This window comes from Flavobacterium sp. CAU 1735 (genome assembly GCF_039888695.1).
GTDB lineage: Bacteria > Bacteroidota > Bacteroidia > Flavobacteriales > Flavobacteriaceae > Flavobacterium.
In genome coordinates, this window is sequence record NZ_JBDQQQ010000001.1 from 1,443,115 (window position 1) to 1,496,789 (window position 53,675).

Consider the following 53,675-nt stretch of genomic DNA (forward strand, 5'->3'; position numbering starts at 1 on the left):
CAGGGAAAAAGCGTATCGGATGTTGTGTTGCATAAGAATGAAATTTAAAATACTATGAAAATGGATAGAAAAGAAGAATTTACAATCACAATTTATACCGAAAATGATATCGGGTTGATCAATCGTATTGCGTTGTTATTTTTTAAAATGAAAATCAATATTAGTAGTATCAATGCCGGTCCGACAGAAATTTTCGATGTCCAGCGATTTACGATTGTTGCTACAGATACGGAAGACAATATCCGGAAACTGACGTATTTATTGGAAAAACAGGTCGATGTTTTAAAGGTCTATTATCATACGAATGAGGAGTTGGTCTGGCAGGAAATAGCCTTGTATAAAGTACCTACAAAAATAATGGCATCACAGAAAAAGGGCATACAAATTTTACGAGAATATAAGATCACAATAATAGCGATACGTAAGGATTATACGATATTCGAAGTCACAGGACATCGGGATGAAATTAATGAACTGATGGAAATCTTAAAACCATTGGGACTGGAAGAATTTTCCAGAAGCTCCCGGATTGCACTATCTAAAAACGGACATGGATTAAATCGGATAATAGGGGAATAGACAAAGAAAAATAATAATCTAAAAATAAACGAATATGGCAACATTGTATTTTGGGGGAGTAGCAGAACAGGTCGTTACACGGGAAGAATTTTCATTGGAATATGCCCGTGAAGTATTAAAAAATGAGGTTGTTGCAATTATCGGATATGGTGTACAAGGACCTGGACAGGCATTAAATCTGCGGGATAACGGTATTACGGTTATTGTAGGACAACGGAAGAATTCGAAATCATGGGATAAAGCGGTAAACGACGGGTTTGTTCCCGGAAAAAGCCTGTTTGAAATCGAAGCCGCACTGATTCGGGGAACGATTATCTGTTATCTGTTAAGTGATGCCGCTCAAATAGAATACTGGCCCAAAGTAAAAGAACACCTCACACCGGGAAAAGCCCTGTATTTTTCACACGGTTTTGGGATCACTTTTAATCCCCGTACCGGAATTGTACCGCCACCGGATGTAGATGTTTTTCTGGTTGCACCAAAAGGCTCGGGAACGTCATTGCGTCGAATGTTTCTGCAAAACAGAGGACTAAATAGCAGTTATGCGGTATATCAGGATGCAACCGGAAAAGGATGGGAGCGAGTTGTCGCTTTAGGAATTGCTATTGGAAGCGGTTATCTGTTTGAAACCGATTTTAAAAAAGAAGTCTATAGCGATCTGGTAGGAGAACGCGGAACCTTGATGGGGGCGATTCAAGGACTTTTTGCGGCGCAATATGAAGTATTGCGTAAAAACGGGCATAGTCCATCCGAAGCGTTTAACGAAACCGTCGAAGAACTCACGCAGTCTTTAATGCCGTTGGTTTCCGAAAACGGAATGGATTGGATGTATGCCAATTGCAGTACGACGGCTCAAAGAGGAGCATTGGATTGGTGGAAACGTTTCCGCGATGCGAACCTATCACTTTTTGAGGCCTTATACGAAAGTGTGGCTACCGGACAAGAGGCTAAGCATGTTATTGACAGTAATTGTAAATCCGATTATAGAGCCCGACTCGAAATGGAATTATCAGAGTTACGCGAAAGTGAAATGTGGCAGGCAGGAAAAACGGTTCGTAGTCTGAGACCGGAAAACAATTAGTAATGAAAAACAGTATCTATTTTCCAAAACTTGAGACTGTTCGTATAGCGGCGAACAATTTAAAAAAAGAAATTCTCAAAACACCCTTACAATATCATGTGAATTTATCGGCCGCTTTAAATGCTAGGGTCAGCTTAAAACGTGAAGACTTGCAACCGGTGCGATCCTATAAAATACGAGGGGCTTATAATAAGATGATTTCGCTTTCTCCGGAAGAATTGTCAAGAGGAGTCGTTTGTGCCAGTGCCGGGAATCATGCCCAAGGGGTAGCCTTGGCTTGTAAGAAGATGAAAACCAGAGGTACCATTTTTATGCCTTTAACCATTCCGGAACAAAAATTGGAACAGGTTAAGATGTTCGGGGAAGATTATATAGACGTGATTTTATTCGGAGATACTTTTGATGAAGCCAAAGAAGCAGCTCTTGTTTTTAGCAAAAAACAGGATGCCGTTTTTATTCATCCGTTCGACGATCCGGCTGTTATCGAAGGACAGGCTACCATTGCCTTGGAAATACTGGAACAGGCTCAGGAACCGATTGACTATATTTTTGTACCCATTGGAGGTGGTGGACTGGCAGCGGGTATAAGCGCCGTATTTAAAATGCTTTCGCCGGAAACCAGAATTATCGGAGTGGAACCGGATGGAGCCGCCAGTATGTTAAAAGCCATTGAAAGCGGAAGACCGGTTCGTTTGGATGTGATTAGCCGTTTTGTAGACGGAGCTGCAGTACAACAGGTTGGAAATTATACTTTTGAAATTTGCCGAAATACCTTGCACGACATCGTAACCGTGGTTGAAGGTAAAGTTTGTGAAGAGATTCTGTCACTATATAACAAAGATGCCATTGTAGTAGAACCAGCGGGCGCTTTGTCGGTTGCAGCACTTAAAAGTTATAATAAAGAGGAGCTAACAGCTAAGAATATCGTATGTATCGTTAGCGGAAGTAATAACGATATCACCCGGATGGAAGAAATAAAAGAAAAAGCATTGTTGTACAAGCAATTAAAACATTATTTTCTGTTGAAATTTCCACAACGACCGGGTGCTTTACGCCATTTTGTGATGGAAGTACTCGGACCGGACGATGACATCACTTATTTTGAATACACGAAGAAAAATTCAAAAGAAAAAGGAATGGCGGTTGTTGGCATTGTCGTCAAACAATATAAAGATTTTGAACCGTTATTGTCTAAAATGAAGCAACACGATTTTTATGTCAATTACTTAAACGATAAACCGCTATTAATGAATTTACTGGTTTAAAATACTCCAAATAAAAATCCTGATTTTTTACGATCAGGATTTTCGGTTTAAAATAGTATATGGAAACAAATTATGGGGCCATTTTAGTAACATCCGGGTAAGAGTAACGATTTGTGTTTTTCCGAATCAAATAATCGAAGGTAAAAATATCCGGTTCCGGCGATTCCCATCATCAATCCCGGAGTATATTGACCACTATTGACACCCGTTGGCCACGGAAGTCGGTTTGTTTTGTATTTGTAAATGCCGGCTGTTCCTACGGTTTCTGCCAGTTGATTGAGTTCCGAACTGCAATCCAGCAGTATTTCAGCATTTCCGGCAATACCATGACACAACGAATAATTGGTACCGCTAAGGTTATCCATAAGATTGTGATAAATGTTGTCTCTTGTAGTGGTTAGTGCCGTAAACATCTCCTGTTCAAAAGTACTATCCGGTTTTATCCGATTGGCTTTTAATCGGGATAAAGCTATACCGGGCGCACCATGACACCAGGCCAAACCGCAAACCGTATTGTAGGTTGTTGATACGCCATCCCTAAAATCCGGCCAGTTGTGTTGTGAGGCATCAAACGATTGTCTTTCGTAATTGAAACCGCCTGTTGCGGCTTCCAGAAATTGCGGGTTTTCTGTCGCTTTATATAATTGAAGCAGTGCCAGTGCAATACCGGACGATCCGTGTGAAAAACCGGTAAGGTTCTTTTGCGACGGAACGGTACGCCATGACCATACGTCCTTATTTTTTTCTGCGGAATGATAGAGCAAATCACCAAGCGCGATGGCCTTATCCAGAAGTACAGGATTACTATACGTTTTGGACACATCCAACAGTACCGGAATAGTACCGGCAGCACCGCTAATCACATCTATTTCATAAGTTTCTAACGAAGCTACCGGAATACTTTCCAGTAACCGGATTCCGGCGGCAACAAATTCGTTTCGCTCCAGTTGACTCCCAATTTTGATCAAAGCGGCTGCAATACCGGGTTTCCCGGAATAAAAACCGTGATCGGGTGCCGTATGCATCAAAGCGGTCATCTGCGACAAACAACCTTCAATTGTTTTTAGTAACACAGCATCTTTCTTTTCCGAATACAAAGCGGCTAAAAATAATGCGATACCGGAAGTTCCGGAATAGATATCGGCACCGAATGTCCGTAGAATGCCTTCGTATTTTCCGTTTACGGCTTCCATGGAATACCCCTGCCAGGTACAGGAATCGCCTTGCCAGATACTACTTTTTATAAGTTCAGAGGCAATGTCCCAGGCGGTTTCCAGAAAAATGGTTTTATCGGTTGTGTTCATGCTATTTGTTTTTAATTGAACAGGATTTTCGATCCTTTATTAAGGTAGGTTGCCAAGGGATTAATTCCCTTTTTCTGAAAAGCACTTGCTATCTCGTGAAGGAGGGCCTCAGACGGTAATTTTTTTGATGCAGTTTGAAGTAATGTTTCCGCCACGATAGTCATGCGATTCATACCAAAGCTTTCCTGTGCGCTTGGATTTTCGGCTATACCTACGCCTTTACTGTGGCGATAGGAGAAAAGCGGAACATCTTCTTCAAGATAAGGTTCCATAGCGGCAACCAGTTCGGGCAGTATCCGTTCCAGAAGCGGCATAAGACTGTCGTCGATATATAAAACGGCGGCATCACGACGAAAATAATGTTCCGGATGACTCAGACACTTAAAAAGAAACGGAATGTTATACTGATTCAACCGGGTTGTTAGGACGTCAAGTAATACGGGAGCACCTTCACGTGTGCAATTCCAGTAAATACGAACCAGTTTTGTGATCGTATCCATAGGCGCATTGCTAAAGGCATAATAAAAAGTAGGTTGTCGATAGCGGTCTTCTTTTGGAAAAAGCACCGAAACGGTTTGTTCTCCGGGAGCAAGCTTTTTTAGAGCGGATGCATTTACGATTTGTTTTTCATTGTTTCGGACGATCTCGACATAGCCGTTTGTATGGGTATGTTTCACTACCCAACCCTGTTCCAGTTTTTCTTTGGTATGGTTGTTTTGGGAAAGAAGATTTATAAAACCACTGGCATCGTTTTGTAGAAGATCAAAATTTTGTAACGGTTGTAACTGATAGCGTTCTTTTAGCATATAGCATTCCGAATATAGCATTCCGGTGAGTACGGTAACGGCGTTTTCAGACGTAATCGGAAAAGATTTTCCATTGTAATGGATATGCGTAGCTTCGATTTTGATTTGATCAATAATCCGGGTTAGCTCTTTAAGTATCGTTTTATCCTTAAACATGATGGAATGATTTTATATTAAAAAGTTCGTCCAGTGCAATCATTGGATCTTTCATGATGTTATAAGCCAACTGAATACAACGCATATAATTGGCTTCAATCTTACTGTTAAACGTAGTTGCTTCCACGCTGGTTTGAATAATCCTTGCGGCAGTGAGTCGCATAACTTTGTCGTAAAAATAAGGGTGGTATTCGGTTGGATAGGCTTGTAAGGTCATATATTCCTTTAGGAAAGCCTGTGCCGAAGGTTGTAATGCCCGCATATCAAACGGTTTCATATAATCGGGAAGTGTATTCGAGTAAGGATTGGCATTGTCAAAACCCAACACCCATATGGAAATATAGGACTGCAGAAGACCGGCAACATCCCAAAGTGGATCGCCAATATCGGCCAGTTCCCAGTCGATAAGTTTTTGAGCCAGTTGATTAGTATCATTTGTTGTCGCCAGAAAATTAATCCATTTGATATCACCGTGAATCAGATGGGTATACTGCCAGGAATCGGCCAGATCGATAAGGGCATTTTGTAAAACACTATTGTCTTTGATCAATTGTATTATTTCGGTACTGGCCTGATTTCCGACAAAAAAATCGGCGGCTCTAAATTGATGCAGACGCAGTACCCAGGGTACCATTTTCGGAAACCCGGAAGTGTCGGTTTTGGCATCGGGTACGACATGACATGCCGATAGTATATGGGCTTGCTCGCGGGCAAGAGTAAGGTCGAAATTTTTAGTGAGCATATAATACTCGGATAGGTTTTTGGCATCGGGTAGTAGCCTTGTAATCAGAATATTGTTTTCATCATCATAGTCGAGCATATCCGGAACAAGATGCGCCAGTGTCGAAAATTCGGCATTGTTTTTAAATAGGGCATAGGCGTTTATTTCCCGTTGAAACTGGCTTACAGAAACCGGGTCTTTTCCCATTTGTTTGGCAAACAAAGAGTTGTCTTTTCCAACCATTATTTTTAAAATCGTATTTCGGGTATTGGCGGGAATTACCATAAAGTTTCCTTTTACAACGGCATCATTATCAATAAGCTGTCGTTTGTGTAAAAAGCGGTATATATTTTCGGGTGTTAGTTGCATAAGTGGGGACATTTAAGTAAAAGGGTATAATACCGCGGAGCAAAGCCCCGCGGTAAGAAACAAAAGAGTATTAACAAACAAACGGAATTCCGGTACAGCTCATTGTTGGAACACAAGGCAATGACGGAACACAACCTGCTGTATTTACACAGGAACTAACCGGTAAAGTTGGTAAAGCACTTGCATTTACGTCGCCTGACTGACAACCCGGGATTAGTGTTGTAGGATGCAAACAGCCCGGTATCAAGGTTGTTACATGCTGGCAACCCGGTAGTAAAGTAGTTGGGAAACCACCTTGCTGCAGACCGTTACAAATAAATGGGATACCGGTTACACACGAAGTGATGGTAGGTACACACTGTCTGGTTGGGATACAAGACGCTACGGGAATCGTAGGGACGTTGGCGGTACCCTGAACACCACCTGACTGACAGCCTGGAAGTAAGGTTGTAACGTGTTGACAATTTGGAAGCAATGTTGTTGGAAAGCTTCCCTGTATAGCACTGTTACAAATAAACGGTATACCGGTTACACACGAAGTGATCGTAGGAACACATTGTCTTGTAGGAATACAGGATGCAACCGGAAGGGTTGGCGTTGCGGCATCCGCTACGTTTGATTTGGACAACATTACCTGCGAATCGTCCGACTGACAACCTGGTAATAATGTTGTAGGATGCTGACATCCCGGTAATAGCGTAGTAATGTGTTGGCATCCCGGAAGTAATGTCGTAGGATAACCTTGTGCTGCACTATTGCAAATAAACGGGATACCGGTTACACAGGAAGTGATGGTTGGCACACACTGTCTTGTCGGAATAGGAATACAGGAAACTACCGGAAGGGTTGGGATCGATGCTTCTGCACCACCACCACATACCAATGGCGGTATTGTTGGCATACAAGGTCTGGTTGGTCCGCATATAGGAGGAATTGTAAAGATATTCCCCTGATTCAGGTAGTTATTGTAAATATCCCCTTTTAATAAAGAAGAACCACTTGCTTCATCGAAACCATTTCCGGAATGGAAGGCCAGAATACTTGCAAATTGACTGTCATCGATATCATTTTGGATACCTGTAAGTACTAGTGGCACTTCAAAATGATGGCTAAACATAAAACATTTCCATCCCATAATCGGAACTTCTACACACGGGTTTGCGCCCAGATCAAAACTAAAAACACCACCGGCTTCGTTAAAATTGGTGATGCTTATTGTTAGTTTAAAGCGGCTTAATGGCTGCCAGGTGTAGCTAACATTCGAATTAAAATTAAACGTTTTGCTAACATTTCCAAAAGGGGTATTAAATCCAACGGAAATGGTAACCATTCCTTTAACGGCGCTTGCGCTCACACAGACGCTACAGCCTAAAAAGGAAGGAGAACACCACTGAATGGCGTTTATGCTGTCGTATCCTTCATATACGGCACCATTTTCTACGATTGCTATTTTTGACATGATTTGTTGGTTATATAGTTGCCTACTCTTTTTTAGGGTTTTTCGGCATACATCCCTGTACTTTATTTCGGTTGACTTAGTAGAAGATGTTTCCTGTGATCTGGCATAAACGGGTTAATTATATGCAGCGTAAACAGGAAGGGCATCGTTTCTCCCTAAGTCGGAACACAAAATCTGCTAGCTTTCTTTTGTTTTCGATACTAAAATTACAGTTGCGGGATAGCGTTTTTGAAAGAAATGATATGGGGACGGGAATTATTGACATGAAGGCCGGAAATCGGTGTATGGAAAATCGAGCCATAAAAAAACGCCTCCGGTTTGGGAAGCGTTATCGATATAGCGTCGTAATGTTTATTTCAGGATATTGAATTTTCTAAGGAAATCCTTGTGCTTATCACTAAGGGTTACTTTGTGGTTGCCTTGCAGGATCAGCAGGTTTTCGGGAAGTACGATTTCTTCGATCTTACTCGTATTTACGATATAATTCCGATGCGTACGTACAAATTTGCTGCTTTCCAGCAGTTCGCTTAGCTTGGTGAGCGAAATCATAATCACAAACTTTTCGTGTTCGGTAATGATATTGCAGTAGCGTTCTTCGACTTCAATATAGATAATAGTGTCAATGCGCACTTTTTTGAGCGTGTTTTTCTTTTTTATAAAAAGCGAATCATTACTAACCACCGTATCCTGATCATCACTAAGAAAAACATTGGTTTGCCCGTAAAATTTTTCGATGGCAATTTCCAGCGCATATAAGATTTCCAGTTCGTTAAAAGGCTTTAGCAAAAAACTAAAAGGCTTGGTCAGTTTGGCGCGATCAAAGATTTGACGGTCGTTCGAACTCGTTAGAAACACAAAAGGTCGGGCGGCATCAGGCGTAATATTTATCGTTTCGGCAAAAGCGATACCGTCGGGATTTCCGTTTAGGAAAACATCAATGATCACAATATCGACCGTTTGCTGATAAAACAAGGCCAAAGCCTCACTAAAAGTTCGGGCCACACCGGCAATGGTATAGTTGTTTTCGGTAAGCACTTGTACCAACGCATCACTTTCAGCCGGAGTATCTTCTATAATAAGTACGCTTACATTATTCATTTGGATTCACTTTTTGTAATTGTATACGGATTGTAGTTCCTTTGTTTTCGGTGCTTTCAATTAACATTTTGCCATCGTTTTTACGGATCATATCGCTACAAAGTTGCATTCCCAATCCGGTACCGGTTTTTTCATGAGTTCCTTTTTTAGAAGCACTAAAGGTTTCATTATTCAAATGATTCAATAGTTCCGAAGGTATTCCCGCGCCAGAATCTTCCATACAAAGAATACAATGATCATCTGTAATTTCAGCCGTAATAAAGATACGACCCTTTTCCGGAGTAAACTTTATCGCATTATCCAAAAGATTTCGCAATACGATTTTTAACGAACTCTGATCGGCCAATACAAAAGCACTTTTTGGAACCTGATTTTCAAAATGAATGTCTTTATCGGTCAGCAGTGGTTTATAATTAAAAGCAACCTGTTGTACGATCGAAAGTAGGTGTACCGATTCCTTGTGGAAATAAAACTGTTTGGTTTGCAACATTGCCCAGTGAAGCAGATTGTCCAATAAATTATAGGAACCGTTGGCGATAGCACTGTTGTGGTGTAAGAGTTTATCCAGTTCGTGATACTCTTTATTTTCAAGGCTTTTTAACAATTTGTCATTGCTGTTTTTTAAGGCATTTACAGACGAACGCAAATCATGACTAACAATCGAAAATAGTTGGTCTTTGGACGCATTTAGTGCATCCAGCTCATTCTTTTGCGACAAGATGATTTTATTGGTTTTACTCTTCTGACGGTAAAAATAAATGCCCGTTCCAAACAGGATCAGTAAGAGCACCGACGAATAAAAAAAGCCATTCCTTTCGGCAATTTTAAGCTTGTTTTCGGCTTCAAGTACGTCGATTTCTTTTTCTTTCTGACGGACGGTAAACCGCTTTTCCAGATCGGCTATCGCCCATATTTTATTTTGATCATTAAGCGAATCCCGCCAGTTTTCATATTCTTTCCGATAGGTTAGTGCCGTATTAAAATGCTTATCGTTTTCGGCCACCACGGCCATATTGAGCGCCGCATTCATTTTGAGCTGCGGATCTTTTATCTTTTTGGATAGCGCGTAGGCTTTTTCAAAATAGGGAATCGCCAGATTGTCCTTATATTGTTCGTAATAGAGGTTGGCAATGTTCATATACGCAACGATAAGCGATACGGTGTCTTTCTCTTTTTGCAATAAAGCAAACCCTTCGGAAAGGTAGGTGTCAGCATCTTTAAAATCGTTGAGGTGCAAATAGGAGAGTCCGATGTTATGGTATACGACACCTTTTTTAAAATCGTAACCGTCGGCCGGAGGCAGTTTGTCAATTTCGGTAAAATAAGCAATCGCTTTTTTATAATTGCCTTCTTCAAGGGCGATTTCACCCAGATAAAGACTGACTTTATAATAGAATTGGAACGCTTTGGAAATGGTTTCGAATTCCTTTCGTGCCTCATGATTCAGCACTTTATTTTTAAAACTGAATCCCCTGAAATAATGACAATAATCGGCAACTTCCGCATTGTTTGGCAAAGCCAGTTGTTTCATGGAATACACCAAAGTGGAATCCCAGTTTTTTTCAAGGAAAAACTGATGCGCTTTATAAAAATAACGCTGGTCCTGATACTGCTTTGCTTTCTCTAGTAGTACAGCATTCAGGGAAGGCTGTTTTTGCGAAAAAAGAAAGGAGGGCACTAAAAGGAACAGGAAAAAAAATACGGATTTGTTGTTGGAAATCATAGGGTGTCTTTACGAAACACGGATTGATTTTCGGTTTGCTATTTAACTTTGTAATACCTGTGTCATGGTTCCTCTGGAAGTTCTCGGATTGGCGTCATCCGGGATAAGATCTTCGATACGGGTTGTGATGATTTCTATTTTATCACTTTCGGAAAGCGGATGCAGGTAATTAACATACCAGGGGTAATATTCCGGAGCCACGAGTTCGTTACTATTTGATTTTACAACCAGTTTTAATTCGTTTTTCGGAGGATTATCCAGATCCTGATAAAGCGTAATCGGCTCTTGTCCTAACAAGGTTTGCGGAATTAAAACGACGATCTTGATATTGATCACTCTTCCGTTGACGTTATCCTGAATTTCAGCGGATACCATAGGTTCTAGATGATCGGCAGTCCTAACAATACCGGAAAGTCCCATACTCTTAGTATTGATCTGCGTGATTTGTATAGGCTTTAGCCGATTCAGGTTTTTGGATGCTTTTGGTGTTGACGTATTCATAATAGTAAGGTTTAGTTTGGTTTGGTCGAAAGTGGTCATTTATACGGCGTATAAAGATAATTGATTTATTTAACAAATTCGTTTTTGGTATTGGGTATTTAAGTAAAGAATTTTGCGGAAGTCACGGCATCCGGTACAAAATTTTTTTGCAGTCTTTTTTCTCGAATTATTTTTGTATTTATGCATTTTCCCATTTAATACTATGAATACGCAACCCTATCCCTTGCCCGAAAACGAACTGGAACGCTTAGCTGCTCTAAAACGCTATAATATTCTGGATACGCTTCCGGATAATGCCTTCGACGATGCTACCAAATTGGTTTCGTATATCTGTGGCGTACCCATCGCTCATATTTCCTTTATCGATGCAAGCCGACAATGGTTTAAATCGGAAATTGGAATTGGCGTATCGGAAGTACCAAGGGAAATTTCGTTTTGTCAGTATACCATTATGGAAACAAAAATGGTGGAAATCAACGACACTTTTTTAAACGACCGTTTTAAGGACGATCCGAATGTGACCGGTGGTTTTAAGGTTCGGTTTTATGCCGGAATTCCACTAACCACACCCGATGGTTATAATATCGGAACGATCTGTGCGATCGATCACGTGACCAAAGAGCTTAACGAAAACCAGCGAAATGCCTTGTCAATCGTAGCGAAACACGTGATCAACCTACTCGAATTGCGAACCAAAAACATCGAACTTGCGGCTCAGAAAAAAATTGCCGATAGAGCGGTTTTGGCAAAAGACAGTTTCCTGGCCAATATGAGTCATGAAATCCGAACTCCGCTAAATGCTATAATCGGTTTTACCGATCTTTTAGCGCAGACAAAATTGGATTCGGTGCAACACGATTATATCGATAGCGTACAAATAGCCGGTGAAAATTTATTATTGATCATTAATGATATTCTGGATCTTTCCAAAATCGAATCCGGTAATTTAACCATTGAATCCGAGCCGTTTAATTTAAAAAAGACACTAAAGCATGTCTATAATTTGTTAAAGGTTAAAGTTCCAAACGACATTGAGTTCAATCTGTTTTTAGATGCCGATATGCCGGAACACGTAATAGGTGATCAGGGCCGACTAAACCAGATTTTGGTGAATCTTGTCGGAAATGCACTTAAGTTTACCGAAGATGGCGACGTAACCGTTTCGGTAAAGATGCTGGAAGAAACGGAAGACAATTATGCACTTAAATTTTCGGTAAAAGATACCGGAATTGGTATTCCGGAAGAAAAACTAAAAACGATTTTTGAACGTTTTACACAGGCGGAAGAAAGTACCACACGACGATTTGGCGGTACGGGATTGGGCCTTAGCATTGTAAAACAATTGATCGAACTGCAACATGGCGAATTACAGGTAAAGAGTAAAGTTGGACGAGGTTCCGAGTTTTTCTTTGTACTGAACTATAAAAAATCAGATTATATCGAAACCAAAACGGAAACAGCTGCCGGAGAAAGTCTAGGGAAACTTAAGATATTGCTTTGCGAAGACAATATTTTAAACCAAAAACTGGCAAAAAGCGTGATTCATAATTTTGGTTTTGAATTGGATATAGCCGAAAATGGCGAAATAGGAATCGAACTACTGTCGAAAAAGGAGTACGATTTAGTACTGATGGATCTTCAAATGCCGGTTAAAGACGGCTATCAGACCACCGAGTATATCCGAAATGAAATGCAGGCCACGATTCCGATTATAGCCATGACGGCACATTCGCTTATTGGCGAACAGGAACGTTGTTATGAGGCGGGTATGAATGGCTATGTGCCCAAACCGTTTAAACAGGCGATGCTTTTGGATGCGATTAAAGCGGCTTTAAATCCGGATAATAAACTGGCGCGTAGACGAAAAGTCGATTTGTCGTTTATTGACGAAACGGCCTGTGGCGATCAGAATTTCAAAAAGGAAATCATCAATCTTTTTATTGAAAAAATCCCGGCCGACGTAGCGCAACTTCAGGAAGCTTTTTCCAGAGACGACTATGACGCGGTAAAACGACTAACACACAATATGAAATCCAGCCTGGATATGTTTATGCTGACCGATCTTAGCAATTGTTTGTCCGTTATCGAAGCAGAAGCCTTACTGGAACGTTTTACAGCAATGGGAGTAGATGAAATCAACACCCTGCAAAGCGGAATTGTTGACGTAGTTAAATATTTAAAAGAAGTACAATAAAAGGACAATAAGAGATAGTTTTATCTCATTTATATAAAAGTTCGCTCCAAAATAAATATGAAATCGATGAGAATAGTTTTAGCGGAAGACAATGATATCCTACGCAAATCATTATCTTTTTTCTTAGAATCGAAAGGGTATAAGGTCGATCAGTTTTCAGATGGTAAAGACGCACTGGAAGCTATTGAAGCCAATAATTACGATTTGGTATTGACCGATATCAATATGCCGGGTATTAGCGGAATGGAAATTACACAATATATCCGCCAACGGATTCAATCGGATATTCCGGTAATTATTCTTACTTCTTCCGGCGTAGAACAAACGGAATTGGATTCTTTTGACATAGGAGCCAACGAATTTATCGCCAAGCCGGTTAGCCCGGCGGTGCTTTTAGTGCGTATAAATAAGTTATTGGGTATTCGTATTTAATACAATTTATAATATACGCTGCTAGAATGAAACACCTTTGGGAACTTTATACACATGGTACATGGAACGAACCTTTTTTAATCGTGTCCATTTGCCTGTTTGTGGCGGCTTCCGTTTTCTTATATCTGTTGATCATTGGCAGTCGGAACAACCATATAAAAAATGAAAGACTTCGCGCGGAGTACGGTATACTAATCGATAAGCTACTGTTTGCGGTGGTTTTTGAAGACCTCCCGTTTTCGGATATCATTCAGAAGGAAAGCTATAAGATGCTAAAAGATAACCGCTTTTTCAGAGAATTTACTACAGAATCGGTTATCAATCTTCATAAAAATTACGATGGTGTTTATGCGCGAAAGCTGGAACAGTTTTATAAGGATTCCGGATTAAAAAATGACTCCCTAAAAAAGCTTAAAAGTCTGAAATGGGATGTCCGTTGTAAAGGGATTACCGAACTGGCCGAAATGAACGTTCACGAAGTTTTCGATACCATACTGATCAGTTCCAAAGCGCGGAACAAAACGCTGCAAATTACAGCCATCAACGCCTGTATCAAACTGGAAGGCACCAAAGGAATCATACACCTTACCGAACATCCGTATCCGATCGACGACTGGACACAGGTCAATATTATAGCAGCGTTTAAAAAACACGATATAGGGGATACGCAGGGCATTGAAGAGCTGTTGGAATCCAAAAATACCACTGTAGTGGCGTTGGGATTAAAATTGATCAAAGAGCTAAAACTGACGCAAAAAGTGCCGTTTGTCGAACAATTGGCAGTACAGGCACCAAACACTTTTCTAAAATATGAAGCGCAAAGCGTATTGCAGCAATTAACCGATTAACCCTAGGCAGATGACTTTTTTAAGTGATGAACTACTATTCTTTATCGATCTTTATTTAAACCTTATTCTGGGTTATGCAATATTGATCATGTCTTCATACCTGATATTGGCGTATTTGTCCGCAAAAGAATTGCGAAGCTACCTTAAAAAGAACAGTTTTGTCGACTACGATGTATTGCTCACCAGTGAATTTGCACCCAAACTTTCGCTGATTGCACCGGCTTATAACGAGGGATTTACGATTGAAGAAAATGTAAAATCTTTATTATCGTTAAATTACAACAACTATCAGGTAATTGTCGTAAACGACGGGAGTAAAGACAACTCGATGGAAATTCTGATCAAAACCTATGATCTGGAATTGACGGAATTGGAAGTCCATTCCAAAATCGAAACGCAAAAAATCCGAGGTTTATACCGCTCCCGAAATGCAGCCTTTAAAAAACTGATTGTAGTCGATAAAGAAAACGGCGGTAAGGCCGACGCGTTGAATGCCGGGCTCAACATCGCCGAATATCCTTATGTGGTTTGTATCGACGTTGATTGTATTCTGGATAAAGACGCCTTGCTTAAGCTGGCAAAACCCTTTTTGGAATCCTACGGCAAGCGAATTATTGCGACCGGAGGTGTGGTTCGGATTGCGAACCAATGTGTGATTAAAAATGGCCGTATGGTCGAAGTCAACGTTCCGGATCGTATGTTATCCCGGATTCAGGTTTTGGAATATTTGCGCGCCTTTCTTTTGGGACGAATGGCATGGGGAAGACTCGATGGATTATTATTGATCAGTGGTGCTTTTGGAGCGTTCGATAAAGAAATCGCCTTACTGGCGGGAGGATATAGTACAAAAACCGTAGGCGAGGACATGGAGCTGGTTGTACGCATGCGTCGTTATATGCTCGAAAACAAATTGCCATATTCGGTGAGTTATATTCCCGATCCGCTATGTTGGACGGAAGCTCCGGAGGATTTTAAGATCTTTAAAAAACAGCGTAGCCGTTGGATGCGTGGAACCATCGAAACGCTTAGTTTCCATAAAAAAATGTGCCTGAACCCGAAATACAAACTATTGGGAATGATCAGTATTCCGTATTGGACGTTATTTGAATTTCTGGCTCCCGCTATCGAGTTTATCGGTGTGGTCACGACACTAGTATTTTTAGTATTGGGCTTACTCAACTGGCATTTTTTCTTTTTACTGGTGTTGTTTGTCTATACTTTTGCGATTTTCTTTTCGGTTATCGCCTTATACTGCGAAGAGCGTACCTACCATAAATACCCCAAACAAGCCGACTTTTTAAAACTCTTATTAGCGGCTTTTATCGAACCGTTCTATTTCCATCCACTAACGGTATATGCCGCTTTAGTGGGCTATAAAGACAAAATAAAAGGCACCAGTGGTTGGGGCGAAATGACCCGAAAGGGGTTTACGAAGAAGTAGAAATTATTCGGATTTTGTTTGAAATCGTAAATTTGATTAAAAATATCAAGGTAAAGAAAACAAATATCTTTTAATGTTTTATATGGAATATCTATGGATCAAATAGAATATATTACCCGTACTTTAGCGCGAGCTCAAAAGAAACGATTTGAAAATTATGTTGTTACTCGTATCTATCATTTATTAAATGATTTATCGATAAAAATAATAACACAGCAATATGTAAGTCGTCCTGAAAATAAACGGGCTTTAACCGATATGTATTTTCCTCAATTTGGTCTTCATATTGAAGTGGATGAACCTTATCATTTAAGTCAAAAAGAGCAAGATCAAATTCGAGAATTAGATGTTGTTAATGCTACAAAAGGACATCAGTTTAGAAGAGTTGATATTTCTAAAGGTTTGGAAAATGTACATGAACAAATTGATGCTATTGTTCAAGAAGTTAAAAGGTTAAAGAATTCTGATCCTGATTTTAAACCTTGGATACCCGAAAAAGAATACGATCCAGAAACTTATATAATAAAAGGAACAATTTCAATTGATGATAATTGTGCTTTTCTACGTATGACGGATGCTGCCAGTTGTTTTGGTAAAAAATTTAAAGATAAAAGCATTTGGACTGGTGGGATAAATCATCCAATAGAAGAGAATGTTGTGATTTGGTTTCCTAAATTGTATGAAAATGGTGACTGGAATAATTCTATTTCCGATGATGAGAATATTATAACCGAAAAATCTAAAAATAACGAATTAACAGAAAGACATACAGAGAAAATAATTAATTTGCCATATCACAGACGTATTGTGTTTGCCCGGGTAAAATCACCATTAGGAGACGTTATGTATCGTTTTAGAGGTGTATATGAATTAGACAGGGAAAAAACTTCTATAAATAGTGGGTTAATCTGGAATCGTATTAGTAAAATCGTTGAAACATATAGCGTATCTTAAAAATATTCGAAATAAAACGGATTGTAAATCCTGATGGCGCGGATTTATTTCATCAGTTCGACTAAAGCCTCGGGTGTAATCCGTGCCTATAAAAAGTAAATCCTAGTCAAGTGACTAGGATTTTGTATTTTTAATGATGACTATAATCACATTAAGATGGAAGAAATTAAAACATATATTGAATATGTCTTCTGATAGCGCGGATTGATAATCCCGTAATTGGGTATTAGTCGTAAACAACTCAAAAAGAACATTATTGCTTTAAAAAGACTGGAATTGTCATAATTACTACTGAAAATACCCTGTTTTTATTTCGTATCTTTGAGAAAGGTTGATTTTTTAGCATATATAATTTTCAAAGCGAAGTATGTATTTAACTTTTGATGAAATTGCAGATGGTGATCATTTTGAGGATTTGGTAGCAGATTTTTTTAGAACGTTAACAAGTGACAACGAAAATAATATTACTAATGTTGAAATCTTTCCAACAGGAACAGGTACAGATGGCGGTAAGGATATTTTAATTGAATTTGATTTATCAGACGATATAAAAATTTTTAAGCGGAAATGGGTTGTACAATGTAAATTCCATGATGCGACGATTTCGCCGGCAGCAATTCAAACCGTCAATATTCCAACACTAATCCATTCGTATGGTGCTTCAGGATATTTGCTTATCTGTAAGAAGCGACCTACTTCAGGATTGACTAGTTTGTTTGACAGATTAAATACTGAATGTAAAAACAGTTATAAATACGAATGTTGGAATGGCAATCTGTTTTTGAGCAAATTAATCATGAAAAAGAATTTGCATCCCTTGTATTTTCCAAGATATAATGACTATATCAATTCATTTAAAACAAACTTATAATGAAAGTTTTTTTATCCTATTCCTTAAACAATAATGATCAGTTTATATTGACATTATTAGCCGAAGAATTGACTTCCCGAGGGTTTTCGATTACTCAGAGTAGTGATTTTAATACGGAAATGAGCCCGATAACGAAGAACAATATTGCTAAATCTAATTTTTTTATTGGTCTGATATCAGGAAAAGGACATAAAATAAAAAGAGTAGAAAATGAATGGCAATTAGCATATAGTGCTACTATTCCGGGCATTTTGATTGTAGAGGATACAGTTCCCGCTACTATAAATCTTAAATCGCATTGTATTTTCTTTAATAGAAATCATCCAAATCAGGCAATTCAGGAATTGAATGAGAAGATAGAAAATATGAAAAGTAAGATTAATAACGATTCAAATGCTTGGCCATGGATATTAGGAGGTGCGGCATTAATAAGTCTTATAAGTTTATTAAATAAAGATGAAAAGAAAATATCATGACATCAAGTTACGATAAGACCTATAAATTCATTGTAATCCCGATAACACGAATTTGAAATCCGCATGTATAAAAGTAAATTCTAACCATTTGGTTGGGATTTTGTATTTTTAAATATCCCGATAGCGCGGATTTGTAATCCGTGCCTATAAAAAGTAAATCCTAGTCAAGTGACTGGGATTTTGTATTTTTAAGGATGACTATAATCACATTAAGATGGAAGAAATAAAAATATACATTGAATATGTCGCCAAAGGAATTGAAATAGCCGGTATTATTACGATAATTATCGGTGTCGTAATCGCGATGGGAAAATTTATTTTTACGTTACAGGGAACCGTACCGCGTTCGTATAAAATACTCCGACAGGAACTTGGTAAAGGAATCTTACTCGGTTTGGAAATCTTAGTAGCGGGTGATATTATCGGAACGGTGGTCACTGAACCAACGATGGATCGCGTGTTATCATTAGCTATAATCGTATTAATCCGAACTTTTTTAAGTTTATCGCTCGAAGTCGAAATCGAAGGTAAATTTCCTTGGCAAAAAAAGGACATAGAGGAGTAAGAAAAAACGGTATCGTTGTACGGCGCAGAATAAACATATCAGCGTTTTTCAGCGTAGGAAAAATACATCGAATGTCAATCTAATTTTTATATTTGCACCAATAGGATTTTCAATTTCAAGACATTTGAAAATGCCGACAAAAAGGAAAAAAATAAAACCAGGATAAACAAAGAAACCTAAGCAATGGAGGATATGAATTTATTAAGTATTGTGACCATTATTTCGTTGTTTATTTCGTTGTTTCTTGCTTTTTTCCTGATTACCGCTAAAACAGAGCACAAAATTAGTAACACACTGTTTGCTCTTTTTTTAGTGATCAATGCAATTGATCTTAGCGAGCCTTTGTTTAATATAATGGTCGACGGTCCATCAAATCTTGGCATGTTTCGAAGTACATTTGCCTTCCTGCAAATTCCTGTTTTTTATCTGTATGTAGTATTCGTTTGTTATTCCGATTTTAAATTGAAACGGCAACATTTACTTCATCTGCTTCCGTTTTTTATAATAAATCTAATCTTGCTACCCCGTTTTTATAGCGTAGATATCGCATCTAAAATTAGTTTTATCCAGAATCGTCAGAGTAGGGTTGAATTTCAGCTTATTCATATTTTGATACACGTTCAAATAGCGAGCTATATTAGTGCTGTTTTTATGGTATTGCGAAAATCAAAGAAGCTCTATCTCGAAAATTATGCCGGTAAACAGATCAATTCCTATAATTGGTTATTCCAGTTTACGCTGGTATTGACCATTATATATCTGGTAGCGCTTTTAAAAAACATTCTTAAATTTTCGGATTACCCGCACCTATCGGATGCAATAAAAATAGGGCTTCAATTATCGCAGCTTTTTATTATTTGCTGGTATTTGTTTAAAGCCTTAAATAATCCGGGGCTTTTTAGAAATATTGACACCAAATTAAAACTTGTTGAGGAGATTGTTTCAGAAGAAAAAAACAAGGAACAAGAAGTACAAGATGAGGGCGCATATAAGGAAGAATTGTTGAAATTAAAACAATTTATGGCCGATGAAAAGCCGTTTCTGAATCCATCTTTAACCATACAGGATATTTCAAAACAAATCGGAATTCCTGTCCGTGATTTATCTCTTTTGATCAACCATCAATTGGGACAGCATTTTTATGATTTTGTAAATACCTATCGTATCGAAAGTGCTATGGAAATTTTAAGAGACAGGAGTAAAAGTGAGCTAACCATTCTTGAAATCCTCTATGAAGTTGGTTTTAACTCAAAATCATCGTTTAATACTGCTTTTAAAAAGCATACTAATTGTACCCCAACTTTTTATCGTAAAAATCTGTAATACAGTTTTTTGTAATTACTCGTACGCTTTTTTGTAACGATTCCTACGCATTTTTTAGATAAAATAGGATCGACTACTTTTATTCGGTCGCATAGCTCTAGCGACAATCACATCTTTGTATCGAAATAAATGTATAACCAAAAACGATACAATAAAATGAAAAGCTGCCTTTATTTAGTAATTCTTGTTGCACTGATTTCAAGTTGTCAAACCAGTAAAAACGTTGTAGCAGAAAAAAAAGACTATGGTTTTCTGACCGATAGTTTAAAGATCGAACAACAATTAGAAAAATACAAACTTCCGGGATTTAGCGTTGTTGTTTTTGAGAATTATAAGATCGTATATGCCAACCAGTTTGGAGTAAAATCGATGAATGCCCAGGAAAAGATAGATGAAAATACGGCTTTTTCTACGGCCTCTATTTCAAAACCCATTACCGCACTTCTTTGTCATATCCTTGAAGAAAAAGGTTTGATCAATTTAGATGATCCGATAGACAAGTACTTAAAACGTTGGCATTTACCTAAAAGTAAGTTTACCGAAAATCATAGTCCGACCTGGAGACAGTTTCTGAATCATACCGCTGGAACCACTCAGAGTGGGTTTGAAGACCATTATGAAGGAGAAGTTATTCCAACCCTAACACAAAGTCTTTTAGGACAAATTCCGAGATATGATCGGGAAATTGAATTTATGTTCGAGCCCGGAACCGATTGGAGTTATAGCGGCGGCGGTTATACCATTGTTCAAATGGCATTGGAAGACTATTTGAATAAACCGATTGCAACACTGGCACAGGACTATATTTTTTCGCCGCTTGGTATGAAAAATACAACCATGATACAACCTAATGAAGCTGGATTTCTAAAGAATGTGGCACTTGTTCACGATAAAGATGGAAAAGTGATCAAAACAGGTTTGCCAATTACCCCACAAGTAGGAGCATCTGGATTATGGTCGACACCAACCGATTTGGCAACACTTGCTATTGAGATGCAAAACGCTCTACGGAATACGAATAACAAAGTCATTTCACAGCGTGTAGCCAAAAAAGTAACGGAGGTGACTGCCTTAAAAAATGCTGTTGGTGGCTGGTCGTATGGATGGCAAAAATCGTTTGGATATAACAACAACGAATGGTTTATGTGTAACGGTTCCAATACCGGAGTTGGCGGAAGTTTGTTTGCGACGATGACCGATGGAAATGGTTTTGTATTTCTGGCCAATGGTGAAAAACCAAACCGCTTTCCAGTGATGGGACAAACGCAAAAAAAGCTACTAACATTAATGGACTGGACTAAAAAAAGCAACGATGGCGCAACTCAGGAAATCCCTTTAGGTATAAAAGAAAAACTAATCGGAACCTACGATGATTTTCTTTATGCGCAAAAAGTGGAAACCAAAATCGTAGAAAGAAACAATCGTTTGTATGTTGAATCGCCATTATTAGATCATTTTAAAGGAAAAAATGACAATGAGCTAGTGTATCTGGAAAATGGATACTTTAAAATTATAGATTATCCGAACTTGTTACAATTTGATTTTAGTAATGGAAAAGTAAACTCAGTAACCTTACTAAGGGATACACTAAAAACTACGGTTTACGACATTAAAAAAGAGAAATAAAAGCTGGTTTCCTATGAAAAAATTATAGTTTGGGATTTCTTTTTCCATACGTGATTTAAATAAAATCCTGTTGTTTCATTTTCTGAAATAGAAGACGTATACAACTCTGACCGTTTGGTGAGGTATCCCAATAGCATTTGTGCATACGAATACTATTCATAGAGAAAAAATTAAAGATGTTCATTTTTTTATCCGATGTTATTTCATAATTGATATTTTCAGGTAGAAGCAGAACATCTTTAATTCCAAATTCAGCGGGACCTCGGTTCATATCCTTTCTAAAGTTTGTCGCAAGTGCATCGGCTACGGAATAAACATTAAACCAGGTTAAGGAAGCTTCCATTATAGGTGATCTGTTGTTGTAAAATCTAGGATAGTAGGCGTTTATAAATTCATGAGGTGTACCGATGGTTATTAAAAGTGCACTTCTGTTACGTACGTTTGTTGAAGGAATGTTTCCTATCGGAAATAATAAATCCATAGCGATGATAGTACCAAAACTGTAACAATGATAATGGATTTTAGAATCGGGTTCATTTTCTGCGATATATTCGATAAGCAAATCCAGATTCCCAAGTATAAGCTGACTCTGTTCACCATTTCCGATATATTTGTCAACACAGGCAAACTCTGTGGCTAATGAAGTGATCAGGGTTTTCGATTCTGGTATGACAAGTAATATAAAAGTTGTGACAGGGACTAACCATTCTTTGATCTTTGCGAAAATACATGAAATAGGTAAAAAATGATTTATATAACTTTTTACATTTTCAAGAATGGACCTAATATCTTCGGGAATGGTAACAGAAAAATTAAGCTGAGAAGCAGTTTCGATACTAACGGGAATCAGGAAGATAATAGCTAGTGAAATCAACAATAAAAGCGTAAAGGCGTAAAATGTGAGATAAGGTCTGTCAAAGCCGCCACTTGCGAAAATACGTAGAAAAATCTGAGGTAATTTTTTTATGATTAACCCGAAAAGAATCAGGTTTTTGACTAAAAGGTTTTTGGTCTTAAATTTTGTTGTTAAGATTTCATGGTATTGAAAATCATATAATTTATAAACCAATTCTTGTTCGGAATCATTTTTTGACTTAAAAATACTAACAACAGTACTTTCCCGATCCTGTGTATAGAAAATCTTTTCGCTTTTTATATCGTATTGAATTCCGGTATCGTTATAACTGAGTTCATTTTTAATACGCATAGCATATTTTTCAATCGATTCCTGATGAACGGATTGTCCCAAGCCTGAAATATAAATACCTATTTTTTTCATAGAACATCAATTTTAAAAATTGAGAAATGATTTACTCACCATCCATGAATCCGAGTTAGGTTTTCATAATGATATATTTTAAACTGCCAAATTCCTATAAAATTAGAAATTTTAAAAAGCGGTACAATACGTGAAAACACCTGTTTATTTATTTGATTTGTAGGTATTTGTAAATTTTAAGAGTAGCTTTTTAGTCTTTTTAAATCTCAAAGTAAACGGGTAAATAGGGGACAAGTTGTATTAAAGTATTGCTAATCATCGCAAACAAAATAATAGTAGCATAGCAAAAACAGCTAAACTCCGGAAACACATTAGACCTTATTTATTTCCTGTTTTAAGAACTCCATGTTCATAGCTCTTTCGTGATTAAGCAGAAAACCGGTAATGTTACCCAAGGCATCTTTTTTAAAAGAAATTTTACCATGGCTTGTAGAAAACACACCTTCGTTATTTGGAGGACTGGCTAAGTAAGGTTGGTTATTTTCAAGTTTGTAACGCAGTATTCCTTTTTCCGTAAAAAAGCGTATACTGGTTTTTAAAGCCTTGCAGTAAAAGCTACCAACATATTGATCATATAGTGTAAAATCAGGATCTTTATCCAAACGTTTGTAAATACTGTCTTCATCACTTGTTACGATGCGCAGCTGAGCAGTCTTACCCATTGAAAAATCATTAAAAATCAGTCGAACTCCGGCGATTTCAAAATGATTTGCTTCTTTTGATGGCGCTACAAATAGGCTGGTTTCATCCCATAACTGTGTCAGCCTTAATTTTCCGTCTTCGTGAGTAATTGTTATGATATATCCCGGTGTAAGTTCATAATTTCCGGTATAGCTTTCCAAAAGCGACAGATCTATTGAAATAGGCTTTGCCTCGTCTGGTTTGGCGACAATGTTATTTTCTGCTTTCGGATAGTCGTATTGATCACCCAATAACAGATCAACTGCAGCACCTAATATAGCATAGCGTTCAAAATCATCATCATTTCCTAAAATGACCACCGCTATCTTTTCTTTAGGAAAATAGGCGGTTATTGGATGGAATCCTACTACGTCGCCACCATGGTTGATCATATTGTGTCCGGCATATTTAAAATGAAACAGCCCTTTAGTATACGTGAAATTTTTACCTTTTGCCGGATTTTCAGATAGCATAGTATTCCAAAAAGTAGTACCAAATACACGGTGTGATTCCATTTCGGTAAGCCATTTTTGAAGATCTTTTGCTGTGCTGTATACGCCTGCGCCACCAACGGCAAATTCATCCACATCAGTAGGATGGTAGGTCGTTCCATCATTTTGGTAGCCGACCGCTTTGTTTTTTACCTTATTGTGTGGTTTAATGACATAACGAGTAGCTTTCATGCCAAGAGGGCGGAAGATGTTCTCCTCTGCAAATGCCGCGATAGTCTGGCCGGACACTTTTTCTACGATTTGTGCCAGGCACCAGTAACCCGAGTTACTGTAGTTCCACTTTTCTCCGGGTTCATAATTGAGTTCTTGTAGTATAAGCAGGTCTTTAATCGCCGTGGAAGTATAATGATCGGCGTTTTCTCCTCTTAGCATTGCCAAAGCACGGTAGTCTTTTAGTCCAGCGGTATGATTGAGTAGTTGGTTGATTGTTATCCTTTGGGCATATTCAGGGAATTCGGGTATGTATTTTTTAAGATTATCATCAAGACTTAACTTACCTTGTTGCTGTAACAGCACGATGCATGCGGCAGTAAATTGTTTGGAAGTGGAAGCGAGCGTAAAAACAGTCTTATCGGTTATCTTTTCTTTTTTCTCCAGATTGGCATATCCAGCATTTCTGCTGTAAAGCGTCTTTCCGTTTTTACTAACAAGGACAGCAAATCCGGGCATGTTTTTACCCTCATAAAGTTTTACGATGGAATCGATAGGCTTAAAATAGTCCTGCGCTTTTGAATATTGGGTAATGAGCGTAAACGTAAGGAGTAATAGGACATTCTTCATTTTGATAGGCTGTATGTGTTTTTTGGTTTCCATTTAGCCATTATTGGTTTTAATAGGGTGTGCCAAATATATTAAATGTTTAAAGCACAAAATAAGCGAAAATGTAATGATAAAAGCCGTAAAATGGGTGATTTTTAAATTTAAAATAAAGTAATTCTTACGAATTTAAACATAAAAAGGAAGTGAAGTGTTTTATTAAGGGTTAGTTCAAAAAATAAATAACCGTTTTAAATATTCCCGATATTTATAAATAGTATCAAAAAGAATTACTTGAAATTTTAGAAGAAAAAGTTACATCATACTTAAAATAATACGCTAAATCTCAATAATTAGTTCAGGATTAAATCCAGCGTCTTTTTCGTTTATGTAGCCATGCGGATTACAAATTACTTCGGTTTCACCAATATTGTATCGGCAAGGTGTATGAATATGACCATGAATCCAATACTTGGGTTGGTGTTCTAAAATAAAAGCTTCTAAGTTTGAGGCATAAGCACTGGTTACGGGATCTTTTTGATACATTTCCGGAACCGATTGTATACTTGGCGCATGATGGGTAATTACAATATTTTGTAATTCTTTAGAATCTTTTAAGCTTTTGTCCAACCATTCTTTTGAACGTTGGTGTATTCCATAGATATCAACGCTACGTATTTTAGAATACGAGGGATCCCGTTTGATCTGCTTATAATCGTTCATCTTCTCCTGACAAATCATGCCATACTGCATGGGATCACCAAAAATGGAAAAATCGGTCCATAAAGTACAGCCATGAAAACGAACATTTTGAATATCAATATAATTATTCTCTAAAACGTAGATATCGGATTCTTTTGCGGCCTCTATTATTTTAGTTAACGTTTTAGGGTAGGATCCTTTATAATACTCATGATTCCCTAAAAGATAAAGTACCTTTTTATTTGGGATGTACTTTTTAACCCATTCAATTCCTTTAGTTCCTAAATGGGTATCACCAGCCAGAATAACGATATCAGCTTTATCAAAAGACATAGGAGTACCACTCCCGAATTCTAAATGTAAATCACTTAGTATTTGTATTTTCATGATTTTAGTAGGTTTTCCTTTTTTCTGTTAAATACTATTTATTATTTCGGGTTTTGATAAGCATATTATACATTACGTTTCAATTATATAAAGCGCGTTTGATATTCTTTCGGCAAATTCGTTATCAATGGTTTCATAATAGAAAAAACCCTGCTCTAGTAGCTCTTTTTTGTTGATCAACCACATTTGCAGTATGTCAATAGAAGCCTGATCAAGTCCTTCTGACTTTCTACTTATTTTTATCAGGTCGTAATAATACGAATCAAGCAAGTCAATCAGGTTTTTAAAACTGTTGTTGTCAAAAGTGATGCGCCAGTTGTCGAGAAGAGGATTTATAACTTCAAACAATTTGTAAATTTCTATAAAAAGATCATTGTTAAAGTAGTTTTGGTGTTTTATACTATCGATCCACCAGGCCATTAAAAAATCGTTAATCGCTTTTTGTTCTTCTGCAGGCCAGGTTTTCCAATTAGCATAGTTAAGCTTACCTAAAACAACAAAGGTGTCAACAATGAAATCGGTTGTTGAAAGTAACTCAAAAATCCGGGGTAAATAGTGTTTAAAGTCATCGGTATTTCCCCAAGTTGTTATTGCCTTAAAAGCATACCTCGAAAGATCTTCACCATCTAATTGCCGAAGCGGCTTGGTATGTATCTTTTCCTTGTCGGTAGCGGACACACAACAGGGACAACCTTCCATTGTTCCATTAGCTGGATAGCATGAAAAGGTCGCGTAAAGTCTTTCGATTGCTGTTTTTAATTTGTCTGCCACTGTTTTAGACTGTTGCTATTTAAGGTTGGCTCAAAGTTTTATAGTACTGATAGCGCGGATTTGCAATCCGTGCTTATAAAGTTTATTTCAATTGGCTTTCTTGATTTTGAAGATATTATTTTCCAATACAAAAATTCGCGAAAATATTCCCCAATAATTCATCATTCGTCACCTGACCGGTAATTTCACCAAAATAGAATAACGCCTGACGGATATCAATCGCCATAAGGTCGCTGGAAAGATTGGATTGCAATCCCCATTGTACTTTTTGGATTTCTTCCAAAGCTTTTAATAACGAATCGTAGTGACGGGTATTGGTAACGATCGTCTCGTTATTTCGTAACGCTCCGGTGTTGACAAACGACAAGAGTTGTTCCTTTAACGACTCAACACCAAGGTTTTCTTTGGCGCTGATCAATAAGATTCCCGGAATTTCCGCTTCGATAACGGCTTTTTCCGATGCACTTACTTTATCCGCTTTATTCCCGATGACCAATAATGGTTTTAATGGGAACTGGTTTTTAATCTTTTCGATTTCTACTTGAACGGCTTTTAGATCACCGGTAATGGATGAGCCATCAACCAAGTAGACAACCACCTGAGCCTGTTCCATTTTTTCAAAAGTCTTTTTAATTCCGATACTTTCCACATAATCGGCCGTATCGCGAATCCCGGCGGTGTCGATAAAACGAAATCCAATTCCGTTGATCACTAATTCATCTTCGATGGTATCACGCGTAGTTCCAGCGATATCCGATACAATGGCGCGTTCTTCGTTTAACAACGCATTTAACAAGGTCGATTTTCCAACATTTGGTTCGCCTACAATGGCTACCGGAATTCCGTTTTTGATCACGTTTCCAACGGCAAACGAATCGATCAGTCGTTTTAAGACAAATTCAATACGGTTTAGAAGTTCATAGAATTGTGTTCGATCGGCAAATTCGACGTCTTCCTCTGCAAAATCCAGTTCAAGTTCGATTAATGAGGCGAAATTCAATAGTTCCTCGCGTAATTTCGCAATTTCGTTACTAAAACCACCACGCATCTGTTGCATTGCGATCTGATGCGAGGCTTCGTTATCCGAAGCGATCAAATCGGCTACGGCTTCGGCCTGCGATAAATCCATTTTGCCGTTTAAAAACGAACGTAAGGTAAATTCCCCGGCATTAGCCATTCGCGCGCCTTTACGAAGTAGTAATTGTATGATTTGCTGTTGGATAAAAGTCGACCCGTGACAGGAGATTTCAACAGTATTCTCTCCGGTATACGAATTCGTTCCTTTAAACAACGATACCAAAACCTGATCCAATACCTTGTCACCATCCACAATATGTCCTAAATGTAAGGTATGGGTACGCTGTTTGGTCAGATCTTTTCCGGAAACCGATTGGAAAACTGATGCCGCAAGTGTAATGGCCTCTTTTCCCGAAATACGGATTACAGCAATGGCACCGGCTCCCGAAGGTGTCGCCAGCGCAACTATAGTATCGTGTGAAATCATATGGATCAAGCTAAATGATTGCAAAGGTACAAAAGAAATGCGGTTTAAAACAAAGCGGTTTTAGGAGGGTTAAATAATTGTGAAACTGATTTTTGTAATATGTTTTTTATAATTCTTTTACTAACTTTATAGAAACTATAAATCAAAGCATAAATCATGAAAAAGATACTTTTCCCTACCGATTTTTCAGAAACAGCCAACAATGCATTTGTGTACGCCTTAAAATTTGCTAATAAATTACAGGCGGAAGTACTCGTTTTGCATGTTTATGATTTGCCACCGATTTCCTATGAAGGACACGCTACGGCCATAGTGGAGGTTTTTGAAACAATAGAATTGGACAAATTTGAGAATTTTAAAGATCAGATTCCATATTTGCGAAAAATTGCAGAGGATAACGATCTGGAATATATCAAAATGAACCATATCCTGATGCAGGGCGACCTGATTCATTCGATCAAAGAAGTCGTGAAAGACGAAACGATCGATTTGGTCGTGATGGGAACTACCGGTGCGTCCGGATGGCAGGAAACCTTTTTCGGTTCCAACACCGGAAGTGCGATTACCAATGTTCATAAAAATATACTGAGTGTACCAAACGAAGCCAAATTTGATGTGATCCGGAATATTGCCTTTACGACACGGTTCCGCGATCAGGACAAAAAAGCACTGTATGAAGTGATTCAGTTTGCCAAAATGTTTAATGCGAAAATTAAATGCCTGGCAGTAAAGACCAAAAACTTTGAAGGAGATGATGAAGAAATTATTGCCTGGAAAAAAGAATTCGAAAAGCAGCCGGTGGAATTTTTTATCGTTCCCGACGACGATGTAAAACAAACCATTTACGACTTCCTGGATAACCAGCACATCGATATCCTGGCGATGGTTACCTACAAACGTTCCTTCTTTGAAGAATTGTTCAAACAGAGTTTGACTCAGAAACTGTCGTATCATTCTAAAATTCCGATTCTGGTATTGCACGAATAATGAAGCTTACAATAGCCGGAATAATGCAGTTACCGGATAAATTGTACAATGATGAAGTAAAACGACTATGATTAATTGGATATGGATATGGGAAATTTAGAAATTAAAAATGAGCTTCACAGAATCATCGATACGAGTGATGCCAATTCGGCAAGTGATTTTTTTATGTTGGTAACCGACTATATGGCGCAAACTGAAAAATGCATCATTACCGTTGCAGAAGAAAATATCAGTGATGCCAAAATCAACTGCCATCAATATTTAAGAGACATTGTATCCGGCTGGGAAGGCTGGTCGAATCTGTTCTTTTAAAGAATAGCGAGTATAAACCCAATAATTTAAGGACTTTCTGAAATCAGAGAGTCCTTTTTTGTTGGCCTTTTACAGCAAACAGGTATTTTGTATTTTTGAAAACTTAAATCCGACTTTTTGAGAACAACGATATTAAAAAAAATACCCGATCCGATAGCTTTTAAAGAGAAGTTGTTGTTTTGGGCGCAACAATTCCGGGAAATCGCATGGCTCGACAGTAACGAATATCCGCAGCACTATGGCAGTTATGATGTTTTGTTGGCTGTAGATGCTTTTACCGCAATCCAAACCGACACTAAAAATGCTTTCGACGACTTGAATCAGTACCAATCGCAGGCAAAAGACTGGCTTTTTGGCTATTTGTCCTATGATCTGAAAAACGATACGGAATTCTTACAATCGGAGAATTATGACGGTTTAGGGTTTCCGGATTTGTTCTTTTTTCAGCCTAAAAAGGTAATCCTGTTAAAAGGTGATAAAGTGGAATTACACTATTTGGCGATGTGTGATGATGAAATGACAGACGATTGGAATGAAATATTGTCGCAACAAATACCGGTTGCCGAAACAGCGGATTCGATTCAAATTCAACAACGTATTAGTAAGTCGGAATACCTGTTTAAAGTCAACAAAATGTTGGAACATATTCATCGCGGCGATTGCTACGAAGCCAATTTTTGTATGGAATTTTTTGCAGAAAAGGCCACGATTAATCCGTATCAGACTTACAAACAACTTAACGCAATTTCAGAACCACCATTTGCGACTTTTTTTAAGCATAACAAACACTACCTATTATCGGCTTCTCCGGAACGTTATTTGCGAAAAGAAGGTACAAAAATCATATCACAACCGATAAAAGGAACGGCAAAACGTCATGAAGACCTAGCGGAAGATAACCGTATTAAAGCCGCATTAGCCGAAAACCCGAAAGAGCGTTCCGAAAATATCATGATCGTTGATCTGGTTCGCAACGATTTGTCGCACACTGCCCAAAAGGGGAGCGTACAGGTTGAAGAATTGTGTGGTGTTTATACTTTTAAACAGGTACATCAGATGATATCTACGGTAGTGTCAGAAGTAAAAGAAGGCATTTCACCGGTAGAAGTTATCAAAACAACCTTTCCGATGGGAAGTATGACCGGTGCGCCCAAAATAGCCGCCATGCAACGAATTGAAGAACTGGAAGAAACCAAAAGAGGCCTTTATAGCGGTGCGATGGGCTATTTTACCCCGGAAGGTGATTTCGATTTTAATGTGGTTATCCGTAGTATTTTATACAATGTGGCAACACAATATGTCTCTTTTTCCGTAGGGAGTGCGATTACGGCCGCGGCTTTACCGGAACAGGAATACGACGAATGCCTGTTAAAAGCCAAAGCCATGCGGGAAGTACTTGAAATAGCGATAGGTTAATCCGTACATTTTGTAAATTTGTAAAATCTCCGATAAGACAAAAAAAATAAAAATGCGAGAACAGTTACAGCAACACCTCAACGACAATTTTGCTTTCCTCGAAGGAAAAAAATTGCTGCTGGCCATTAGTGGCGGTATCGATAGTATGGTGCTGTTAGAACTGTTTCACACATTGCCTTATACCATTGCTGTGGCACATTGTAATTTTGGACTTCGTGGCGCTGAAAGTGACGGCGACGAAAACTTTTTAAAACAATGGTGTGCAAAACACAACATTCGATTTTTTACAACCCGTTTTGCGACTGAGGAATATGCCGCAACCGAAAAATGCTCCATACAACTGGCTGCACGCGAATTGCGATACAACTGGTTTTCCGAATTGTTGGAAAGCGAAGGTTTTGATTACCTGCTTACGGCGCATCATCTCGACGATACACTGGAAACCTTTTTGATCAACCTCACCAGAGGTACCGGATTGGAAGGATTAACCGGAATTCCGGCACAAAATGGTAAAATTATCCGACCTTTATTACCCTTTGGACGCAACAAAATCGAAGCCTATGCTACGGTCAATTCCATAGCATGGCGGGAAGATAGTAGTAATGCCTCCGATAAATACCTGCGAAATCGTTTACGCCATCAAGTCGTACCGATTTTAAAAGAACTGAATCCGAATTTTTTAAACGGTTTTGAGGACACGATCGGACATCTGCAACAAACGGAAACACTGATGCAGGATGCCGTTACGGAATTATATGCCAAAATAGTAACCGAAAAAGGAGAGCAGTTGCATATCGCGATTGAAAAACTAAAATTGATCCCCAATTATAAAGCGTATTTGTACCAATGGTTAAAACCCTACGGATTTACGGCCTGGGACGATATTTATAATCTGATCAATGCTCAGTCGGGGAAACAGGTGTTTTCCGAAAACTACCGAATCTTAAAAGACCGTGACTATTTAGTGTTGGAAAAGCAACACAAACCTCTGACAGAATCGGTTGAAATAACCGAAAATCAGGAAGTAACATTAGAGCAGGGACGGTTAACAGTATACTCCGTAACAAATGTTACAGAAGACCGGGGTGGTAAGGTTATCTTTGTTGATAAAGATAAGTTAAAATTACCACTGATCTTACGAAAATGGAAAGAAGGTGATTACTTTTACCCATCCGGAATGACAGGCCGAAAAAAAATCAGTAAATACTTTAAAGATGAGAAGTTTTCGCTGATCGATAAAGAAAATAGCTGGCTGTTGTGTTCCGGAAATGAAATCGTTTGGGTAGTAGGAAAACGTTCCGACCGCCGTTTTAGAATTGAACAAGCAACCAATAACATTATAAAAATAGAATTACATGAAAATAAATAGTTTTAAAACAGATGACAGATTATCTGTCACCTGTTTAAGTACAATTTTAACCCCATTTTTGTCGAACAAATCCTCCATGATTAGCACAGATTCCGACAATCTGAGATTGTGTTAGACCACTTGCAAAACAATATTCATATCCGTTTGCACATTCAACAATAGCAACTCTTCCACCATTAATTTTACCAAGTTCTGATTTGCTCAGAAGATTGCTACTTTTTTTTAATTTTTTTGATTTCATAATTGTTATATTTTATGATTAAATTTAAATTTATAACATTTTGTTATTTTTATCAAGTGAAAACAAAATAAAAGACCATAATTCTTAATTTATAGAGTGATGAAAAGAAATATTTTTTTAATCTTACTAATGATAGTTGTTCAATCTGGGTTTTCTCAGATGTTGGATCCTGTTAAATGGAAAACTTCCGTAGAAAAAAAATCCGATAACGAAGTCGTTTTAGTATTCGAAGCCACAATTGATAACGAATGGCATATGTATTCCCAGTTTACACCAGAAGGAGGTGTCATACCAACGGAATTTACTTATAAAGACCAGAAAGGAAATTTCGAACTGGTTGGAAAGACCAAAGAGAGTGAATACAAAAAGGTTTACAACGATGTTTTCGAAGTTGACGAATACTATTTTGCCAACAAAGCACGGTTTACGCAAACCGTTAAAGTAACCAATCCAAACCTGAAAACGCTTAAAGTAGCGATTTCGTACCAGGTTTGTAAAGAAGCGTGTATCCAACAGGATAAAGTATTCGATTTTACACTTCCGGCGTTAAAAATAGACGCTTCCGAAGTCGTTCCGGTAACAACGGGCGATTCGGCATCCGTAGCACCTGCGGCTGACAGTACTACTTTTGTGACAGCAGGAACAACAACAGAAACCGTTCAACCGGTGGGTAAAAAAGAAGAACAAAAAGGATTGTTTACCATCTTTATCATTGCGTTTCTTTCCGGGTTTGCCGCCTTGTTAACACCATGTGTTTTCCCGATGATCCCAATGACGGTAAGTTTCTTTACCAAGCAAAGTAAAAACAGAGCACAGGGAATCCGTAATGCGGTGTTCTATGGCGCTTCGATCATTATTATTTATGTATTGTTAGGATCATTCGTAACCGCTGTTTTTGGAGCCGATGCGCTAAATGCATTGTCCACAAACGTATGGTTTAATATTATTTTCTTTGTACTATTAGTGGTATTTGCATCGTCTTTCTTAGGAGCATTCGAAATTATGTTACCAAATTCATGGGCGAATAAAGTAGACCGTCAGGCCGATAGAGGCGGAATCATCGGAATATTGTTTATGGCTTTGGCACTGGCAATCGTTTCCTTCTCTTGTACCGGTCCGATTGTGGGTACGTTATTGGTTGAAGCGGCTTCCAAAGGAGGTATCGCACCAATCGTAGGGATGTTAGGATTTTCGACAGCATTGGCTTTACCATTTATGTTATTTGCAATGTTCCCGGGTTGGTTAAATTCATTACCAAAATCCGGTGGTTGGTTAAACACTGTAAAAGTGTTTTTAGGATTCCTGGAATTGGCTTTAGCTTTTAAATTCTTGTCAAATGCCGATTTGGTATTGCAAACACACCTGTTGGAAAGAGAAATATTCCTGGCGATCTGGATTGCGATTTTCGGAACCCTGGCTTTATACCTTTTTGGAAAAATCACCTTACCGCACGATAGTCCGCTATCACATATTTCCGTAGGACGATTGGGATTAGGACTTTTAGTATTGTCATTTACCATTTATATGATTCCGGGCTTATGGGGCGCACCGTTAAAATTAATTTCGGGATTCCCGCCACCAATGACGTATAGCGAAAGCCCATATGGCGTAGGATATACCAAAGGAGGAGGAGCGGCAACGACAGAAGCATTACCGGAAGGAGCCAAATTAGGACCTCATGATATTATGGCTTTTACCGATTATCAGAAAGGAATGGCGTATGCGAAATCGGTTAACAAACCAATATTACTGGATTTTACAGGATTTGCCTGTGTAAACTGTCGTAAAATGGAAGACTTCGTATGGTCGAAACCGGAAATTCTTTCGATCCTGAAAAAAGATGTGGTATTGATTTCGTTATATGTAGACGACAAACGCGAATTACCGAAGCAGGAGCAATATGTTTCCAAAGAAACCGGAAAAGAAATCGTAACGATAGGAAACAAATGGAGCGATTTCCAGATTACGCATTATAAAGCAAATGCACAACCGTATTATATCATATTGGACAATCAGGAAAACCGATTGTCAGAACCGGTAGGCTATACGCCGGATGTAGAAGAATATAAAATCTGGATGGAAACCGCCATCGCGAAATATAAAAAGTAACAAAAAAGCCTCCGCATTGCGGAGGCTTTTTTTATTTTAGAATATGCTGACTTAAAATTTTATAAACCGCATTGATGTTATCGTTTTTACCGAACTGCTTTTTAATTGGAGCGGCTTCACCGGTAATCCAGATTTTCAAATCGGCATCCAGATCCATAAGACCGGCACTTTCTTTCGAAAATTTCTTGATACTGGTATACGGTATCGATTGATAGTCTACTTTCGAACCGGTTAATCCTTGTTTGTCAACCAGAATTAAACGTTTGTTGGTAAAGACAAACATATCGCGAATCACTTTAAAAGCAATTTCAATATGTTCTCCGTCAATTAAAATAGGCTCAAATTCTTTGGCTATTTTTTCGGTGCTTACTTCAGAAGCATTGCCCATGATGGCGTTAAATAATCCCATAATTATGTTTGAATAAAAACAGGCCAAAAGTAAAAATTTGGTTTGATGTTTTACGCTTTTTGTAAAAAATGTTTGATGTTTTATTTAAAATGATATAAAAGTCCCAAACCACCCTGATCACCGTTATAAAACGGACTGATCATTACTTTACTTTCGGTATGGGATTTAAACAGTTTTTTATTGATATACGGATAAAGCCAATACGCTGCTTTGGTACTTAAAATACCGATTCCGGCGCCGGCAACCACATCGGTAAACCAATGTCGGTCGTTATACATCCGGAAAAAACCAGTTCCGGCGGCCACAGCATAACCCGTAATACCATACCAAATGGAGACATCGCGGTATTCCTGCCACAGGAATTCGGCACCGGCAAAAGCAGTGGCCGTATGTCCGGAAGGAAAAGAATTGTTGGTACTGCCGTCCGGTCGTTGTATATGCGTCATACTTTTAACGCTAAATACCGTTCCGGCCATGATCATATAGGATGTCGCCAGAATAATGCTTCGATCCTTTAGATTGTGTTTTCCCTGAATACCCGTCAGATTTAAGGCATACACAGCCGCAGCCGGAGCATATTGGGAAAAATCATCCACGGAGATCTTTTTATCGATGTTTTCGGTTACTTCTTCTTTTAGTTCCGAATTCCAGTATTTGATCGCATCGCTTTCAATCCCGATAATTCCATAGGTGATCAACGCTGCCGGGATAATAAGTTGCTTGTAATTGAACTTTAATCCCGGATTTTTCGGTTGTAATAACGAATCCGAAGCAATAGAATCCGTGCTGATTTGCCCGTTTGAAACGGAAAAACAGAAAAGAGATAGCCCTAAAAACAAATGGATCGATTTCATGTTGTCTTATAGATTAAGGTTTAAAACTTATACGTATACCCAAGTCGGATTACCTGAGTTTCATAGTAATCTTTGCTGGTATAGCGGAAACCGTCGCCCTGAATTTCTTTTTCGATAACTAGGGAATTTAATAGATCGGACGCATTCAGGAATAACTCTCCTTTCCCGTTTTGAATCGATTTTTTGATCCCAAGATCCATCGTAAACCGATTGTTGGTTTTTCCCTGTGGAATGATGTCGGCCAGTTGGTACGAACCCGTAAGCTGCAGATCAAACTTTTTCGGCAGGTTAAAAAACAGGTTAAGCTTTGAATTTCCGGAGAATTGCTGTTGTTTCGGCGCGCTAAACGTATGGGTTACCGGATATTTATTGGTCACGGTAAACGCATTGATCTGGTTTTCATACAGGTTCGCATTCCAGTTGAATTTCATCCAGGAGGTTAGCTTTTGGGAAAGAATGGTTTCGATTCCAGTGTTGTAACTTTCGTTTACGTTCTGAAAGATCGCATAAATAAGCGTGCTTCCCGGAACCGTACTGGAAATTCGTGTGATGGTACCGTTAGCAAAACGATGGTAAACCGCCGAATACAGGTTACCGCTATCCCAGGTGTTTTTATAACCCAGTTCCAATGAATTGGTAAATTGTGGTCGCAATTCGGGATTACCGACTTTTATAATTTCAGCATCATCGTATTTCGGAAAAATACGGATATCGATTTCATTCGGACGATCAACGCGACGACTGTAAAAGAAGGACAATTTGTTGTGGTCGTTCAGTTTATACGCCAATCGGAGATTCGGAAAAGGCTGTGTATATTCATAACCGTCGCTGCTATACGTATTATGACCGGGGTTCACATCGTAGTTGAGTTTTACATATTCGAGGCGTAATCCAAGCTCGGCTTCAAATTTTTTATTTTCAAAAACATAATTCCCATATACGGCCGGAATGGTTTCCTTATACGTAGCCCATCCGCCGGCGTTCACATCCAATGGAGAATTAAGACCCGGGAAAAATTGCATATCCGTTGGAATTTCCCGTCTTCTGAATTTAAGTCCACCTTCGATACGACCGTATTTCATCGGACGAATATAATCCACGGTAAAATCGGCTACATGCTCGTCGGATAGTAATTTAAAAGCATCTTTTCCGGTATAATCCGGCATAATGTTGTCGAAGTAATACTTTTCGTCTTCCCGGTGGAAAGTATAATTAAAACCGATATTTAATTGGTGCCCCGCTTCTTTAAATTTATGTTGGTACGTACTGCTAAACATCGCAGTGGTTTTTAACTCATCTTCCAAAAATTGCCACAAGCGGTACCGTTGACTTAAGTCCTGATTGTAAAAAGGTTCATCACCGCGATCGATAATTTTTTCACTGCTAAACAATCCGTAAACGGTTAGCGTATTATCCGCATTGATCTCCCAGTCGGCACCGGCTTTTAAGGTTAGGAATCCGGTTTCACGGTTTCGTTTGGTTTGCTGGCGGATAATGGTTCCGTCGTCGTATGTACGGTCTACAAACTCATTTTTATTCAGCGTATGGGTAAAAAGATAATCGCCCTGAAAAAACAGATTTACTTTGTTTTTTCGGTAATTGAGCGATAGGGAAGGGTTCACCTTTGGAGTGGCCTGAAATTGTGGTCGGATGTCCGGAAGGTTTTCCTTACGTACCCATAGTGCCCCCAATCCGGAGGTAAGACCAACTTTTCCGTTAAAACCGTCCTGTTTATTTTTTTTGTAAATGATATTGATGATACCGCCATTTCCATTGGCGTCGTAGCGTGCGGAAGGATTGTTGATAATTTCGATATCCTTAATAGCTGATGCGGGAATATTATCCAATCCGGATTGCCCTCCAAAACCGGTCATCGCGGTTTGTTTGCCATCTACCAGAATGGTTATTTTATCGTTTCCGCGTAACTGGATTTTTCCATCCTGTATGCTAATTCCGGGTAGGTTTTGCATGGCTTGTAATACGGAACCACCGGACTGACTGATGTTATCGGTTATCGCATAGGTTTTCTTATCCATCTTTTCAGCGTTTTTATCGGCGTTAACCGTGATCGTAACCTCATCCAAAGCGGTACTGCTTTCGGCCAATTCGATAGGAGGAATTTCGAGGGTTGGCGTTAGGGTACCAACAAATAACGGAGACTGCTTTGTGGTATAACCAATATACGAAATTTCGAGGACATAATTTCCGGGACGAAGATCGCTAAGGCTATAGCGTCCGGTTTCAGAGGTAATCGTACCGGTAACAAAAGCATTGTCTTTTTCTGTTTTGACAATAACGTTTACAAACGGCACCGGTTTTTTTGTCGGATCAAGAACTGTACCCGATACGGTTACAGTAGTATTCTGCGCGAATGTTATTCCGCTACAAAAAAATAGCAAAAGGATAAAAAATACCGATTTGAGGAAACCGATATTTTGAAAAAAAGGCTTGGAGGTCATCATGAAATTGGTCTTTAAAATAATTGATAGACCAAAGCTCCAAATCAATTTAGAAGATATTCTGAATTTTTAAAAACGAACGGTAAATCGGTGTTTATTTTGATCAAAATCGTATACAATGTCCCAGTGATAGCGGTTGCAGATTTCCTTAACAATGGATAATCCGAGGCCACTATTAGTTGTTTCGGAAGAAGAAACCGAAAAACGGCGAAACAATTCCCCGGAACGCAACGGATCAATCCCCGAATTGGTAACCGAAAGCGTATTGTCTTTTACTTCGATTATCAGTTTTCCGTTTACGTTATTATGGCGTATCGCATTGGTTAGTAGGTTATTGATTAATATTTCTAACAACGATCGGTTACAGGAAACGGTAATTGTTTCCAACGGATAAAATTCCGGCTGAATTCCTTTGTCGACACTATAATCGGATAGCATTTCGAGACTTTCCGATACGACAGCCGAAAGGTCATTCGCTTCGGTATTTTCAAATTGGTGGTTTTCGATTTTCGCGAGTAATAACAGGTTTTTATTAATCCGTGTTACCCGGGAAAGCGGAATATTAAAGGCATTCAGGATTTCGAGTTGTTCGCTCGTAATGTTTTTTTGCTGCAGCAGTAAATCGGCTTTCGATTTTAGTACGGCCAATGGTGTTTGCAATTCGTGGGAGGCGTTTTCGATAAATCGTTTTTGCAATTGATAAACCGTGATATTTTTATCGATCAGTTTGGTTAAGGTCTGATTCAGGGTTTCGAATTCTTCGATATCCGATTTTTCAAATGTGATATCGTTATGGGTTGCGAGGTCGAATGTTTTTAGTTTTTCAAGTGTATTTTGGAACGGTTGCCAGATCCGACGGGCGATTCGTTTGTTCAGAACGATAAAACCGATTACGAGTAAGCTAAAAAAAGCAAATGTTACGAGTGCAATGGCGACTAATGTTTCGTCGGTTTCTTCCACATTGGTTTCCACTGTCAGAAGATAGTGTTTGTCGGCAATGGTAATCGGTGCGGCCAAACCTCTAAAGCGATCCAGTTCGGTTTTGTCGCCGTGTTGGTTTTCCCGGATTACGGTATAAATGCTGTCTTTTTGTAACGGAACTGCTACCGGAACCATAGTGGTTCCCGGTTGCATGATATTCCAAAATTTAATAATGGTATCGAGTTTTTGTTCGGGCATCCGAATGATGGTCATTCGGGTTTCGATCCGTTCTTTTATGATCTGGTTGTGTTCGTCCAGTTCTTTATTCCAGATAAAATCTACAACATAATAATAAACGGGAATGCTCGCTGCGAGAATCAGCAGTGCATAAATGGTAAAGGCCTTAAAAGGTTTGTGTAATAGTTTATTCATATTTCCCATTTATAACCGGTTCCGTAAATTGTTTTCAGGTAATTGTTATAACCGGATTCGGTCAGTTTTCGTTTTAGATTTTTAACATGTGCATAAACAAAATCGTGGTTGTCAAACATATCGGCAATATCGCCCGACAGGTGTTCGGCCAGGGCGCTTTTGGGAATGACTTTGTTTTTATTTCCGATAAAAAACAATAGTAGATCAAATTCTTTTTTGGTTAACAACACCGGTTTATCGTTAACCGTAATAGTTTTGGCCTGTAGGTCGATTCGCAATTCCTCAAGCGCAATCACATCGGAATTGTCAAATTGTTTCCGACGGATTACCGAATGAATTCTGGCCGCGAGTTCCGAATGATGAAATGGTTTAGCCAGATAATCATCGGCGCCGAGTTGAAGGCCTTTAATTTTATCTTCCAACGCATTTTTGGCCGATAAAATGATCACACCGTCTGTTTTGCGTTGTTCTTTTAGCGCATCGAGAATCTTAAGTCCGTCGCCACCCGGAAGCATCAGATCCAGCAGTATACAATCGTAATTGTACAAACTGATTTTTTCCAACGCCTGAAAATAGGTGGAAGCGATTTCACACAAATAATTTTCCCCCGACATATACAGGGCGATGTCCTGAGCCAGTTCTTTTTCGTCTTCTACAATCAGAATTTTCATAAAGCTAAGATACGATTCCAATTTGGAAGAAATTTTGAAGTTTATTTTAAAAAATTTACGGATTAATACTTTAAGCTGGAAATCAACAGGTTGTGTCGATTGTAGAAGTAGTTAGGTAACGATTTAGTAACGGTTCTTATTGCACTGTTTTTCAATATGTTTCCACGTAACTCATTACAAATATACATATTATCTTATAAGAAGTTTTTTCCAGTAAGTTTTTATTGTTATTATTCTTAAATAAATCAGTTAGAAAAAAATAACTGCTAGTTTTTAGAAAAATACTTTTTTAACGTTGTCGGAGATTTGATTAATAACTATTAAGAAAAAGAGTTCTTTTTATAGTTATTAATCAAATATTTAAACTATAACTTTAGTTCTACTCCGATTAATTAGCCTCCAAATTTAAAGGTTTTATCAGTTTATCTTCAATATAAACTAAATTAAAATCTACATCTTTTGTTGCCGTCCTAAATGCTTCATCAGAATTTTCAAAAGATGCAAAAATTAATACTTGAGATTCAACATGCAAAGAAACTCGTTTTAGGAAAGTATGGAAATTTTCAATTGCAGCATCTTGCTGTTTTGGTTCATCCATCAAAATTAATCTAGGATGATTCCCATCAAATTTAATTGAAGTATCTAATAAACTAAAAGTATAAGCCCAAATACTTCTTATGAAATCACTTCCAGATGAATCAAATCTAATACTATAATCTTTTGTTTCATCACCGAAAGGTTTACTAATCACTGGTAAATAATTTTCTCTTGAGATATGTATAAATTCACTTTGCTGACTGGTATAATTAAATTCCTTGAGTAAATTTTTAAATTGTTTCTCAAGGAATGTGAGCTTTTCACCATCATTCGCTGAAAAAAAGTTTTTGGGTAATTTACTCTCATCAATAATAGCTTTTTTCCATTTCTCTGATAACTCTTTTAAGTCATCCACTAATTGGTTGAATTCTTCAAGAAATTTATTATAAAACTCTATTCGTTTTTTTAAATTAAGTCTATTTTCAATTTCCATAATTGACGGCAATCTTTCATCAGATACAAGTTCTTTTTTTATTTGTCTAACGTTTGCTCTTGCATCAGATAATTTTGCTCTGTATAAATCTAATTTTTTATCTTTTTCACTTATGGTTTTTTCTTGCCCTTCAATATAAACGGTGACCATCTTAATTTGGGCATCAATAAAATCAATATTATCTTCTAAGCGCATTGGAATTTGTTCCACTTCAAGAGGTAATAATGAATCATTGATATCTTGATTACAAGTAGGGCATATTTCACTAGAAGTTTTTAAATTAAAATCTGCACCAAGATTTTTAATCTTCAAAGCACCTTTATTCTTTCTTAAATCATCCTTTAACAGTGTTAATTGTAATTTATAACTACGCAATCGGTCTTTATCAAAGTTTAATTCAGTTGAAATTAGGTCATAATTCAAAGATAGATTATTAATAAAACTATTTAATTTTTCAAGTTGTGCTTCATCACTTGAAATATTTTGACCAACTGAAAAGACATCCTTATTTAGCATTAATCTTAATTCTTCAACCTGTAAGTCAATATAATCTGGAATTGAATAATCTTCTTCATCTTTAGACAAAAGAATATTTAATCCTCGATAGTCATTAATTATTGCTGGTTTTTGCTCAAGGCCTACAATTTTCCCGCCACCCTTTTCTGCTAACCTAATAAATTGATTATTTAAAGTCGTCCATTTATCTTCAATTATTCTTTTATTGAATGCTATTTGTTGTTTTCTTTTTTTATTTTCAGTTACATCTAATTTTAAAAGAAATTCGATTGCTCTAGCTTCTTTATTTGCCAAACCAAAATGTGGCATCGTGGAAAAAAAATCAGACCATCCTGATTTTTGCTCAATCATAAATGATGAAGCAATTTGCTGAATATATAGTTTTCTTGAATCGCCAGAATTTGTTAAAACATTTGGTAGATTCCAATCTAAAAAATTTTCTAAAAAAAGATGAAATCCATATATCTCATCCGTAGCGCCTCCTTTATCATGAATATACATTGGCTTAGATTCAGGTAGAATTTCTTCTGTATCATCAATTAATTTTCCAAAATAGACATCTACTAATTGTGGTTTTCTATCAGAAATACTTTTTACACTTCTTTTAATAGTAACAATATCATTCTTACTGTTTTCTATTTCCAAATAAACAAAAGATTGTATTACTTTGTGAAATGAATCTTTGGGATACTCTACTTGGTCTCTAAAAACTGATTGCATAGTTTTCTCATTTCTACCGCCAATTATCTCTTCAAACCCTAAACAATAAGTTATTGCTTGAAAAAGACTACTTTTCCCACTAGTATTATCAGCTCTAATAATATTAAGACCATTACTGAACTCATAATTTGAACCATAAAGTCCAGAATCAGTATTTACTTCAAATTTTATTTTATTAATTTTTAACATTGAACAATGACCATTTATTTGAAATAGATTCTATTCTATTATCAGTTATTTTTCTTTTTCCTACAAAATTTAAAAATTCAAATTCTTCTTTAAAAACTTCTGCCTTAACTATTAACTTAAAAAAAAACTCTCCTTTTTTTGTCAACAAGTATTTTCCACTTTCCATAATACAGATGTTTTCTGCTATACAAAACAGAAGAGCCCTATTAAGGGCTGGTTCAATTCCCCAAACAGTAATATCTGCATTATAGTTGTTTTTTATCAATTCTAAAACTTCATCTTTGTTTTTATCATCTTTTAGCGCCCAACTTAATAGGTGTAGTTTTAATAGGCTACATTTATTACCAGTGCATGTAATTGATAGTATCATCACCACTTGAGCAATCTTATACACAGGTCTATAATCGACGGGAATTGAAATAGGTTTTTTGGAAAATTTTATATCTTTTATTTCAGAATCTCTCATTTATTCAAAGTTTATTGGGCATCTTAAAATCCAATCGGCAAGGACTTGATTAGTTAGATTCATTATCATTTCTTGTTCTAATTTTGGAAAAGCAATATTTAGTTTTTCTTCGACTAAACTTTTAAAACTAAAATACAATTCATTTTTATCATGAGCTGGAAACATACATTTTTCTTCAACTTCATTCTCAACTAAACTAATAATTGATAAAAATTTCTCATATTCAGTGGGATACTCGTTTTGCCACATTCTTAATAGAATATTGCCTTCCATAAAATAAGCTATAGTTTTTTCTGTTAACTTATCTACTCGTTGTTCAATATTTGGCGTATTTTCATCAAATCTTAACTGATGTTTTCTTTGTGCATTTTCAACTAAGTTTATTTTTTGCCCTTTCCACTTTAATTTTTCCACTTCTGTTATCTTTTTATCTGGAGATAAATTTACTTTTTGAGAGGTAGCGTCTAAAGCAAGTGCTAAATGAGGGTGAAGAAAACTTATATCTTCAAATATGACTTCAAAATTATCATTGTCAATTATTGATAACTCCCAAGATTTAACCTCGTCACGCTTTGAAGTACAATGTGCTATAATATCATTTTTTCCACAAATAGGTGTGACGAAATACCATTTATTAATTTTTGTATCCCCAAGAAAACCTTTCAGTTGTTTTTCAAAAGTTTTCAGTTTAGTTAAATCTTTAGTTATTTTGTCACGCTGTTTTGCATACAGTTCAGCACTAGAATATGATTCATCAGGGCAATAACATTGAAAAATTTTGCCTGTTCTAGTAAAACCTTCTATTCCATAATCACCTGGAGTAGCTTTAACTTCCTGATAACCTTCTTCTCTAAAGTTTTGTTTAAAGCAAATTTGACTTATGGATTCCCACTTATCTCCATCAAAAGTTCCGTATTCAGTTTTTATCATTTGATCAATCTTAAAATTTAAATTTCATCTAATCAATAAAACTGGATTAAATGAATAGTCGTTGGTAGTTAGTTACTAGCAATATAAAACAATAATCTAACACCAAACAATTCTTAATGTTAATGATTTTTTTAACTAGATTCTGGTACTATTCCTTGATTCTTAGCAACAAATAAATTGAAAAAATCGTAACAAGAAAATAAATTATACAACGATACGCAATACGTATTTATACTGATTTTGACTAGTCTGAGAGACATTATCAAAATCACAAAGTAAGCCTATAAATTTTTGATATAAAAAAAGGTGTTTATTTGTTATATATTAATCCAAATAGTAAGCAAAAAAAACTGTCTACTTAATCTAAAAGTAGACAGTTTTAAATCTTCATCCAAGCAAGCCCACGAGATCCGAGTAAAGGGCTTCAAAAATCGGTTTGTTTAACAACCGGACATCTTGCCGTTTATAGGAACGAGGTAAACTGCTTTATTTTCTTTCTGTTTTTATTGTTCATTTACCCCATGGTTTTAAGTGCACTTGTATTATAGAATAGCTTAATATCAGATAGAAATAAATCCTTATTAAAGTCTTTTACTTTTTTAGGCAGTTCTATTGATTGTTCAAATGCTTTAATCATTTCTATTAAAATCATTTTTACTCCTTCCTCATCATTTGACAAAACAAAGCTGTCATATAGTTCGTCATCAAGTTTAAAATCACATTCAAGTGTTTTCGAAATTTCCATTTCGACACCTGTTAACCGATTTTTTGTCTTTTTATAACTAATGTAGTTAGGCTTTCTGATTTTGAACCAATCCTCATATCCCATTTTCGTTTTTACACAGATACATCCAATAAGAATACTCTGTATATCCTCACCGTAATTTTTATCCTCAAAAAATGAATTTAGTTCTTGGGATAGTGAGTTTATAGTAGCCGCCTTGTGTTGGGCAGCACTATCTATTTCTAAAGTTATTTTTAATTCCATATAATTTATCTAAAAATTTTATTACCAGGTGGCAAGCTACCATTCTCTAAGAAATATGTATATATTTTAGCCTTTTCCATCGCTTTTACTTGTATTTGGGTTCCAGAAAACTCATTAAACTGAGTAACTCCACCAGCACCAACTCCCTTTAGTTCACTTGGACTATATCTACCCGATGGATTTGTTGTTTCACCATACTTCCATACATCCCCAGCATTTAAGTATTGTGTTCCTGTAGGGGTACTGCTGCCAAATGACATTATTGGATAATCCCCCGAAACATTAGCTCTTAATGAATATTGAACTCCCGAAGGCCCTCCACTCTTTCTTAAAATAGCTTCAATTTCAGCATCTCTTTGAGCTATGACTGTACTTGCGATTGCTCCTGCCACTGCATAACCAATCCACTTTGGAACAGCGACATCAGATGGGTCGGGGGTTACGCCATCAGCCGCAATCCCTGTAAGTACCATTGAAGATAGGCTATAATTACCAGAAACTTGGGCAATCTGATTGGAAATACTGCCCATATCTGAAGCCTGATGCAAAGCTCCCCCTTGAAGGTAAAATCCTTGATCTCCGAGAACAGTGGAACTTTCGCCGGAACCGTACGTATATCCTACATCTCTGTATTTTGCATCATTTCCATAGTACTGCGCGGCAGTTGCTTGATCTGTAACTCGACTATCATATAAAACACCGTTATTAGTCTCTACCCAATCTTCGTAAAGACCACTAGGATCCGTGGCATTGACAGGATTATTAAAAGAATATCGATAAGGAGTTAAACTAGGCCGCTTATGCGCCAACGGATCAACATTCATCCACCGCCCAATAGCAGCATCATAATTACGTGCCCCATAATCGTACAAGTTCAGCCCCAGCTCATCCTGCAATTCCTTACCGTTGTACTTATACCTATATGGGTTAATAGGTGTCCGACTTCCTTCCTGTACCAGTTCTGCCCGATAATAGCCGGGGCCATTTTCCGCAGGTACAAAAACGTATGACTGATTGTTATATGCCTTATGTTGAAGACCGAATGGATAAAAATGATTTTCCGTAACGATCTGTAGCGCACCATGTTTATCATCCCACGCATAACTACTACGTACATTTCCAAGATGATCTACGTAATTGAAAACGTAATTAAAGAACGTTCCGATTACATTCACATATCCCTCTGTATGTGGGAAGAATTTCAGGATTTGGTTTTCATATTGAAAGCCTTTCTGATAATCGGTTAAAATATTACCTGCCGATGTGGTTACTCTTTTCTGTACCTTGTTGCCTTCGGCATTGTAAATATAATTAATTTTTCCGCCGCCATTGAAAGTTATTTCATAAGGTAAATTAAGATGATTGTAGATAATGGCGATAATACCTTTGTTCTCATCTTTGATCAGATTACCGAAAGTATCATAGGTATAATCGTTGACAGTAACACCAAACCCGTTGTCCTGAAAGCCATCCGGATTGTTTGTGACATCGTTAACCCTCTGTAACTGATTGCCATTATAAAAATAATTTAGATCATCAATGTCGATCGTAAACAGTGGACTATCCAGATTTCCTTTTCTTTTCAGGTTTAAAATATTTCCGTTTTTATCGTAGGCAATTTCCTCATCATAGGATTTGGGAACGGGTACATTGCTCATTGGCTTCTGATAGAATGCCTTTAAAAGCCTGTTTAAAGCATCATACTTATATCCGTATTTACGTAATTGGTTATCGCTCGACGAAATCCAGAACGTTTCGGAAATATTCCCGTTGTACAGTGGCCGTACATCTCCATTTACACTACTTTGCGAATTACTGATTACTCCGTTTTCGCTTTGCGTTACGGTATTATAGTTCATCTTGAAGCCAAAAAGATCACCCTGTCCCAATGTAAATCCGGCACTTCCAAACGGTGCATCGTTATTGATGTCAGTTAACCATCCGCGGATATTGTGACGGTAATCGACTTTTTGCAATCCAATTGCACCCGTTACGTCTGATCCACCTACATTTTTGGACATTAACTGCCCTAAATCGTCATACGTATTCTTAGCGATCAGTTGCTCAGTACCCCCGTTGATCTGCTGGGTATGTAGGAGTAACCGATCCTGATCTGTGTAGCTATAACTGTCTTTTACTGCTAATTCATTACTAGCGGAATTAAGCTTATGGAAAATTTGTGTCTGTTGGACTTTCCCGCTAAAGTCAAGTTTATTATCAAGCCTTGTATATCCACCTAAATGATTGATTGTACTGGCACGAAGAATACGGTACTTGGAGTCATAAAATAACTGTGTTTGTTCATTTAATGTTTCGGAAGCCGAGGTCAGCACGCGTACCCAAGTACCAGTAGCCTGTCCTACAACAGATACCGATATATCCTGTCCTTCGATCGAAGTCGGCATAGCAATGGCTCCCGGATAATCGTAATTATCGTAGTAGGTTACAGTTAATAATTTCATACCACTGGTAGGTACTACAACATTAGAATAGGCAATAGCTACATTATCTACGTCTATGGTCGAACCCGGACGTAAGCGTTTTTCGGAGAAATTGGTTGTCTCCGCATTGTACTGCTGTTGCAAAGAGATTCTCGGTGCTGTACTCGGTAGCCATCCGGTATAAACCACACGGTCAAGGCCATCGTACTTGCTGATCAAATATCCTTTCTCAGTTCCACCAAAAGGCGATAAGGTCAGCCCTGTCGCTACGGCGCGCCCTAATTTGTCATATATGAAAGATTCCCATTGCTTGCCCGGTAGCTTTTGCTCAACCATCCGGTTACGATGGTCGTATTTAAACTGATAACAAAGGTCATCCAACTGGCTTGCAGGATTCGTTACCAAAGGCGGGATTACGTAGGTCTGGTTTCCGAATATATCATACACATAGTAGGTATCATGCGCCCCGTTGTTGTAGGAGCGTTTTAATATCACCCGGCCTTCTTTGTCCTTAAATTCTTCGCTTGTGTTATTGGTTCCTGATTTCCAGTGCTCATCTTTAATAATGGTCTTGTACAATTGATTCGGACTGTAAAATCCTTTATCCTGCAATTGGATATTATAAACCCCATTGACATCATCCCAAGTGGTTACCGCAAAATAGTTCTTTACCTCATTGGCAATGTTAGTTTCATAAACCGTCTTTATCGTATGATCCATTTCAGCATTCGGGTTAACCTGCCAGTCGGCTCCCGGTGCGCCCTGTTTTAGTAGGCGAGCCGATGGCGATGTCTCTAGTACCTTTTCACTAAACGGATATTGACCGCTGTACTGCGAATAGTTCAGTGTAGCGGACTGAGCGCCCGTCTGGAAACTCATATCGCTCGTTGTAGCCGGATACGGTAGGTATTCTTTTAACTGGCGTCCCAAATCGTATTCGATATGGGTGATCAGGTCTTTTCCATTTGCAGATTGTTTGTTTACGTTCTGTTGTACCGGACGTCCCAGACCGTCATAATAGGTGACGGCCGATAACGGGCGTCCGCTATTAGCTTCACGGTACGTAGTTTTCTTTGACCAGTTTTGCGAATTGGTCTGTGCCACCATTAAAATCGGGCAGCACAATAACAGAAATAATATTTTTTTCATGGTGTGGCCTGTCTTAGTTTAGTTTGTAATTGCTGTCATACTCTTCGATGATATTTCCATCGTGATCTTTGATACGTTTTAAACGTAACAGCGCATCATATTCGTAGTACGTACTGCGGCAGTTCCCATCCACCGTACGGCGCAATAAACGGGTAAACGTATCGTAATAGTACCATGTAACCATTGCTCCGGGATAAATAGTACCCAACGTACAGGGGGCAGGTGTACCCGGCTCAAAATCAACAGGAATATTCGGTGCTTGGTCGGGTACTGCATCCGATCCATTGTAATTTTCAATTTTGGCTTTTAGGTTATCGTACCCGTCATATTCATAGCGTGTTCTTGCACCGTTGTCCATTGTTAATAGGGTTAGATTTCCACGGTTGTCATAGGCTTTGAACTGCACACGGTCTTCCAATGGGCGGCTACTTTTTGACTGCTGAATAATTTCCGGTAAAATCAGATCTGGTGTTGTTCCCCAATTTTTAAACAGCGTTCGATTGGTCGTTACCAGAACCGGAAGGCTGTTATCAGCGTGGTAGGTTTTTACCTCGATAGGCTGATTGATTTTGTTCTTCTCAACCAGTTTATTGTAAGCCGTCAATTGATCTGCGGTCAGACCGGATAAGGTGGCGGCCTGATCAGCATACGTATTGCGTACTTCGGTAAAATTATTGTTTTCGCTTACGCTCGTCCTAACTTTGGTAGGTAAGCCCGGCAATCCATCATAGGTATATTCTGTTATAGATGTTACAGGTTTGTAATTGGCTTCAAATATGGCATCCACTGTCAGCGGCATCGGTACAACAAACTCCTTTGTACTTTTGGAAATAAGGTTTACCTTTTTAGACATAAACTCAAATTTGGCGATGTCCAGATTGTCCGCGCCATCGGTCGGATAACCGCAGTTCATATGCGCATATCCGCCTATCACTCCGGTAATACCGTTTCCGTACGGAATATAATCGTATTCGTATTTCTGTTCGTTAACTTTATACAGGGTATTACCACGTTTCATAATTTCCATTTCCGAAAGCAATGTGCCTTCATAGATGTATTGCAGGTTGCCCCTGTACATCGCGTGTTCGTTCTGGAACGGACTTACGTAAAACGGATGTATCTCCTGATAGGTAGAAGATGATTTGTTTACAAACTGCTTCTGCTTTCCGCCCAGTTCAAAATTATCCCCGCCATAGCTGACGGTTACATACTCATACTTCTGGTCAAAAGCACTGGTAAAGACACTTGACGAGTACAGGGTACGTAACTTGATCTCTCCGGTACGGCTCATCCATCCGGGGCCAAAAATACCGCCCGGACTACAGCATTTGGTCAGATACAGCTCGGTCACATAATCAACATTCTTTTTGAATCCCATAAGTGAAAACGGATCGACATATACGTCCTTAGCCTGCGTGTAATAAAATCGCTTGCTAAATGCCGTCTGATCATTCTCTGTAAAATCAGTCGTACGCTTTACCCGCAGTCCACCTTGTTCATCCACCGTCTTAAACCCACGCGTATGGAAAAAGTAAGCGTTGGCTTCATACATCACCGGAGCCGAATAATTGTTGTACATTTCCACCGTATAGATATGATCCTTGATCACATTAACGGTAAACTCACGGCTAAAATTAAAACTACCCGTTCCGATCTCCTGATTACCGTCCGGCATCTGTACCAGAAAGGACTGTACTGTCCCCGTGGTCTGATCCACTAACCTAAAAGTAATCCTGTCGGTATGTCCCATCTGCGCATCGGCCATCAGGTCAACCCGGACTCTGATTTCTTCATCAATAACGGCGGCACTGGTTCCAAATGTCCCGTCAGGATTAGCAATGAAATCGCCTAAAGGTATCGCGATGTTTGTCCTGGATGCCGGAACCCTGCCGGGACTGTTACGCCATATAAGCATGGAACGTCCCTGTCTGTCATACGCTTTTGCCTTTGGTGCTTCATACTCAAAAATGGTATATCCTTTGGTCGGATAGGTAATCTTGACCAAACTTCCTTTTGCCATATGCGCGGCACTTGGGCTACGGTCAGCCAGATTCGGGTAATAGTTATGGAACAATAAATCTTCGTTCTGCGGCAATGCCGTAGTATTACCGGATTTACCGTTATAATATCCTAATAAATCCTTTGCCTCACTTCTACGGTTAGGTAGTCCAAGCGGATCATTATAGTCCAGTATATATTCTTCGTTTTTACGTCCCTGACCACTGCCGTAATTACGGTCTTTGTCAAATTCCACTTTTGTCAAAAAGAAACGTTCGGAAGTGGTTTTGGTCTGTGGAAACAGATAGGTAAATTCAGCCTTACGCACCATCGTACTACCTTCCTTGACTTCTACATTATCCAGTACATATTTGTAATTCCCACCGGAACCGTTACTGCGGTTAAAAAATATCTGTAAATAACTATGCGGACTATAAATCCGTTTCAGCCATTTACCATTCATAGTCACTGTCGCACTGCCAATATAGCTATGCTGCCCTTCATTGGTCGGCGGACGTTTGCATAATTCGCCTTCGCGGGTTTCCAGCACCTTTACTGTTACACTTTCTTCCTGACTTGTCCATACAGAATGTGTTACTGTATCGGTATCGTATTCAAACAAGATCACACCATAATCCGGGTGCTGTATCTTATGCAGGTAAAATCCGGTATTGGCATAAGGGTTGTCCCTATGCGAACCCATAAACGAACTTTCGCAGGCATTCTCACCTCCGAAATAATATTTTACACCATCAGGCGTGGTGATACAGAACTCCTGACTGTTACGGAAGCGTTGGCGCATATCGGATTCACTACCTATAATTTCGACTTTTAGCGGGCTATCCACTTTTGATAGTTTAGGTATAAAGTCTGCATCCAGATAAAACGTACCGGAATAGTTACCGAACGAAAAATTCCATAGATCGGGTTTAAAATCGTAATGCTTTCGCGCGCCTACAAATACACCGTTCAGGAAATAAGCGTGCGCAGAACCGTTGACCAACTGATTGGGAATGATCATATCTGCCGTCAGACGTTTATCAGCCGTTGTGGATTCATCGGGTGCATCATTGATGGTACGGGAAATAACCCCGCCAGCATTCAGTGTCCAGTTGATCCCTGTCCATGTAGCAGCCTGATTGACCTTAACACCTGCCGCGGCATAATTCAGCGTTATTGGCAATTCCAGTTTTCCGACCTTTGCCGTATAGATCGGTATAGTTGCATTGACCATTCCCGAAAACTCATTGACAGGAATGTCACCGTATTTGGTAAGGGCATATGCTTGTGGCGAGGGAGCCGTAACGTCAGGTTTCAATATCTGTCCGTTTCCGTCAGCTTGCGCCATAGCTTCGCCATAAAGCCCTAAAAGCAGTAAAGAGAGTATTATTTTTTTCATGTTTGTTTTTTATTTAGGTTGGATACCCTTGATCACTTTTACCGAATCGTGTTGTACGTTGGTACGGATTTCCACGATATAGATGCCTTCGGGATATTGGCTTAAATCAACCGGGACAGTACGACTGTCAATCGAAAACTGTTGGAGTTGTCTTCCGGAAAGATCGAATACCGAAGCTGTTCCGGTCTGGAAGTCGTAGCCTACAATGATATTGGTAAATTGCTGCGCCGGGTTCGGTAAGGCTTCGATTGCAGGTTTGTCCAGTTCTTTTTTATAACGGTCTTTGAGTTTGACCACCCAAAAATCACTGCCGCCATTGCCGCCATTTTTATCGCGCGAAGGTTTTCCTTTGGATGTTCCGGCTAGTAAATAACCGCCGTCGCGGGTTTCAACCAATCGGTTTAAAATGTCCTCACCGTCACTGCCAACGGTTTTACTCCAAAGTTCTTCACCCTTGTCATTAATTTTTAATGCGATATAATCATTAATATCCTTTTTATCTTTGTTCCCCTCGGTAACCTCGCTGTGTGCATAACCACCGATCAAAAAGGTATGATCGTCATTCTCAATAATCGAAGTTAATAGATCAAATTTCCCGTAGTTATAGGTTTCCTGCCACATGGTCTGTCCGTCCTGATCCAAACGAACAACCCAAAAATCGGTTCCTTTACCATTGGATTTGCTTTTATCGTGTGATGGATTGGAATTGGAACTGCCGCCCAATAAATAACCACCGGTTTTGCACTGGATCAGTGCCGCTAAATGATCATCACCGTCAGCACCTAAAGTACGTTGCCACTGGATAGCACCGCTTTTATCTATTTTGATGATCCAGTAATCACCTGCACCGATATTATCGTTCAGTTTGTTCCCCGAAGCCGGGGAATTGGAATACCCACCAATGATATAACCGCCATCCGGGGTTTGCTCCACCGTTTTTAGCTGATCAAGATTTTTACCACCATAGGATTTTTGCCATTCGATTTTACCGTCGGAGCTTAATTTGACCACCCAATAATCCAGATTGCCAAAGTTTTCTTCGGTCTTGTCTTCCGATTTACCCGATGCGGACGAACCGCCTACAATATAACCGCCATCTTTGGTACGACGGATACAAGCCAATTGCTCCTGACCGCTGCCACCGATGGTGCGCTGCCATTGTTCGTTACCTTTGGCATCCAGTTTTATGATCCAAAGATCATCCTGACCTTTATTGTTGTCTTTCTTTCCGGCACTTTTCGGAGAATCCGAGACACCGGCCAGAATAAAACCGCCATCGGTTGTT

Annotated in this window: 44 protein-coding genes (1 of these 44 running past the window's edge); 19 read left to right on the forward strand and 25 right to left on the reverse strand. The window is 38.4% G+C overall.

All coding sequences use genetic code 11. The features are described from left to right. The 4 genes in view from ilvB to ilvA are tightly spaced (at most 34 nt apart) and all read left to right on the forward strand, a layout consistent with a single transcriptional unit that may run on beyond the window. Nucleotides 1-48: the 3' portion of a biosynthetic-type acetolactate synthase large subunit gene (gene ilvB, locus AAFN64_RS06875; protein ID WP_347759818.1), read on the forward strand. It extends 1,698 nt beyond the left edge of the window; only the last 48 of its 1,746 coding nucleotides appear in the window; its start codon lies beyond the left edge, outside the window; its stop codon occupies nt 46-48. A 12-nt stretch (nt 49-60) separates the two neighbouring features. Next, entirely contained in the window at nt 61-579 is a 519-nt protein-coding gene (ilvN, locus tag AAFN64_RS06880; protein WP_347759819.1) for an acetolactate synthase small subunit, read from the forward strand. A gap of 34 nt (nt 580-613) precedes the next feature. Further along, nucleotides 614-1,660 (forward strand): ketol-acid reductoisomerase, encoded by a 1,047-nt coding sequence (ilvC, locus tag AAFN64_RS06885; protein WP_347759821.1) that lies wholly within the window; start codon nt 614-616, stop codon nt 1,658-1,660. Nucleotides 1,661-1,662: 2 nt separating this feature from the next. Next, entirely contained in the window at nt 1,663-2,925 is a 1,263-nt protein-coding gene (gene ilvA / locus AAFN64_RS06890) for a threonine ammonia-lyase IlvA (protein WP_347759822.1), read from the forward strand. An 83-nt stretch (nt 2,926-3,008) separates the two neighbouring features. Here the strand turns inward: ilvA and AAFN64_RS06895 are convergent, their stop codons facing one another. From AAFN64_RS06895 to AAFN64_RS06925, 7 genes are all read right to left on the reverse strand, one after another. Then, nucleotides 3,009-4,229: a lanthionine synthetase LanC family protein gene (locus AAFN64_RS06895; protein ID WP_347759824.1), complete on the reverse strand. Its 1,221-nt coding sequence runs from the start codon at nt 4,227-4,229 to the stop codon at nt 3,009-3,011. A gap of 11 nt (nt 4,230-4,240) precedes the next feature. Then, on the reverse strand, nt 4,241-5,191 hold the full coding sequence (locus tag AAFN64_RS06900) for a T3SS effector HopA1 family protein (RefSeq protein ID WP_347759826.1): 951 nt from the start codon (nt 5,189-5,191) through the stop codon (nt 4,241-4,243). Further along, nucleotides 5,184-6,281 carry a phosphotransferase gene (locus AAFN64_RS06905; RefSeq protein ID WP_347759827.1) on the reverse strand — a complete coding sequence of 366 codons (1,098 nt, stop codon included), beginning with the start codon at nt 6,279-6,281 and terminating at the stop codon, nt 5,184-5,186. Before AAFN64_RS06905 ends, AAFN64_RS06900 begins: the two co-directional genes overlap by 8 nt. A gap of 70 nt (nt 6,282-6,351) precedes the next feature. Beyond that, nucleotides 6,352-7,740, reverse strand: a complete 1,389-nt coding sequence (locus tag AAFN64_RS06910; protein ID WP_300485607.1) for a hypothetical protein — start codon at nt 7,738-7,740, stop codon at nt 6,352-6,354. 351 nt (nt 7,741-8,091) lie between these two features. Next, complete coding sequence (locus tag AAFN64_RS06915; RefSeq protein ID WP_347759829.1) at nt 8,092-8,838, reverse strand: response regulator transcription factor; 747 nt, start codon at nt 8,836-8,838, stop codon at nt 8,092-8,094. Continuing rightward, nucleotides 8,831-10,561: a tetratricopeptide repeat-containing sensor histidine kinase gene (locus AAFN64_RS06920; protein WP_347759831.1), complete on the reverse strand. Its 1,731-nt coding sequence runs from the start codon at nt 10,559-10,561 to the stop codon at nt 8,831-8,833. Before AAFN64_RS06920 ends, AAFN64_RS06915 begins: the two co-directional genes overlap by 8 nt. A 42-nt stretch (nt 10,562-10,603) precedes the next feature. After that, nucleotides 10,604-11,101, reverse strand: coding sequence for a hypothetical protein (locus AAFN64_RS06925; RefSeq protein ID WP_347759832.1), 498 nt, complete (start codon nt 11,099-11,101; stop codon nt 10,604-10,606). Between the two features lie 163 nt (nt 11,102-11,264). Between AAFN64_RS06925 and AAFN64_RS06930 the strand changes: the two genes are divergently transcribed. From AAFN64_RS06930 to AAFN64_RS06975, 10 genes are all read left to right on the forward strand, one after another. After that, entirely contained in the window at nt 11,265-13,256 is a 1,992-nt protein-coding gene (locus AAFN64_RS06930; RefSeq protein ID WP_347759833.1) for an ATP-binding protein, read from the forward strand. Between the two features lie 66 nt (nt 13,257-13,322). Next, nucleotides 13,323-13,688, forward strand: a complete 366-nt coding sequence (locus tag AAFN64_RS06935; protein WP_347759835.1) for a response regulator transcription factor — start codon at nt 13,323-13,325, stop codon at nt 13,686-13,688. Between the two features lie 26 nt (nt 13,689-13,714). Then, nucleotides 13,715-14,536, forward strand: a complete 822-nt coding sequence (locus AAFN64_RS06940; protein ID WP_347759836.1) for a hypothetical protein — start codon at nt 13,715-13,717, stop codon at nt 14,534-14,536. A 10-nt stretch (nt 14,537-14,546) separates the two neighbouring features. Continuing rightward, on the forward strand, nt 14,547-15,977 hold the full coding sequence (locus AAFN64_RS06945; RefSeq protein WP_347759838.1) for a glycosyltransferase: 1,431 nt from the start codon (nt 14,547-14,549) through the stop codon (nt 15,975-15,977). Nucleotides 15,978-16,070: 93 nt separating this feature from the next. Next, nucleotides 16,071-16,931, forward strand: a complete 861-nt coding sequence (locus AAFN64_RS06950; RefSeq protein ID WP_347759840.1) for an AbaSI family restriction endonuclease — start codon at nt 16,071-16,073, stop codon at nt 16,929-16,931. Between the two features lie 367 nt (nt 16,932-17,298). After that, on the forward strand, nt 17,299-17,802 hold the full coding sequence (locus AAFN64_RS06955) for a restriction endonuclease (RefSeq protein ID WP_347759841.1): 504 nt from the start codon (nt 17,299-17,301) through the stop codon (nt 17,800-17,802). After that, on the forward strand, nt 17,802-18,278 hold the full coding sequence (locus tag AAFN64_RS06960; RefSeq protein WP_347759843.1) for a hypothetical protein: 477 nt from the start codon (nt 17,802-17,804) through the stop codon (nt 18,276-18,278). Before AAFN64_RS06955 ends, AAFN64_RS06960 begins: the two co-directional genes overlap by 1 nt. Nucleotides 18,279-18,492: 214 nt before the next feature. Continuing rightward, nucleotides 18,493-18,843 carry a DUF1622 domain-containing protein gene (locus AAFN64_RS06965; protein WP_347759845.1) on the forward strand — a complete coding sequence of 117 codons (351 nt, stop codon included), beginning with the start codon at nt 18,493-18,495 and terminating at the stop codon, nt 18,841-18,843. A 192-nt stretch (nt 18,844-19,035) separates the two neighbouring features. Further along, nucleotides 19,036-20,166, forward strand: a complete 1,131-nt coding sequence (locus tag AAFN64_RS06970) for a helix-turn-helix domain-containing protein (RefSeq protein ID WP_347759846.1) — start codon at nt 19,036-19,038, stop codon at nt 20,164-20,166. Nucleotides 20,167-20,322: 156 nt separating this feature from the next. Then, entirely contained in the window at nt 20,323-21,792 is a 1,470-nt protein-coding gene (locus tag AAFN64_RS06975; RefSeq protein WP_347759848.1) for a serine hydrolase domain-containing protein, read from the forward strand. A gap of 55 nt (nt 21,793-21,847) precedes the next feature. Here the strand turns inward: AAFN64_RS06975 and AAFN64_RS06980 are convergent, their stop codons facing one another. The 5 genes from AAFN64_RS06980 to mnmE form a co-directional block, all read right to left on the reverse strand. Continuing rightward, nucleotides 21,848-23,071 (reverse strand): hypothetical protein, encoded by a 1,224-nt coding sequence (locus AAFN64_RS06980; protein WP_347759850.1) that lies wholly within the window; start codon nt 23,069-23,071, stop codon nt 21,848-21,850. A gap of 311 nt (nt 23,072-23,382) precedes the next feature. Next, nucleotides 23,383-25,077: a serine hydrolase gene (locus AAFN64_RS06985; RefSeq protein WP_347759851.1), complete on the reverse strand. Its 1,695-nt coding sequence runs from the start codon at nt 25,075-25,077 to the stop codon at nt 23,383-23,385. 282 nt (nt 25,078-25,359) lie between these two features. Beyond that, on the reverse strand, nt 25,360-26,109 hold the full coding sequence (locus AAFN64_RS06990; RefSeq protein WP_347759853.1) for a metallophosphoesterase: 750 nt from the start codon (nt 26,107-26,109) through the stop codon (nt 25,360-25,362). Nucleotides 26,110-26,181: 72 nt separating this feature from the next. Then, nucleotides 26,182-26,880 (reverse strand): hypothetical protein, encoded by a 699-nt coding sequence (locus AAFN64_RS06995; RefSeq protein ID WP_347759854.1) that lies wholly within the window; start codon nt 26,878-26,880, stop codon nt 26,182-26,184. Between the two features lie 115 nt (nt 26,881-26,995). After that, nucleotides 26,996-28,384 (reverse strand): tRNA uridine-5-carboxymethylaminomethyl(34) synthesis GTPase MnmE, encoded by a 1,389-nt coding sequence (mnmE, locus tag AAFN64_RS07000; RefSeq protein ID WP_347759856.1) that lies wholly within the window; start codon nt 28,382-28,384, stop codon nt 26,996-26,998. Between the two features lie 156 nt (nt 28,385-28,540). Between mnmE and AAFN64_RS07005 the strand changes: the two genes are divergently transcribed. The 4 genes from AAFN64_RS07005 (at nt 28,541) to tilS (ending at nt 32,468) form a co-directional block, all read left to right on the forward strand. Beyond that, a complete protein-coding gene (locus AAFN64_RS07005) occupies nt 28,541-29,371 on the forward strand; it encodes a universal stress protein (protein ID WP_300487162.1) in 831 nt (276 codons plus the stop codon). An 87-nt stretch (nt 29,372-29,458) separates the two neighbouring features. Continuing rightward, complete coding sequence (locus AAFN64_RS07010) at nt 29,459-29,683, forward strand: hypothetical protein (protein WP_347759858.1); 225 nt, start codon at nt 29,459-29,461, stop codon at nt 29,681-29,683. 117 nt (nt 29,684-29,800) lie between these two features. Further along, nucleotides 29,801-31,099, forward strand: a complete 1,299-nt coding sequence (locus AAFN64_RS07015; RefSeq protein ID WP_347759860.1) for an anthranilate synthase component I family protein — start codon at nt 29,801-29,803, stop codon at nt 31,097-31,099. Between the two features lie 52 nt (nt 31,100-31,151). Further along, nucleotides 31,152-32,468, forward strand: a complete 1,317-nt coding sequence (gene tilS / locus AAFN64_RS07020) for a tRNA lysidine(34) synthetase TilS (RefSeq protein ID WP_347759861.1) — start codon at nt 31,152-31,154, stop codon at nt 32,466-32,468. A gap of 46 nt (nt 32,469-32,514) precedes the next feature. On the opposite strand, the gene AAFN64_RS07025 is transcribed toward tilS, so the two are convergent. After that, entirely contained in the window at nt 32,515-32,709 is a 195-nt protein-coding gene (locus AAFN64_RS07025; protein ID WP_300487149.1) for a hypothetical protein, read from the reverse strand. Nucleotides 32,710-32,808: 99 nt separating this feature from the next. Here AAFN64_RS07025 and AAFN64_RS07030 point away from each other — a divergent pair, with 99 nt between their 5' ends. Further along, a complete protein-coding gene (locus AAFN64_RS07030; RefSeq protein WP_347759864.1) occupies nt 32,809-34,818 on the forward strand; it encodes a cytochrome c biogenesis protein CcdA in 2,010 nt (669 codons plus the stop codon). Between the two features lie 31 nt (nt 34,819-34,849). Here AAFN64_RS07030 and AAFN64_RS07035 read toward each other — a convergent pair whose 3' ends face one another. The 12 genes from AAFN64_RS07035 to AAFN64_RS07090 all read right to left on the reverse strand — a co-directional run. After that, the gene (locus AAFN64_RS07035; RefSeq protein WP_211089559.1) at nt 34,850-35,227 is read right to left on the reverse strand and encodes a PH domain-containing protein; all 378 of its coding nucleotides are present in this window, start codon (nt 35,225-35,227) and stop codon (nt 34,850-34,852) included. Between the two features lie 80 nt (nt 35,228-35,307). Next, nucleotides 35,308-36,072, reverse strand: coding sequence for a phosphatase PAP2 family protein (locus AAFN64_RS07040; RefSeq protein ID WP_347759917.1), 765 nt, complete (start codon nt 36,070-36,072; stop codon nt 35,308-35,310). A gap of 29 nt (nt 36,073-36,101) precedes the next feature. Continuing rightward, nucleotides 36,102-38,543, reverse strand: coding sequence for an outer membrane beta-barrel family protein (locus AAFN64_RS07045; protein ID WP_300487138.1), 2,442 nt, complete (start codon nt 38,541-38,543; stop codon nt 36,102-36,104). Between the two features lie 66 nt (nt 38,544-38,609). Continuing rightward, nucleotides 38,610-39,893 (reverse strand): HAMP domain-containing sensor histidine kinase, encoded by a 1,284-nt coding sequence (locus tag AAFN64_RS07050; protein WP_347759866.1) that lies wholly within the window; start codon nt 39,891-39,893, stop codon nt 38,610-38,612. After that, on the reverse strand, nt 39,890-40,564 hold the full coding sequence (locus tag AAFN64_RS07055) for a response regulator transcription factor (RefSeq protein WP_347759868.1): 675 nt from the start codon (nt 40,562-40,564) through the stop codon (nt 39,890-39,892). Before AAFN64_RS07055 ends, AAFN64_RS07050 begins: the two co-directional genes overlap by 4 nt. A gap of 388 nt (nt 40,565-40,952) precedes the next feature. Next, the gene (locus tag AAFN64_RS07060) at nt 40,953-43,019 is read right to left on the reverse strand and encodes an AAA family ATPase (RefSeq protein ID WP_347759870.1); all 2,067 of its coding nucleotides are present in this window, start codon (nt 43,017-43,019) and stop codon (nt 40,953-40,955) included. Further along, complete coding sequence (locus tag AAFN64_RS07065) at nt 43,006-43,485, reverse strand: hypothetical protein (protein WP_347759872.1); 480 nt, start codon at nt 43,483-43,485, stop codon at nt 43,006-43,008. The genes AAFN64_RS07060 and AAFN64_RS07065 overlap by 14 nt, the downstream gene beginning before the upstream one ends. Continuing rightward, a complete protein-coding gene (locus tag AAFN64_RS07070; protein WP_347759874.1) occupies nt 43,486-44,415 on the reverse strand; it encodes a hypothetical protein in 930 nt (309 codons plus the stop codon). It lies immediately after the preceding gene. 514 nt (nt 44,416-44,929) lie between these two features. Beyond that, nucleotides 44,930-45,403, reverse strand: a complete 474-nt coding sequence (locus AAFN64_RS07075) for a hypothetical protein (protein ID WP_347759875.1) — start codon at nt 45,401-45,403, stop codon at nt 44,930-44,932. 5 nt (nt 45,404-45,408) lie between these two features. Beyond that, nucleotides 45,409-48,993 (reverse strand): DUF6443 domain-containing protein, encoded by a 3,585-nt coding sequence (locus AAFN64_RS07080; RefSeq protein WP_347759876.1) that lies wholly within the window; start codon nt 48,991-48,993, stop codon nt 45,409-45,411. A 13-nt stretch (nt 48,994-49,006) separates the two neighbouring features. Continuing rightward, nucleotides 49,007-52,390, reverse strand: coding sequence for an RHS repeat domain-containing protein (locus AAFN64_RS07085; protein ID WP_347759878.1), 3,384 nt, complete (start codon nt 52,388-52,390; stop codon nt 49,007-49,009). Nucleotides 52,391-52,399: 9 nt separating this feature from the next. Further along, on the reverse strand, nt 52,400-53,675 hold a 1,276-nt coding region (locus tag AAFN64_RS07090), incomplete at its 5' end, for a T9SS type A sorting domain-containing protein (RefSeq protein ID WP_347759880.1).

Excerpts from the sequence above, each read along its gene's own strand:
- AAFN64_RS07065 (WP_347759872.1), bottom strand. The coding sequence starts at position 43,485 with ATGAGAGATTCTGAAATAAAAGATATAAAATTTTCCAAAAAACCTATT.
- AAFN64_RS06960 (WP_347759843.1), top strand. The coding sequence starts at position 17,802 with ATGAAAGTTTTTTTATCCTATTCCTTAAACAATAATGATCAGTTTATA.
- AAFN64_RS07025 (WP_300487149.1), bottom strand. The coding sequence starts at position 32,709 with ATGAAATCAAAAAAATTAAAAAAAAGTAGCAATCTTCTGAGCAAATCA.
- AAFN64_RS06945 (WP_347759838.1), top strand. The coding sequence starts at position 14,547 with ATGACTTTTTTAAGTGATGAACTACTATTCTTTATCGATCTTTATTTA.
- AAFN64_RS06925 (WP_347759832.1), bottom strand. The coding sequence starts at position 11,101 with ATGACCACTTTCGACCAAACCAAACTAAACCTTACTATTATGAATACG.
- AAFN64_RS06900 (WP_347759826.1), bottom strand. The coding sequence starts at position 5,191 with ATGTTTAAGGATAAAACGATACTTAAAGAGCTAACCCGGATTATTGAT.
- AAFN64_RS06905 (WP_347759827.1), bottom strand. The coding sequence starts at position 6,281 with ATGCAACTAACACCCGAAAATATATACCGCTTTTTACACAAACGACAG.
- AAFN64_RS07070 (WP_347759874.1), bottom strand. The coding sequence starts at position 44,415 with ATGATAAAAACTGAATACGGAACTTTTGATGGAGATAAGTGGGAATCC.
- ilvN (WP_347759819.1), top strand. The coding sequence starts at position 61 with ATGGATAGAAAAGAAGAATTTACAATCACAATTTATACCGAAAATGAT.
- AAFN64_RS07050 (WP_347759866.1), bottom strand. The coding sequence starts at position 39,893 with ATGAATAAACTATTACACAAACCTTTTAAGGCCTTTACCATTTATGCA.
- AAFN64_RS06940 (WP_347759836.1), top strand. The coding sequence starts at position 13,715 with ATGAAACACCTTTGGGAACTTTATACACATGGTACATGGAACGAACCT.
- AAFN64_RS07035 (WP_211089559.1), bottom strand. The coding sequence starts at position 35,227 with ATGGGATTATTTAACGCCATCATGGGCAATGCTTCTGAAGTAAGCACC.
- AAFN64_RS07045 (WP_300487138.1), bottom strand. The coding sequence starts at position 38,543 with ATGATGACCTCCAAGCCTTTTTTTCAAAATATCGGTTTCCTCAAATCG.
- AAFN64_RS06930 (WP_347759833.1), top strand. The coding sequence starts at position 11,265 with ATGAATACGCAACCCTATCCCTTGCCCGAAAACGAACTGGAACGCTTA.
- AAFN64_RS06910 (WP_300485607.1), bottom strand. The coding sequence starts at position 7,740 with ATGTCAAAAATAGCAATCGTAGAAAATGGTGCCGTATATGAAGGATAC.
- AAFN64_RS06935 (WP_347759835.1), top strand. The coding sequence starts at position 13,323 with ATGAGAATAGTTTTAGCGGAAGACAATGATATCCTACGCAAATCATTA.
- AAFN64_RS06970 (WP_347759846.1), top strand. The coding sequence starts at position 19,036 with ATGAATTTATTAAGTATTGTGACCATTATTTCGTTGTTTATTTCGTTG.
- AAFN64_RS07005 (WP_300487162.1), top strand. The coding sequence starts at position 28,541 with ATGAAAAAGATACTTTTCCCTACCGATTTTTCAGAAACAGCCAACAAT.
- AAFN64_RS07055 (WP_347759868.1), bottom strand. The coding sequence starts at position 40,564 with ATGAAAATTCTGATTGTAGAAGACGAAAAAGAACTGGCTCAGGACATC.
- AAFN64_RS07030 (WP_347759864.1), top strand. The coding sequence starts at position 32,809 with ATGAAAAGAAATATTTTTTTAATCTTACTAATGATAGTTGTTCAATCT.
- AAFN64_RS06965 (WP_347759845.1), top strand. The coding sequence starts at position 18,493 with ATGGAAGAAATAAAAATATACATTGAATATGTCGCCAAAGGAATTGAA.
- AAFN64_RS06990 (WP_347759853.1), bottom strand. The coding sequence starts at position 26,109 with ATGAAAATACAAATACTAAGTGATTTACATTTAGAATTCGGGAGTGGT.
- AAFN64_RS06985 (WP_347759851.1), bottom strand. The coding sequence starts at position 25,077 with ATGGAAACCAAAAAACACATACAGCCTATCAAAATGAAGAATGTCCTA.
- AAFN64_RS07085 (WP_347759878.1), bottom strand. The coding sequence starts at position 52,390 with ATGAAAAAAATAATACTCTCTTTACTGCTTTTAGGGCTTTATGGCGAA.
- AAFN64_RS06975 (WP_347759848.1), top strand. The coding sequence starts at position 20,323 with ATGAAAAGCTGCCTTTATTTAGTAATTCTTGTTGCACTGATTTCAAGT.
- AAFN64_RS06920 (WP_347759831.1), bottom strand. The coding sequence starts at position 10,561 with ATGATTTCCAACAACAAATCCGTATTTTTTTTCCTGTTCCTTTTAGTG.
- AAFN64_RS06955 (WP_347759841.1), top strand. The coding sequence starts at position 17,299 with ATGTATTTAACTTTTGATGAAATTGCAGATGGTGATCATTTTGAGGAT.
- AAFN64_RS06915 (WP_347759829.1), bottom strand. The coding sequence starts at position 8,838 with ATGAATAATGTAAGCGTACTTATTATAGAAGATACTCCGGCTGAAAGT.
- AAFN64_RS07060 (WP_347759870.1), bottom strand. The coding sequence starts at position 43,019 with ATGTTAAAAATTAATAAAATAAAATTTGAAGTAAATACTGATTCTGGA.
- AAFN64_RS07010 (WP_347759858.1), top strand. The coding sequence starts at position 29,459 with ATGGGAAATTTAGAAATTAAAAATGAGCTTCACAGAATCATCGATACG.
- AAFN64_RS07075 (WP_347759875.1), bottom strand. The coding sequence starts at position 45,403 with ATGGAATTAAAAATAACTTTAGAAATAGATAGTGCTGCCCAACACAAG.
- mnmE (WP_347759856.1), bottom strand. The coding sequence starts at position 28,384 with ATGATTTCACACGATACTATAGTTGCGCTGGCGACACCTTCGGGAGCC.
- tilS (WP_347759861.1), top strand. The coding sequence starts at position 31,152 with ATGCGAGAACAGTTACAGCAACACCTCAACGACAATTTTGCTTTCCTC.
- AAFN64_RS06950 (WP_347759840.1), top strand. The coding sequence starts at position 16,071 with ATGGATCAAATAGAATATATTACCCGTACTTTAGCGCGAGCTCAAAAG.
- AAFN64_RS06895 (WP_347759824.1), bottom strand. The coding sequence starts at position 4,229 with ATGAACACAACCGATAAAACCATTTTTCTGGAAACCGCCTGGGACATT.
- ilvA (WP_347759822.1), top strand. The coding sequence starts at position 1,663 with ATGAAAAACAGTATCTATTTTCCAAAACTTGAGACTGTTCGTATAGCG.
- AAFN64_RS07080 (WP_347759876.1), bottom strand. The coding sequence starts at position 48,993 with ATGAAAAAAATATTATTTCTGTTATTGTGCTGCCCGATTTTAATGGTG.
- AAFN64_RS06980 (WP_347759850.1), bottom strand. The coding sequence starts at position 23,071 with ATGAAAAAAATAGGTATTTATATTTCAGGCTTGGGACAATCCGTTCAT.
- ilvC (WP_347759821.1), top strand. The coding sequence starts at position 614 with ATGGCAACATTGTATTTTGGGGGAGTAGCAGAACAGGTCGTTACACGG.